This is a genomic window from Bordetella hinzii LMG 13501 (assembly GCF_001548475.1).
Taxonomy (GTDB): Bacteria; Pseudomonadota; Gammaproteobacteria; order Burkholderiales; family Burkholderiaceae_B; genus Bordetella; species Bordetella hinzii.
The window spans coordinates 56,637-114,307 of sequence record NZ_LRUJ01000005.1; the positions used below are offsets into that span (position 1 = coordinate 56,637).

50 protein-coding genes and 1 tRNA gene (2 of these 51 cut by a window edge) are annotated in these 57,671 nt (G+C 64.1%); 13 read left to right on the forward strand and 38 right to left on the reverse strand.

What is annotated here, in order from left to right:
• From AXA74_RS05060 to AXA74_RS05160, 21 genes are all read right to left on the reverse strand, one after another.
• A protein-coding gene (locus AXA74_RS05060) for a Rieske 2Fe-2S domain-containing protein (RefSeq protein WP_051593953.1) crosses the window boundary here: on the reverse strand, positions 1-122 show its 5' end (the start). The gene continues 1,105 nt to the left of window position 1, outside the view; only the first 122 of its 1,227 coding nucleotides appear in the window; the start codon lies at positions 120-122; its stop codon lies off the left edge, out of view.
• 27 nt (positions 123-149) lie between these two features.
• The gene (locus tag AXA74_RS05065; protein ID WP_032979143.1) at positions 150-1,070 is read right to left on the reverse strand and encodes an SDR family NAD(P)-dependent oxidoreductase; all 921 of its coding nucleotides are present in this window, start codon (positions 1,068-1,070) and stop codon (positions 150-152) included.
• Between the two features lie 143 nt (positions 1,071-1,213).
• Entirely contained in the window at positions 1,214-1,915 is a 702-nt protein-coding gene (locus tag AXA74_RS05070) for a TetR/AcrR family transcriptional regulator (protein WP_032979144.1), read from the reverse strand.
• 125 nt (positions 1,916-2,040) lie between these two features.
• Positions 2,041-3,546, reverse strand: a complete 1,506-nt coding sequence (locus AXA74_RS05075) for an MmgE/PrpD family protein (protein ID WP_060833139.1) — start codon at positions 3,544-3,546, stop codon at positions 2,041-2,043.
• A 34-nt stretch (positions 3,547-3,580) separates the two neighbouring features.
• Positions 3,581-3,769, reverse strand: a complete 189-nt coding sequence (locus AXA74_RS05080; RefSeq protein ID WP_032979145.1) for a hypothetical protein — start codon at positions 3,767-3,769, stop codon at positions 3,581-3,583.
• Positions 3,770-3,814: 45 nt separating this feature from the next.
• Positions 3,815-4,279, reverse strand: a complete 465-nt coding sequence (locus AXA74_RS05085; protein ID WP_051593955.1) for a hypothetical protein — start codon at positions 4,277-4,279, stop codon at positions 3,815-3,817.
• A gap of 25 nt (positions 4,280-4,304) precedes the next feature.
• On the reverse strand, positions 4,305-5,834 hold the full coding sequence (locus AXA74_RS05090) for an MmgE/PrpD family protein (RefSeq protein WP_080700950.1): 1,530 nt from the start codon (positions 5,832-5,834) through the stop codon (positions 4,305-4,307).
• 17 nt (positions 5,835-5,851) lie between these two features.
• Positions 5,852-6,358, reverse strand: coding sequence for a hypothetical protein (locus tag AXA74_RS05095; RefSeq protein ID WP_032979146.1), 507 nt, complete (start codon positions 6,356-6,358; stop codon positions 5,852-5,854).
• A 12-nt stretch (positions 6,359-6,370) separates the two neighbouring features.
• Positions 6,371-6,802 carry a hypothetical protein gene (locus AXA74_RS05100; protein ID WP_051593956.1) on the reverse strand — a complete coding sequence of 144 codons (432 nt, stop codon included), beginning with the start codon at positions 6,800-6,802 and terminating at the stop codon, positions 6,371-6,373.
• A gap of 70 nt (positions 6,803-6,872) precedes the next feature.
• Positions 6,873-7,955 (reverse strand): porin, encoded by a 1,083-nt coding sequence (locus AXA74_RS05105; RefSeq protein WP_126623617.1) that lies wholly within the window; start codon positions 7,953-7,955, stop codon positions 6,873-6,875.
• 140 nt (positions 7,956-8,095) lie between these two features.
• Positions 8,096-9,481: an MFS transporter gene (locus tag AXA74_RS05110; protein ID WP_032979147.1), complete on the reverse strand. Its 1,386-nt coding sequence runs from the start codon at positions 9,479-9,481 to the stop codon at positions 8,096-8,098.
• Between the two features lie 13 nt (positions 9,482-9,494).
• Positions 9,495-10,469, reverse strand: coding sequence for a TRAP transporter substrate-binding protein DctP (gene dctP / locus AXA74_RS05115; protein WP_162266978.1), 975 nt, complete (start codon positions 10,467-10,469; stop codon positions 9,495-9,497).
• Between the two features lie 254 nt (positions 10,470-10,723).
• Complete coding sequence (locus tag AXA74_RS05120) at positions 10,724-11,143, reverse strand: bacteriohemerythrin (RefSeq protein ID WP_230588830.1); 420 nt, start codon at positions 11,141-11,143, stop codon at positions 10,724-10,726.
• An 11-nt stretch (positions 11,144-11,154) separates the two neighbouring features.
• A complete protein-coding gene (gene dmpG / locus AXA74_RS05125) occupies positions 11,155-12,186 on the reverse strand; it encodes a 4-hydroxy-2-oxovalerate aldolase (protein ID WP_032979149.1) in 1,032 nt (343 codons plus the stop codon).
• Complete coding sequence (locus tag AXA74_RS05130) at positions 12,183-13,136, reverse strand: acetaldehyde dehydrogenase (acetylating) (protein WP_032979150.1); 954 nt, start codon at positions 13,134-13,136, stop codon at positions 12,183-12,185. Before AXA74_RS05130 ends, dmpG begins: the two co-directional genes overlap by 4 nt.
• Positions 13,137-13,163: 27 nt before the next feature.
• On the reverse strand, positions 13,164-13,955 hold the full coding sequence (mhpD, locus tag AXA74_RS05135) for a 2-keto-4-pentenoate hydratase (protein WP_032979151.1): 792 nt from the start codon (positions 13,953-13,955) through the stop codon (positions 13,164-13,166).
• A gap of 150 nt (positions 13,956-14,105) precedes the next feature.
• Entirely contained in the window at positions 14,106-14,993 is an 888-nt protein-coding gene (locus AXA74_RS05140) for a LysR family transcriptional regulator (protein ID WP_032979152.1), read from the reverse strand.
• A gap of 67 nt (positions 14,994-15,060) precedes the next feature.
• A complete protein-coding gene (locus AXA74_RS05145) occupies positions 15,061-16,239 on the reverse strand; it encodes a flavin reductase family protein (protein WP_032979153.1) in 1,179 nt (392 codons plus the stop codon).
• 31 nt (positions 16,240-16,270) lie between these two features.
• On the reverse strand, positions 16,271-17,443 hold the full coding sequence (locus AXA74_RS05150; RefSeq protein ID WP_032979187.1) for an acyl-CoA dehydrogenase family protein: 1,173 nt from the start codon (positions 17,441-17,443) through the stop codon (positions 16,271-16,273).
• Positions 17,444-17,493: 50 nt separating this feature from the next.
• A complete protein-coding gene (locus AXA74_RS05155; protein ID WP_032979154.1) occupies positions 17,494-18,399 on the reverse strand; it encodes a VOC family protein in 906 nt (301 codons plus the stop codon).
• 15 nt (positions 18,400-18,414) lie between these two features.
• Positions 18,415-19,245 (reverse strand): alpha/beta fold hydrolase, encoded by an 831-nt coding sequence (locus tag AXA74_RS05160; protein ID WP_032979155.1) that lies wholly within the window; start codon positions 19,243-19,245, stop codon positions 18,415-18,417.
• Positions 19,246-19,547: 302 nt separating this feature from the next.
• On the opposite strand from AXA74_RS05160, the gene AXA74_RS05165 reads away from it, so the two are divergent.
• The gene (locus AXA74_RS05165; protein WP_032979156.1) at positions 19,548-21,464 is read left to right on the forward strand and encodes a bifunctional metallophosphatase/5'-nucleotidase; all 1,917 of its coding nucleotides are present in this window, start codon (positions 19,548-19,550) and stop codon (positions 21,462-21,464) included.
• Positions 21,465-21,479: 15 nt separating this feature from the next.
• Here AXA74_RS05165 and AXA74_RS05170 read toward each other — a convergent pair whose 3' ends face one another.
• Positions 21,480-22,391, reverse strand: coding sequence for a LysR family transcriptional regulator (locus AXA74_RS05170; RefSeq protein ID WP_032963873.1), 912 nt, complete (start codon positions 22,389-22,391; stop codon positions 21,480-21,482).
• 91 nt (positions 22,392-22,482) lie between these two features.
• Here AXA74_RS05170 and glaH point away from each other — a divergent pair, with 91 nt between their 5' ends.
• On the forward strand, positions 22,483-23,406 hold the full coding sequence (gene glaH / locus AXA74_RS05175) for a glutarate dioxygenase GlaH (protein WP_032979157.1): 924 nt from the start codon (positions 22,483-22,485) through the stop codon (positions 23,404-23,406).
• Positions 23,407-23,602: 196 nt separating this feature from the next.
• Here glaH and AXA74_RS24115 read toward each other — a convergent pair whose 3' ends face one another.
• From AXA74_RS24115 to AXA74_RS05205, 7 genes are all read right to left on the reverse strand, one after another.
• Positions 23,603-24,391 carry a DUF4136 domain-containing protein gene (locus AXA74_RS24115; protein WP_126623618.1) on the reverse strand — a complete coding sequence of 263 codons (789 nt, stop codon included), beginning with the start codon at positions 24,389-24,391 and terminating at the stop codon, positions 23,603-23,605.
• Between the two features lie 137 nt (positions 24,392-24,528).
• On the reverse strand, positions 24,529-25,461 hold the full coding sequence (locus AXA74_RS05180) for a carbon-nitrogen hydrolase family protein (RefSeq protein WP_032979158.1): 933 nt from the start codon (positions 25,459-25,461) through the stop codon (positions 24,529-24,531).
• A complete protein-coding gene (locus AXA74_RS05185; RefSeq protein WP_197700149.1) occupies positions 25,458-26,129 on the reverse strand; it encodes an ABC transporter ATP-binding protein in 672 nt (223 codons plus the stop codon). The genes AXA74_RS05180 and AXA74_RS05185 overlap by 4 nt, the downstream gene beginning before the upstream one ends.
• Positions 26,126-26,875: an ABC transporter ATP-binding protein gene (locus AXA74_RS05190; RefSeq protein ID WP_029581576.1), complete on the reverse strand. Its 750-nt coding sequence runs from the start codon at positions 26,873-26,875 to the stop codon at positions 26,126-26,128. The genes AXA74_RS05185 and AXA74_RS05190 overlap by 4 nt, the downstream gene beginning before the upstream one ends.
• The gene (locus tag AXA74_RS05195; RefSeq protein ID WP_048940327.1) at positions 26,872-27,822 is read right to left on the reverse strand and encodes a branched-chain amino acid ABC transporter permease; all 951 of its coding nucleotides are present in this window, start codon (positions 27,820-27,822) and stop codon (positions 26,872-26,874) included. The genes AXA74_RS05190 and AXA74_RS05195 overlap by 4 nt, the downstream gene beginning before the upstream one ends.
• Positions 27,823-27,824: 2 nt before the next feature.
• On the reverse strand, positions 27,825-28,724 hold the full coding sequence (locus AXA74_RS05200; RefSeq protein WP_032956982.1) for a branched-chain amino acid ABC transporter permease: 900 nt from the start codon (positions 28,722-28,724) through the stop codon (positions 27,825-27,827).
• Positions 28,725-28,735: 11 nt separating this feature from the next.
• The gene (locus AXA74_RS05205) at positions 28,736-30,019 is read right to left on the reverse strand and encodes an ABC transporter substrate-binding protein (protein ID WP_029578558.1); all 1,284 of its coding nucleotides are present in this window, start codon (positions 30,017-30,019) and stop codon (positions 28,736-28,738) included.
• Between the two features lie 361 nt (positions 30,020-30,380).
• Between AXA74_RS05205 and AXA74_RS05210 the strand changes: the two genes are divergently transcribed.
• Positions 30,381-31,118 (forward strand): TrmB family transcriptional regulator, encoded by a 738-nt coding sequence (locus AXA74_RS05210; protein WP_029578557.1) that lies wholly within the window; start codon positions 30,381-30,383, stop codon positions 31,116-31,118.
• A gap of 91 nt (positions 31,119-31,209) precedes the next feature.
• On the opposite strand, the gene AXA74_RS05215 is transcribed toward AXA74_RS05210, so the two are convergent.
• From AXA74_RS05215 to AXA74_RS05225, 3 genes are all read right to left on the reverse strand, one after another.
• Positions 31,210-31,285, reverse strand: a tRNA-Lys gene (locus AXA74_RS05215).
• A 176-nt stretch (positions 31,286-31,461) separates the two neighbouring features.
• Positions 31,462-33,558, reverse strand: a complete 2,097-nt coding sequence (locus tag AXA74_RS05220) for an AsmA family protein (protein WP_080700952.1) — start codon at positions 33,556-33,558, stop codon at positions 31,462-31,464.
• Between the two features lie 126 nt (positions 33,559-33,684).
• Positions 33,685-34,287, reverse strand: a complete 603-nt coding sequence (locus tag AXA74_RS05225; RefSeq protein ID WP_032956980.1) for a DNA-3-methyladenine glycosylase I — start codon at positions 34,285-34,287, stop codon at positions 33,685-33,687.
• A gap of 128 nt (positions 34,288-34,415) precedes the next feature.
• Here AXA74_RS05225 and AXA74_RS05230 point away from each other — a divergent pair, with 128 nt between their 5' ends.
• On the forward strand, positions 34,416-34,874 hold the full coding sequence (locus AXA74_RS05230) for a YkgJ family cysteine cluster protein (RefSeq protein WP_029578540.1): 459 nt from the start codon (positions 34,416-34,418) through the stop codon (positions 34,872-34,874).
• Positions 34,875-34,880: 6 nt separating this feature from the next.
• Here AXA74_RS05230 and AXA74_RS05235 read toward each other — a convergent pair whose 3' ends face one another.
• Both AXA74_RS05235 and AXA74_RS05240 read right to left on the reverse strand, forming a co-directional pair.
• On the reverse strand, positions 34,881-35,453 hold the full coding sequence (locus AXA74_RS05235) for a FecR domain-containing protein (protein ID WP_029578539.1): 573 nt from the start codon (positions 35,451-35,453) through the stop codon (positions 34,881-34,883).
• A 10-nt stretch (positions 35,454-35,463) separates the two neighbouring features.
• Positions 35,464-36,291, reverse strand: a complete 828-nt coding sequence (locus AXA74_RS05240; RefSeq protein ID WP_126623619.1) for an AraC family transcriptional regulator — start codon at positions 36,289-36,291, stop codon at positions 35,464-35,466.
• 85 nt (positions 36,292-36,376) lie between these two features.
• On the opposite strand from AXA74_RS05240, the gene AXA74_RS05245 reads away from it, so the two are divergent.
• The 9 genes from AXA74_RS05245 (at position 36,377) to AXA74_RS24120 (ending at position 54,525) form a co-directional block, all read left to right on the forward strand.
• On the forward strand, positions 36,377-37,180 hold the full coding sequence (locus AXA74_RS05245) for a sulfite exporter TauE/SafE family protein (RefSeq protein ID WP_029578537.1): 804 nt from the start codon (positions 36,377-36,379) through the stop codon (positions 37,178-37,180).
• A gap of 118 nt (positions 37,181-37,298) precedes the next feature.
• The gene (locus tag AXA74_RS05250) at positions 37,299-37,886 is read left to right on the forward strand and encodes a HutD/Ves family protein (protein WP_032972107.1); all 588 of its coding nucleotides are present in this window, start codon (positions 37,299-37,301) and stop codon (positions 37,884-37,886) included.
• The gene (locus AXA74_RS05255; RefSeq protein WP_029578535.1) at positions 37,883-39,262 is read left to right on the forward strand and encodes a formimidoylglutamate deiminase; all 1,380 of its coding nucleotides are present in this window, start codon (positions 37,883-37,885) and stop codon (positions 39,260-39,262) included. The genes AXA74_RS05250 and AXA74_RS05255 overlap by 4 nt, the downstream gene beginning before the upstream one ends.
• A gap of 760 nt (positions 39,263-40,022) precedes the next feature.
• Positions 40,023-47,606: a type I polyketide synthase gene (locus AXA74_RS05260; RefSeq protein ID WP_032979159.1), complete on the forward strand. Its 7,584-nt coding sequence runs from the start codon at positions 40,023-40,025 to the stop codon at positions 47,604-47,606.
• Between the two features lie 77 nt (positions 47,607-47,683).
• Positions 47,684-49,024, forward strand: a complete 1,341-nt coding sequence (locus AXA74_RS05265; RefSeq protein ID WP_032964603.1) for an aminotransferase class I/II-fold pyridoxal phosphate-dependent enzyme — start codon at positions 47,684-47,686, stop codon at positions 49,022-49,024.
• A 13-nt stretch (positions 49,025-49,037) separates the two neighbouring features.
• On the forward strand, positions 49,038-49,889 hold the full coding sequence (kdsA, locus tag AXA74_RS05270; protein WP_032979160.1) for a 3-deoxy-8-phosphooctulonate synthase: 852 nt from the start codon (positions 49,038-49,040) through the stop codon (positions 49,887-49,889).
• Between the two features lie 18 nt (positions 49,890-49,907).
• Entirely contained in the window at positions 49,908-51,971 is a 2,064-nt protein-coding gene (locus AXA74_RS05275) for a capsular polysaccharide biosynthesis protein (protein WP_051593959.1), read from the forward strand.
• Positions 51,972-52,060: 89 nt separating this feature from the next.
• On the forward strand, positions 52,061-53,236 hold the full coding sequence (locus tag AXA74_RS05280; protein WP_230588831.1) for a capsule biosynthesis protein: 1,176 nt from the start codon (positions 52,061-52,063) through the stop codon (positions 53,234-53,236).
• A gap of 287 nt (positions 53,237-53,523) precedes the next feature.
• Positions 53,524-54,525, forward strand: a complete 1,002-nt coding sequence (locus AXA74_RS24120; RefSeq protein WP_126623620.1) for a class I SAM-dependent methyltransferase — start codon at positions 53,524-53,526, stop codon at positions 54,523-54,525.
• Between the two features lie 11 nt (positions 54,526-54,536).
• On the opposite strand, the gene AXA74_RS23800 is transcribed toward AXA74_RS24120, so the two are convergent.
• The 4 genes in view from AXA74_RS23800 to gmd are tightly spaced (at most 23 nt apart) and all read right to left on the reverse strand, a layout consistent with a single transcriptional unit that may run on beyond the window.
• Positions 54,537-55,982 carry a mannose-1-phosphate guanylyltransferase/mannose-6-phosphate isomerase gene (locus tag AXA74_RS23800; protein ID WP_080700953.1) on the reverse strand — a complete coding sequence of 482 codons (1,446 nt, stop codon included), beginning with the start codon at positions 55,980-55,982 and terminating at the stop codon, positions 54,537-54,539.
• A 23-nt stretch (positions 55,983-56,005) separates the two neighbouring features.
• The gene (locus tag AXA74_RS23805) at positions 56,006-56,467 is read right to left on the reverse strand and encodes a GDP-mannose mannosyl hydrolase (protein WP_080700954.1); all 462 of its coding nucleotides are present in this window, start codon (positions 56,465-56,467) and stop codon (positions 56,006-56,008) included.
• 20 nt (positions 56,468-56,487) lie between these two features.
• The gene (gene fcl, locus AXA74_RS23810; RefSeq protein ID WP_080700955.1) at positions 56,488-57,462 is read right to left on the reverse strand and encodes a GDP-L-fucose synthase; all 975 of its coding nucleotides are present in this window, start codon (positions 57,460-57,462) and stop codon (positions 56,488-56,490) included.
• Between the two features lie 2 nt (positions 57,463-57,464).
• Positions 57,465-57,671, reverse strand: the final stretch of a protein-coding gene (gene gmd / locus AXA74_RS05290; RefSeq protein ID WP_032979163.1) for a GDP-mannose 4,6-dehydratase. Its footprint extends 915 nt past the window's final position; the window shows 207 of its 1,122 coding nt (coding positions 916-1,122); the start codon falls outside the window, past its right edge — the gene reads right to left on this strand; the stop codon is at positions 57,465-57,467.

Here is a 57,671-nt window from a genome sequence, read left to right on the forward strand (position 1 = left end):
GACAACTCGATCGGCTGCCAGAACTTGCGCAGCAGCTTGCCCATGTCGGTATCGCGGTCACACTGTGTCAACCGCTGGAACTGGCGCGCGCGCTCCTGGCGGCGCTCATCGATTGCGCTCATGTCTGTCTCCTCGTCATGCGGAAAAAACTATCGTTGGACGGGTTCGCCCAGCAGCTCGGCCAGCGGCCCTTGCGGCTCGCCGTACTTCGTCAGCTGGATGCCGCGGGCATAGTCCCGGACATCCACGGGATGATGTTTGCCGGGGGACCAGGTGGGATATTTGTGGCGCAGCCCGCCATCGACCGCCAGGTCCGCGCCCGTCATGCATGCCGACTCATCCGAGGCCAGGAAGACCGTGGCCCAGGCCAGGTCAGCCGCGCGCGGAAAGCGGCGCAGCGGCATCTGGTCCAGATATTCCTGGCGCGAATAAAAGCCCGTCCTGGCGGGCGGTTGCCATTGCGGGTCGAACATCTCGTCGCGCATCGTGGTCCAGAGCTGGTGCTCCATGGAACAGGGCGTCACGGTGTTGACCCGTATCCCCAGATGGGCGAGATCCAGGGCGGAGGAGCGGGCGAAATTCAGCAGCGCGGCCTTGGCGGCGCAATAGGCCGCGCCGTCGGCCTCGCCGAAATGCGCCGCCGTCGACAGGATATGGATGATGCTGCCGCCGCCGCTTTCCAGCATGGCGCGCGAGCAATGCTGGGTCGTGACCAGTCCGGCGGTGGCGAAACTGGCGACCGAATCATTCCAGTCATCCAGGTCCATATCGAGCACATGGCTCCAGTGCACGCGCCCCGCCATATTCACGGCGATATCGAGACGGCCATATTTGGCCATGGTCGCGTCGACCGCGGTTTTGACATCCGCCGGATTGCGCGCATTGCCGGCCACGCCGAAGGCCTGCAGGCCGCGATCCTGGAGATATCTGGCCGTTTCCTGGGCGGCCGCCTCGCTGGCGTCCATCACGCAGATCCGCGCACCCTCGCGCGCCAGGAAATGGGCAATCGTTCCGCCGATGTTCGGGCCTGCGCCGAACACAATTCCGACTTTGTCTTTTAGTCTGTCCATTGAATGCGTACCGTTGAGAATTCATCCAGATTCTCTGCGGTCGCTTCATCCGCAACAAGCCGAATTACTCAAATGCTGTTATGCGGATTTCGAATGGATTTGACGGGCCGAACCGGCAGGGACCTGACGCCCCGCCCTGGGCATCAGGCCGACGCGCCGCGCGCGGCGCGCGCCTTGCTTCGCTTGGCCGGCGCGGCCGGCAGGCTTTGCTGCGCCTGGCTCACGAGATGGATGAGGCAGGAGGCCAGGGTCGCCTGGAAATCGTCCAGCGATTCGCCGGAGGCCCCCGCGATGGCATTGCCGTCTTGCATCGCAAGCGTGAACATACTGAGTTTCTTGGGAAGATCCGGCACGTGACCCAGCAGGGCCTCGGGCAAGGTCGATGTCCACCAAGAGGTCAATTCCTCTCTCTGCGTCTCGCGGATTTTCAGGAATCGCGACCTGGCCGTCTGCTCGGGAACGGATTTTTCCACGCTGAGAATAACGCCCAGGCGCCAGAAATCCGCGGCGAAATATTTGGGATTGGCGGCAGAACCGAAAATCCGCGTCACATGATCCTCGAAACTCTCTCCCGGCCGCGGGCGGTTGCGTTCCGCCGTCTCGCTGCGCCAGCGCAGAAAGCTCTCATCGATCATGGCGGCCAGCAGCAGATCCTTGCTTTCAAAATGCCAATACACGCTGCCTATCGGCAGGGCGGCATTGCTGGCGACCTTGGCCATGGTTGTGCCGTTGTAGCCAAATCTGGATATAACGTCGAAAGCCGTCTCGAGAATCCGGGCCCGCACCGCGGCGCTCGATTTATGCTCGCCAGGCCTGCGGGCACGACCATTCAAATTAGAAACCATATATCCGCTTTGATAAAACCGGTTGCTGTGTCAGCACGCCATGCGGCGCCGCTTGGCCAATCGAAAGTTATTATTTCATACATTGCCCGGGCGGCCATCATTATCGCTGGCATGGCAACCGGAAGTTAGATCGCCATTGCCGCATTCAACTCGGATACGTCTTTTTCCGCTTCCAGCGCGAGAATGCGGTCCATGATGCGGGTGGCTTGTCCACGTTTCATGCCGGCGGCATCGGTACATTCGTAGAGTTTCTTGCGCGACTCCTCGGCGGTCATCGGATTCTTGGGATCCCCCTTGGCGTAGGAGACCTGCTTGCCGTGCATCCTGCCGTCGCGCAGGTACACCTCGACGCGCACGAAGCCCGGGCCGCCGTCCGGGCGCACCAGGCTCTTGTCCTCTATCGTCTGCATCCGTTGCGCCAGCGCCTGCAGGTCCGGCCTGCGCAAAGCCTCCAGCGTAAAGTGCCGCAGGCTGACCTCACGGTCTTGGATGGCGGCGGCCACCATCCACGGATTGCTGAACTGCGCCTCGACGATGGTCTGCGGGCGCTGCTTTTTCTCCAAGGGCGCGCCCAGCAGCATCATCTCCGCGGGCGGGCTGTATATCTTCACATGATCCACCGCGGCGGGACGGATATCATGGCTTCGGACCAGATCCAGGGCGGCGTCGATGGCCACATGGCCGCCGCGGCAGCAGGGATAGGGCTTGGGCGCGATCTCGGGCCCGGCATAACGGCTTCCCAGGTCCGCCAGCAGCGCCTCCTCGGAAACCCGGCCGCCATGATACTGGCGGAACAGCCCCTTGACGCCATCGAGCACATGAGACGAGCCGAAGACGCCGCGCTGCGCCAGCCTGGCCGACATCACGCCGCCATAGCTGGCGAAGCCGGCGCCCAGGCGCTTGGCGTGCGTGCCGTCGATGCTGGCCTGCGCATTGCCCGAGAGCTGGTGATAGGCCAGGCCCGCCGCCGCCACGGCCTGCTCGCGCGTCAAGCCCAGCAGGCGGGCGGCCACCAGGGAAGCCGCCAGAAAGCCGTACATCGGCGTGGGGTCCCAGCCCACCACAAAGGGCGACACCCCGGGCGATCCGGCGCGCGACAGGCGGCAAGCCGCATCGGTACCGGCGGCGACGGCCGCGATCAGGGTCTTGCCGTCGATACCGCCAGCCAGGTCGGCGACCGTCAGCGCCACCGGGATGGTGACACAGGAGGCGTGCATCAAAGAAGGTTCGTAGGTGTCATCGAACTCCAGCGCCGCCGCCATCGATGCGTTGAGCCTGGCCGCCTGCTCGGCCGGCAGGCGCACCCCCGTCCCCAGCACCCGGCTCTCCTGCCTGCCGCCCGTCTCCTTGCTCCAGGCATAGAGCTGCCGGATGCCATCGGCATTCAGCGCCGGCAGGGCCACGGCGACAGTGTCGAGAATCTGTCCCTTGGTGACCGCGACAACCTCGGCCGGCAGATCCTCGTATTTTGTGTTCAGACAATAGTCCGCCAGCGTATAGATGGCATCGGCGGTCCGCCGCGCGTCCGGGACGGCGGATTTGGCCGGGCTCAAGGCCCAGGCGGGATTGGCCGCCCATCCAGCGGCCAGCAGCCCGGACAACTGGGCGAATCTTCTGCGCGTCAACTGCATGCTCGTTCTCCTTTGGCCTGGCGCCCGGCGGGCCTCAGTCGTCCTTCTTGTTCCGATCGCGGACCAACAGCCAGGCAAGCCCCAGCCACGACCCCGCGAAAGCCACCAGGTCGTAATTGCGGATGGGCCGGAACTCGGTATAGAAAAGGCCGGTCGAGCCGATATAGGCGGCGGCGGTCAGGCCGACGCAGACCACGACGGCTATCCATTTATTCTTGTCCATGTATTCACCTTGAAAACTGGGTTTGCGGGCAACGGCGGAAAGCCATCAGTCAGTAATGCGGCGTCCGATCTCCGGCTGATAAGCCTTGGCGCCGTTCCAGAGCCACAAGGGCTCCAGCTTCGGCTTGACCACCGCGAACATCCAGCCGCTGTAGGCCAGCAGCAATACCCCGTTCATGAACAGCTCCTGCGGGCCGGTGAAAAGCTGGCGCGGCGTCGCGACGATGAAGGTGTTCAGCCAGAAGATATTGATCGTGGCGGGGAATTCCAGGATCAACCCAAGCAGCGGCAATCGATTGAAGAAAATCATCGCGCCGGTGACGATCTCCAGATACTTGATCATCTGGTAGAGGTAGATATTGGCATTGGCCTGCACCCATTCGCCGCCTATCCCGGGGATTTCCGGCACATAGCCGGTGGCCGCGTAGCGGATGCCGGAAAACAGCAGATGCGCGCCGAAGTAAAGGCGCAACCAATGAATGATGTAATACCAGGGCGATCGCGATGCCATTTCAATGCTCCTTTATTGACGGCGACTATGCCGGAATCATTTGCTTTGTGAGTTCGCGAGCGTCCGCCAGACGCTCCAGGCCCAGGATGGCCGACTGGAGCGCGGCCGCCTGGCTTTCCGCCAGGCCCGCCGAGCGCGCGCAGTCGAAGAACTTCTGCTCGAATTCCGCCGTGCTCAAGGGCTGGCGCGGTTCGCCCTTGGCCGTGTAGACGGTCTGGGTCAAGCGCCGGCCATCCCGCAGTTCCACCGTGAGCCGGGTCGGCCCTACCCCGCCGCCCGCCGCGAGCAGCGAGGCATCCAGGACGGTGTGGGTTCTCGCGGTCAGCGCCAGGACGTCGGGCCGGTCCAAGGCCGCGGGCGAGAAATCCGCCAGCGAAAGGCGGCCGTCGAGCAAGGTCGTCGCGACAATCCAGGGATTGCTGAACTGCGCCTGGACATTGGAGCGCGGCGCGCGCTTGGCCTCGAGCGGCGTGCCGAGCAGCTTGTACTCCCCGGGGCCCATATAGATCGTGATGGCCTTGATGTCCGAGGCCGGGAACGCCTGCTGCCGCCGGATGGCCAGCGCCGCGTCCACGGCCGTATGGCTGCCCCGGCATGAGGGATAGGGTTTGAACGACAGATCCGCCGCCGCGAAATGGACGCCCAGCCCATCCAGTAGGCGGCCACGATCGTAATTGCCCCCGTGGTACTGCCGGTACAGCCCTATCGGCCCCTCGAGCACATGGCGCGCCCCGGTCACCCCGGCCTGCGCCAGCTGGGCGGCCAACACTCCCGCGCAGCCCGCGAAGCCGGGCCCCATGCGCTTGGTGAGCGCGCCATCCACATGGGCCTGGGCGTTGCCCGCGGCCTGGTGATAGGCAATACCGGCGGCATCTATCATCTGCTGGCGGGTCAGCCCGAGCAGCTTGCCGGCCGCGAGCGCCGAGCTGATATAGCCGTACACCGTCGTGTTGTGCCAGCCCACCTTGAAGGGATCCACGCCGGGCTGGGCGGCCATGGCCAGCCTGCAACTCAGGTCGGTTCCCAGGGCCGTGGCGACGATGATGTCGCGCCCCGTCACGCCCGGCGTCTTTTCCGCAATCGCCAGTACCGCCGGGATGGTGATGACGGACGGATGGACATACGACTTTTCGTGTGTGTCGTCGTAGTCCAGCGCATGCGCCATGGTGCCGTTGACGCGCGCCGCCTCGTGGGCCGGCACCGCCGCCGCCGCACCCCAGATGCGGCTCTCCGGCCGGCCGGCCATGGCCACCGTGAACTCGCGCAACTGGCGCACGCCGTCGGCCGCGTAGCCCGCCAGCGCGATGCCTATGGTGTCGAGCACCTGCTGCTTGGAAATAGCGGCGATGTCTGGCGGCAGGCTTTCGTAGGTCGTCGCCAGACAATAGTCGACCAGGCTCTCGATGGCATCGGCCCTGGCGGCCGGCCCGGCAGGCACGGCGCCGTCGCGGGCCGGCCCTGCCGGCGCGGCACGCACGCCGCCGAGAGACCATCCCGCCGCCGCCAGGATGGCGCTTTTGGCGAACTGCCGCCGCGTGCCCGGGAGTCGCTTCATGAGGGTCCTGGCCGCCTTCACCGCAGGACTTCCGGCAGGCGCTTGAGATCCGCCAGGCCGCCGCTGCGCGCATTCATCGAGAGCATGGGCAGGTAGTACTTGATATAGGCCAGCAACAGCACGACGTTCATATACAGGCATGCGGTGCCCATATAGGTCAGCGACAGTATCCCGTCGTAGCGTTGGTTCAGCACGACGGCGTTGTAGAACACCATGCCGCTGATCGGAAACAGGATGACCAGGCCCAGGGGCACGAAGAGATTGAAGATCAGCAGCAGGCCGCCCAGGATCTCGAAGCTCTTGACCAGATCGAAAAGCCCCACCTCCACAAAGGTGATGAGCAGCTTGTTGGAGTCCGGCAAGCTGCCGAAAGGCTGCGGAAACACCGGCTGGTAGCCCAGCTGGTGCAGCCAGTAGCTCGATCCGCTGACCACCATCCACGCGCCCAGATACAGGCGCAAGAGAGCGATGACGGCCTGACCTATCCCTCGCGGGCTCAGCTTGAATTGCGTGAGTCTGTTCATTGCTTGCTCCTGTTAGCGGGAGGCCGCCGGCGAGGCGGCCAGTTGCCCGGCGGCGCCCCGGACGATGCGTTCCCGGGCCGCGATGCGCCCGTTATGGATCTTGAAAATCTCCACATACTCGCCCTCGCCGCCATCGAGCGGCGCGCGGTACTGCACGACCACGTTGAAACCTTCAGCGACGACCTGGACGATCTTGGGCTCGAACGGCTTCTGGCCGGGCAGGGTCTGCCCGGCCGCGACATCGTCCTTGGCTTTGGGCGAGAAAAAGGTTTTCGTGGCCTGGGCGACATCGCCCTGCTTGTATGCCATGTCCATATACATGGCGACCACGTCGCGCGGCAGCTCGCCCTCGCCAGGCGCCCATGTCCAGCGCGGGTTGGTGTGCAGGCCATGGGCGATCCAGGCGACGAAGACCGCGCCGACAAGTACAGACAGGATGCGCATGAAGAATCCTTTAATGTGAGGTGGCGGACGGCAAGCCTGCCGCCCTCCTGGTCAATGGCGCGGCAGGCGCCTAGAAACGGTGCTGCATGCCGATGCCGAAGGCCGTGACCTTGTCGTCGAAGCGGCTGGGAGGATTCAGGCCGCCCGGCGGAAAAATGCTCTGCTTGGCCTTGCCGTCGTTGTCCAGCTGCTTGAAATAGGCATAGAGCGTGGTGCGCGTGGACAGGCTGTAGACATAGCCCACCGCCCAGGACTTCACCCCCCATCCGGCGGTGGCGTCGGTGGGACCGAAGGGCGTGTCATTGGTCGCCCGCCCGTAGGCCAGGTGTATCCTGCCCGCCCTGCCGGCCGGCACCTGAGCGCCGACCTGCCACGCCTGGTCCGAGCCGCTGTAGCCGTCGGTCTTGCGCAGCTGGTAGGTAGCAAAGAGCGTGGCCCAGGGAAAGACGTAGCGCACGCCGAGGGCATGCTCGGTCTGATCGCTGGTGGCCGCGGTCTGGGCGGTCGTCCCGGCGCTATGGCCAAAGCCATAGGTCATGCTCAGCGGCCCTTCGGCATAGGTCAGGGACGCCAGGTCGAAGCGCTTGCTGCGCAGGGCGGAAACGCCGGCATCGTCGCGGAAACCATGCTGGTAGCCCAGCTCGAAACCGCCCCACTTGGGAGACGTATACAACACCGCATTGTCCATGCGGGCGGGGTCGGCCAGCGGGTTGTACATCCAGGGCCGCGCGTTCTCGCCCGTCAGCGAACCCAGGACCGAACCGGGAGCGACCATCATGGGATCGTAGACACCGCCATAGATATAGCCCAGGCCCTGCAGGCGGCCCGCGATGAGGGAACCGAGATCCTGGTCGCGCAGGCCGACGTAGCTCTGCCGCCCGAACAGACGTCCGCTCTGCCCCGATGTCCCGTTGTTGATATTGAAGCCCGCCTCCAGCACGAAGATCGCCTGGCGTCCGTCGCCCAGGTCCTCCGCCCCGCGCATGCCGACCCGAGATCCCCCCAGGCCGCCCGACTCCATGCTGGTGATGCTGCCATCGCTATGGCGGTAGTGGCTGACATGGACATCGGCCACGCCGTAAACGGTAACGGCGGCGGCCGCCGCCGGCCCGCAAAGCCCTCCCATCAGGGCTGCTGCATAGATTCTTTTCACCTTGTCTCCGTGAGTTTTATCGTTATGAGCGCGAACACATCCCTGGCGCCCGGCGCGCCATGTTGTTCCCGGTAGTGCGTCGTGGTCAGGCCCTGCGTTGCCGGTCGATCGATCCGCCGGGCCTGGAGAGAAAGCGGCTCCTAGACAAGCTGCTTCTGGATGCCGCCGGATGCCTGTTCCGGCCTTGCCTGCGGCGATTCATCGGTCACGGTGTGGGCCGGCAGCTCCGCGTCAAAGCGCTCGCCGCCCTTGAGGTAGGCAATGCAGCTGACCAGGCAGACCGCGCCGAAATACAGCGCCACCCACTGCGGCGTGCCGCCTGCCGAGGCCGCCAGCAGGCTGGTGGCGATCAGGGGGGACAGCCCCGCGCCGAGCGTGGAGGCAATCTGGAACGTCAGCGCGATGCCGCTATAGCGCACATCGGCGGCGAACTTCTCGCTCAGCCACGTGTTGTATACCCCGCCCATGAGCGCCTGGATCACCGGCATGGCCAACACCATGGCCAGCAACAAGGCATAAAAGCCCGGCTGATGGACCAGCAGGAAGATAGGCCAGATCAGCACGATGCCCGACAGCGCGCCGGTGATCATCATGGGCCGGCGACCCACACGATCCGATATGGCGCCGAACAGGGGCAGCGTGAAGATATTCAGGAAGTTGGCGATGGTCATGGCGATCAGCGCACTGGTGCGCGTGTGGCCGACCTCAACCGAATAGTTCAAGAGGAAAGCCGCCGCGAAGGTGGCGAACGACAGCGGGGCCAGGCCGCCGAACACGCCGGACAGGATCTGGCGCTTGTTGTAGCGCAGCACCGTCACCAGCGGGATCGCCTTCGGGCCCGGCTTCGCGGCGCGCGCCTGGCGCGCGGCCTCGTACTCGGGCGTTTCCGTGACATTCAGGCGGATGATCAGGCCCAGCACCATCAGCAGCGCGCTGATCAAGAAGGGCACGCGCCATCCCCAGCTCAGGAAAGCTTCGCCAGGCAGCAACGTGAACGGCGTCATGACCAGGGTGCCCAGCACCGCTCCGGTCGGCCCCCCCGCGCTGACCAGGCTGACGGCGAACCCCCGTCCCTTGGGCTTGGCGTGCTCCATCGACATCAGGGTCGCGCCGCCCCACTCTCCGCCAATCGCCACTCCTTGCAGCAGACGCAGGATGACGAGCAGAATGGGCGCCGCGATGCCGATTTGATGGTAAGTCGGCAGCAGGCCGATCAGGACGCTGGCCAGGCCCATCAAGACCAGGGTCACGACCAGGACGTTCTTGCGGCCCAGGCGATCGCCGTAATGGCCGAACACCACCGCGCCCAGGGGCCGGGCAAAGTAGCCCACGGCAAAGGTGGCGAAAGACGACAGGGTGGCCGTCAAGGGATCCAGGGTGACGAAGAAAATCTTCGGAAACACAAGCGCCGCGGCGACACCGTACAGCAGGAAGTCGTAGTACTCCAAAGTGGTGCCGATATAGCTGGCAAGAATCGCCCGCCGCTTTTGTTTCTCGCGCACGTCCGCGCTGATGGAATGGGTCATGGAAAGCTCTTGCCTATTGGGGGTTTTGCATGAAGCGGGAGACTTGGGGATGACCGGCGCGGCCGGGCGCCGTGCCTTCATGCCGGATACTGGCGGTGGCATCCGCCAGGGCCTGCAATGTCCGGGCCGGCACCTCGTGCACCCGCATGCCCAGAGATCTCAGCTTGGCCAGGGCCTGCGCGGCCTCGGCGCGCGACGCCGCCCGCTGCTCGCGCGCCACCGCCTGCGCCGCGTCAAGCAAGACACGGGCGTCGGCGGCATCCAGACCGCGCCAGACCGCCGCGTTCATGACCAGCACCTGGGCGCCAAAGGAGTGCCCGGTCAGCCAGAGATGCTTCTGCACCTCATACAGCCGGCTTTGCAGCGCTTGCGTCGCGAACCCCTCTTGCGCCTCGACAGCCCCCGAACGCAGCGCTTCGTAGACGCCCGAGGCCGGCACGGCCACCGGCCGGGCGCCCCAGGCGGCGAAGGCGCGGGCGGAGGCCGGCGCGGGCAGCGTGCGGACCGCGATATCCTTGAGATCATCCGGGCGCTGTATCCGCGCCCGGGATGAGGTCAGCTGGCGAAAACCGTTCTCCATCCAGCCCAGGCCGACCAGGCCCGCCGCGGGCAGCGCCGCCAGCAGGCGATCGCCCGCGGCGCCGTCGAAGATGGCATCCACGCCCGCGTCGTCGCGCACCTCGTAAGGCAGGTCGAACAGTTCGAAACCGGGGCTCAGGCCGGCCAGGCCGGTGGCCGCCACGACCATGATGTCGGGTGCGCCCTCGGCGGCGTCTCGCACCGCCCGGATCTGGCTTTCCGGCGAACCTGCGACGGTGCCGGGCCATACGCGAATGCGCAGGCGGCCGTCGCTGTCGGCCCGCACCTTGTCGGCAAACGCATGCAAAGCCCTGCGCACCGAATGCGTCTCGGGCAAATAGGCGCGGTAGTCCGCGACGCTAAGCTCTCTCGGCGCATCGGCAGCGTGCGCGGGAACGTCAGCCGCCATGAATATCATGACGCATGCCATCGCCACGGCGCGGACAGCCGGCCTCCGGGCCCCGGCATCCGCGGTCGACCGCAGCAATGGCTTTCCGAAGGGTCGAAACGCCCCGAACCGCATTGGACTTGTCTCCAGTTGATGTTTCCAGATTCACGTTCTGGAATTTATTTTCTAGAATTTTGATCCGAGTCAAGGTAAACCGCAACTCGAAAGTTCACATCACTGCTATGCGCTTTCCGTATGGAGTGGCCCCGCGCCGTTTAGGCGTTTGTAAGCTGTTTAGGCCTGAATACCAGGGGTTTGGCGCCGAAACGCTGCTTGCACATCCAATGCGCGAGCGCCGAATCGAGATGCGTGGCATGTCCGGGAAACCATTCGGCCAATGCGCGAGCCAGCTCGCGGCATGCCTGGAAATCGCCCTGCTCCAGCTGCGACCGCACCTCGCCCACCGAGGCCAGGACAGCGGCGTGCTCCTTGATGTGACACTCCCGCGAAGGGAAGCCCGTCTGCACCATCCACGCATCTTCCTGGCCGAAATGCGCCTTCAGGTGCGCCTCCATCAGGGCCAGCCGCGCCGCCAACTCCTCGTCGCGGGCGTCTTGCAGGGCGGCGCTCAACCCGACGAATTCTTCATGGATGTGGTCCATGGGCGCGTAGCCCAGGGCGATGTCCGTATGCATGAATGTCCCGCTCATTGTCTGTACGCGGCCGGGCGCCGCGACAGATCCAGCGCGACATCCACGATCATGTCTTCCTGCCCGCCCACCATGCGGCGGCGCCCCAGCTCGACCAGGATGTCCACCGTCTTCAGGCCGTACTTCGCGGCGGCGGCCTCCGAGTGCCGCAGGAAGGAGCTGTACACGCCGGCGTATCCCAGCGCGAGCGTTTCGCGGTCCACGCGGACCGGCCGGTCCTGCAAGGGGCGCACGATATCGTCGGCCGCGTCCATGAGCTTGTAGAGATCGGTGCCGTGTTGCCAGCCCAAGCGGTCGGCCGCGGCAATGAATACCTCCAACGGCGCATTGCCCGCGCCCGCTCCCATGCCCGCCAGGCTGGCGTCCACGCGATCGCAGCCCTCTTCCACCGCGACGATGGAGTTGGCCACGCCCAGGCTCAAATTATGGTGGGCGTGCATGCCCGTCTCGGTGTCAGGCTTGAGCACGTCCTTGAATGCGCGGAAACGGTCGCGCACATCCTGCATGCCGAGCGCGCCGCCGGAATCCACCACGTAGCAACATGTCGCCCCATAGCTCTCCATCAGCTTGGCTTGCTGGGCCAGGGCCTGCGGGCTGGTCATATGGCTCATCATCAGGAAGCCCACGGCCTCCATGCCGAGATGCCGGGCGTACTCGATGTGCTGCCGGGAGACGTCCGCCTCCGTGCAGTGCGTCGCCACGCGCACCACCCGCACACCCGCGTCGTAGGCGGCCTTCAGATCGTGCACTGTGCCGATGCCGGGCAGCAGCAAGGTGGCGATCTTCGCGTGTTTGACGACGCCGGCCACCGCCGCGATCCATTCCAGGTCGGTGTGGGCGCCGAAGCCATAATTGAAGCTGGAGCCCTGCAGGCCGTCGCCATGCGCGACCTCGATGGAGTCGACGCGCGCCTCATCGAGCGCCCGCGCGATCTGCTTCGCGTTCTCAAGGCTGTACTGATGCCGGATGGCGTGGCTGCCATCGCGCAGCGTCACATCGGAAATATAGAGCTTCTTGCTTGCCGTCATGCCTGTTCCTCCTGGACCGCGGCCGCCAGCATGCGTTCGGCCATCTGCTCGGCCGTGCGCAGCCCGGCGCTGGTCATGATGTCGAGATTGCCGGCGTAGGCCGGCAGGTAGTGCGCCGCGCCTTCCACCTCCAGGAAGATCGAAGTCTTCAATCCCCGCATGGCCTCGCCCACGCCGGGAATCCGGATCGGACTCTCGATCCGGTCGAACTGCACTTTCTGCTTGAGCCGGTAACCTGGGACATAGGCCTGCACGGCGGCGGCCATGCGCGTCACCGAATCGGCGATCGCGTCTTCGTCGGCGAGCTCACTCAGGGTATAGACGGTGTCGCGCATGATGAGCGGGGGTTCGGCCGGGTTCATGATGATGATGGCCTTGCCCTTTGCCGCGCCCCCGACGGCTTCGATGGCCTTGGACGTGGTTTCGGTGAACTCGTCGATATTGGCGCGCGTGCCCGGGCCCGCGCTCTTGCTCGCGATCGAGGCAATGATCTCGCCGTAATGCACCTTGGCCACGCGGGATACCGCCGCCACCATCGGAATGGTCGCCTGGCCGCCGCAGGTGACCATGTTCAGGTTGAGCGCATCGAGATGCTGCTCGCCATTGACCACCGGGATGCAATAGGGCCCGATGGCCGCCGGCGTCAGGTCTATCATGCGGATGTCCGGTCTGCGCTCGCGCAGCAGCGCATCGTTCTTGACGTGCGCGCCCGCGCTGGTCGCGTCGAATACAAAATCGATATCGCCGAACACCGGCATGCGCATCAGGCCCTCGACGCCCTCGTGCGTGGTCGCCACGCCCAGGCGGGCGGCGCGCGCCAGGCCGTCCGACCCGGCATCGATGCCGACCATGGCCGCCATCTCGATATGCTTTCCATGGCGCAGGATCTTGATCATCAAGTCCGTGCCGATATTGCCGCTGCCGATAATGGCAGCCTTGAGTTTGCGCATCTCGCAGTTCCTCGGAAAATCGCCTGTTCACTCCGACGCGAAGCGGGCCCGCACGGAGCCCACGCCGCTGATCGTCGCCTCAAACACATCGCCCGGCGCGACCGCCACCATGGGCCCCAAGGCCCCGGTCAGCACGAGGTCCCCGGCGCGCAGCGGATGGCCAAGCCCGGCCAGCTTGCGGGCCAGCCACAAGGCGGCATTCAAGGGGTGGCCCAGGCATGCCGCGCCATTGCCGCGCGAAACCTCCTCGCCGTTGCGGGTCATGGACATCTCGACCTGTTTCAGGTCCAGGCCGCTCAGCGGCACCGGCACCGCCCCGATCACCAGCAGGCCGCTGGAAGCGTTGTCCGCCACCGTGTCGGCAAACTTGATATCCCAATTGGCGATGCGGCTGCCGACGATCTCGATGGCCGGCAACACATAGGCCACGGCATTGATGAGCTCGACCAATGTCGCATCGGGCCGGTCGATATCGCTGGCAAGCACCAAGGCGACCTCCGCCTCTACCTTGGGCTGCAAGGTGCGGGCGACAGGCACCGGTTCGTCATCGCCGAAAACCATATCGGCGAACAAGGCGCCAAAGTCGGGCTGATCCACCCCCAGCTGCTGCTGCACGGCCCGGGAGGTCAGACCGATCTTGCGGCCCACGACGCGCCGGCCCTGCGCGACGGCATGCTCGACGTTCTTTTGCTGGATGGCATAGGCCAGCCGCTCGGCGTCACCGCCGATCACATGCCTCAAGGGCTCGATCGGCTGCCGCTGCTCTTCCGCATCGCGCAGGCGCCTGGCCAGATCTTCTATCAGCGAAGCTTCATTCACTCGTTCCACCCTCGGGTTCTTTGAATAAATTCAATGCATTCTCAAATCATTGAGACCGCGTTTCAATATCGGCGCGCGCAACGCAGCTATACGACTACCGTATAGCCCGGTCCGCGGCCCATGCGATGCCCGCCAGTCTTCCGGCCGGCATCAATACCGTTCCAATAATGTTTCCTGCACCAGCGCGGCGGCGGCGACCGACAGTTCCGTCCGGGGCAGCTTGGTGGGGCTGATCATGCTGATCATGGCCTCCAGCGAGGGATTCACAATCTTTTGCCACGAGAGGCCGGGCAGCGAGCGCAGCTGTTGCAGACTGCCCGGCATGATGGAATAGCCGCCGCCTTGCGCCACGATCTCGATGGTCGAGGCGGTCGAGTCGATCTCGAGATCTATCTTCAGGCGCAAGCCGAGACGCGCCGCGGCCATCTCAAGCGCGGGCCGGGTCCATTGGTTGCCGTGCGGCAGGATGAGCGGCAAAGGGACAAGCTCGGCCAGCTCGATGTCCGGCCCTGCCCCACCCGCCGGCCGCGGCCCCACCAGATAAAGATGCTCGGTCGCCAACGGCTCCACGCTCAGGCTGGGCGAGCTTGCCGGCCCGAGCACCACGGCGAAGTCCAGATGCCCCAGCAACACTTTTTCATACAGCGCGCCCGACAGCCCTTCGGCGAGCTTGACCGAGGCCAGCGGAAACCTGGCTTTCAGGCGCGGCGCCAGGCTGGGAATCAGTATCCGCCCAATGCTGGGCGTGAGCCCTATCGTCAAGTCGCCGGCATAGACGGCATCGGAATCCCGCACGGACATGAGCGCCGCGTCCACCGTCTTCAGCATGGAACGCGCGTAATCGATGAAGCGGCTGCCCCTGTCGGTGAGCCGCACCCCCCGGCCGTGGCGATGAAACAGGCTGGCGCGCAGTTCGATCTCCAGCGTCCGGACCTGCCGGCTCAGGGTGGGCTGCGGAACGTTCAGCAGCTCCGATGCCTTGATATAGCTGCCGGCCTCGGCCACCACCACGAAACTGCGCAACTGGGAAATGTCCATGACGATAGATATCGTGATTACACAGTGATATGCGGTCCGGACAAGCCGCCCCGGGCCTCTTGGCCCGCTAGGCGGGGCTCAGCAGGGCCTCGACCCTCGCCGCCGCCGCTTGCAGGCGCGCAAGGATACGGGCGATATCCCGCCCTGGCATCCGCCTGGGGAAATCGCTCAGGCGCAGGACCAGCACCGTAGCGCCATTGGCGCCCCGGACCGGCACGGAAAGGTGCAGCACATCGTAGGGCTGGTCATCGTCGATCCCGCCGGGCTCGTGCATATCGAACATGACCGACAGCGTCGACAGAAAGCGGCGCTCCTGCTCGGGCGTCCTGTGCGGGCAGGAGTACACGTCAATCGCCGCATCCAGCTCCTGCGCCGGCAGATCCCCCAACAGGGAAATCGACCACCCCCGCTCACGCACCCGCGCCAGTTTCTCCCTGGCCCTGGACACCGTGTCGGCGCCGCTTTTGCCCAGGCGTGCGACCCATTCGTCGTCCGATATCCCGCCCGGACTGCCCACGAACAGCGCGCCCAGGGGGGGCATGAGCGGTGCGCGCGCGCCCAGGCGTTGCCGGGGCTCGGCCAGCCCCGCGGGAGCGGCCGTCGCCACATAGATGGAGTCCATGCCCAGCGCGGCGACAACGCTGCACCCGAGCTGGAGCTCTTGCGCGATCGCATCGATCTCCGGCCGGGCGGTCTCGGCCATCCTCACATACTGGAACGCTTCGCGCTCGCCCGACCGCAGCAGCGACCCGGACGCAAAACGGCCATAGCCGCGCTGGAAAAACAACAGGGGCAGCGCATCGCGCTCCAGGCCCATGGACTGCACCGCGCCCAGCACAATATCGTGATCGCCCGCGTCCACCACGTTGGCATAGCGGCAATCTATCCACGCCACCACGCCATCGATGACGGGATTGCCCATGGGGCTGGCCCGCCACCCGATGGCCGCGAACTTATCCTCGCCCGGCGCGGCCAGGGCCCGGCAGACCGGCTCCTGGTCGGCGGCGAGAATATTGACGCAGAAACAATCGGAAGCTTCGCGCAGCGCCTTGAACGTGCGCGAGGTCTTCATGGGCAGGAAAGCCACCAGCGGCGGATCGAGCGACACCGAGGTGAACGTGCCCACCACCATGCCCAACGGCGCCCCGGTGGCGTCCCGTCCGGTCACGACCGCCACGCCCGTCGGATAGCTGCCCAGCAAGGCACGCAAGCTTTCGCCGTTGATCTGGCTTTGGTTGTTTTCCATTGTCCGTTCACCCCAAGCTGCCGCCGGGGCATCAGATGATGACGCCCGCCGGCGCGGGGATGCCGTACAGCGAACCGGCGAAGGCCGCGTAGACGGGATCTTCGACATTGCAGGCGTGGCCCAGCGCCACCGCCAGGTCCCGCCACTGGCGCTGGATCGGGTTGGAAAGACGGTTGGCATTGCCGCCCGCGCTCTTGAACACCCGCGCCGCGGCCTCGGCGGCGCGATGCACGGCGCGCACCTGGTGCACCCGGGCGCGGGCCTGCATCGCGCTGGTGACGCGCTCGCCGCGCGCCGCGACTTCATAGGCCTCGGTGATATCGGTCAGGATCTGCAGGCGGGCGGCGTCGATATCCGCGATCGAGGCGCCCAGGTCGGACATGTGATAGGGATTCTGCGTCGCCTTGATCCCCATGCGCGACACCCGGTCGCGGGAGTATTCGGAGAACCTCCTGACCACACCGTCGGCGATACCGACCGTGGCCGCCGCGATGGCGCCCGGAAACAGCAGGTCGAACGGCACCTGGTACAGCATCGAGTCCGGACGGTTCTTCGAGGCGTAATCGCGGGAGTTCAGGCGTCCCACCTCCAGCGTGCGGTAGTCGGGCACGAAGGCCCCCTTGACCACCACGTCCTTGCTGCCCGTGCCCGCCAGGCCCATGACCTGCCAGGAATCCTGCAAGATCTCGTAGTCCGCCCGGGGCAGCATGAAATGGTAGGGCTCGGTGAATTCATCGGCCGGCCCGCCGAGTTTTTCGGCGCGGCCGCCGAGCACCACCCAATCGCAATGGTCGGTGCCCGAAGAAAACGGCCATTGGCCACTCAGCACGAAACCGCCATCCACCCGCTTTGCCCGGCCGATGAAGGCATAGGGCGAGGCGATCCAGGTGTCCTTATCCTTGCCCCAGACCTCCTCCTGCACGCGGCGGTCCGCCTGGGCAAACTCGAAGGGATGCACGCCCACGACACCTCCCACCCAGCCGATGGAAGGCGCGCGCGCCGCCAGCTCCATGAGCACCTCGAAAAATTCGCGCGGATGGGCTTCGTCGCCGCCGAAGTCCTTGGGCTGCAACATCCGGATCACTCCCGCCTCACGCAGCAGGCGCGCCGCTTCATCGGTCAGCGAACCACGGCGCTCGCTGGCGTCGACTTCATTGGCAACCTTATCACCGAGGCTCTGCAAGCCTTGAACAACCGGATGCATCATAAAACTCCTGAGATTAATAGCGTTCTTCGTGGCGTCCGGCCGGGCGTTCAAGCCGGCGCGGCCACCGGTTCGATCATGAGAAAGGGCGACAGCTCTTTGTGCTGGTGACGATGACCCCAAGTGCTGGTGCGATCGTAGTAGCGCGGCTCCCACAGCTCCCCGACCTCCAGGCCGCCCCATCCGTACTCGATACGGAAATCCGACGGCGACTGCAGATAAAAAGAGATCATCCGGTCATTGGTGTGGCAGCCCAGGGTGCGCGTGACGGGCACCTGCCGCGCTTCGCACAGGTCCAGCGCCGTGCCCACGTCTTCGAGCGTATTGGCCTCCACCATCAGGTGCAGGAAAGCGGCCCGATCGCTCGGCGAGCGCGCGATCGCCAAAGAATGATGCCGCCCGTTGACGTGATAGAAATGGGCATGGATGGGCCCGTCTATCACCGTGTCCGAAAGGCGAAAGCCGAGCACATCGCGATAGAAGCGGTCGCTTGCCTCCAGGTCCGGCACGGCCAGCACGACATGGCCCAGACCCTGCTCGCCCGTGCGGAATCCGCTCATGGCGCGCCCCGGGCGAAACGCCGTCCGCGGCCGCATCTGGCCCCAGGCGAGTTCATGACGGATGCCTTGGGGATCGACGAACCAATAGAAGCCCAGCACCTGGCGCAGCGCCGCCTCCGGCCCGCTGGCGCGCGCGACGGCCAGGCCGTGGGCTTGCAAACGTGCGGCGATGACGCCTGCCTCGGCTTCACCCGCCGTCGCCCAGCCGATATAGGCCACGCCGTTTTTATCGCCGGGATGGATGGCCATGCGATAGGCGGCTTCATCGAACCGCAGCCGCACCGCGCCGTCCGGCCCCGCCTGCACGAGTTCGCTGCCCAGCACCTCGGGGCCGAACGTCTCCCATTCCCGATAGGCAGGGGATGTCACACCGAAATACGCAAGTGAAGTGATCATGGCGCCCTCCCGGATTCAATGTCCCTGGATGAAGGACGCGACAGAGCGGTTGAATTCGTCGGCATGCTCCAACTGCACCCAATGGCCGCAGCGGGTGACGAGCAACATGCGCGCGTCGGGAATCTGCCGGACCAGGTGCAGGGCCGCGGTGTAAGGCACCGTGCGATCGTCACGGCCGTGGACCAGCAGGGCCGGCGCCTTGATCTCGGCCAGGCGCGCCTGGTCGATGCGCACCATGGGCTTGCCATGGCCGGAGATCCAGCCCTCGATGTGATCCGGGCGGGAGGTCAGGATCCTGACCCGCTCTTCGACGAACTCGTCGGTGACGTGACGGGTATCGAAGGCCATGGTCGAAATGAACTTGCGCATGGATTCCGGACCGGGCTGGAAGTAGGCCGCCTCCAGGGCCTTGACGCCTTCGCTCAGGCCGGCCGGGTCGAAGATGCTGGGTACCCCGGCCGACGAACCCAGCGTCACCAGATGCGATACCAGGTCAGGACGCTCGTAGGCCAGGCGGATGCAGGACGAGCCGCCCATGGAGTTGCCCACGATGGCCACCTTGTCCAGGCCCAGGGCTTCGATGAACTCGGCCAGCGCCCCGCTGTTGTCACGCTGCTCGTACTTGACCGATTGCGACTTGCCCCAGCCCGGCAGGTCGACGGCAAAGACACGGAAGCGCTCCGCGAGATAGGGGATATTGGGATGGAAATTGCTCCAGCCGGACGCGCCCGGTCCGCCGCCATGCACCAGCACCAGGGGGCTGCCCTGGCCGGCTTCGTGATAGTGGATATCCCAGCTCTTGGTCTGGACGCGCTTGCTGGTGTTCTCTTCGGTCAAAGTTGCCATGTATGTCTCTCCGGTGGCCTGCGGCCGCGATGGGCTGCGCCTGGCGGGGTCGTGGATCAAAGCGGGTGTCGCCGCGCCCTGCCCTGCGGCGATCGACAGGGCGGATATTACTAGAATGATTATTCTAGAGCTAATGCTCGCTAACCCTTAGACACCCGGGCGTGGGGCCGATATGAGCGCAGGCGGCGCCGCGGGCCGCCGCCGGTGTGTAGACTGCGGCACAGGTCCCGGCGCGCTTCACGGCGGCGTCATCCGGCGCCCGCACCATCGCGCCTTGACCCTGATCAGCAAGGAAGAAGCCCATGAAGCACGGGAAACCCCATGCCTTGGCCGCGGCGCTGGCCAGCTCGCTGGCGCTGCTGGCCGCCTGCAGCAGCAACCATGCGTACCGCGGCAGCGGTACGCCGCCCGCGCCGCCCCCGTCGCGCGCGATGGAGCTGACCATCCTGCATATCAACGACCATCACTCCCACCTGGACAGCAAGAGCAAGACGCTTACGCTGAAGAATGCCGCCGGCGACGCGACCGCCGTCAGCGTCACCGCGGGCGGCTTTGCCCGTGTCAAGGGCGCCATCGACGACCTGGCCGCGCAATCGCCCCATGTGCTCAAGCTGCATGCCGGCGACGCCCTGACCGGCACGCTTTACTTCAATCGCGCGGGCCCGCCCGGCCAGGCCGACGCCGCGCTGATGAACACGGTCTGCTTCGATGCCATGACACTGGGCAACCATGAGTTCGACCGAGGCGACGCCGGCCTGAAGACCTTCATCGGCTACCTGCACGAGGGCCGCTGCCAGACGCCGGTCCTGAGCGCCAACGTGGCGTTCGGCGCCCGCTCGCCCTTGTCCGGCGCCGCCGCGTCCGGCCAGGTGCTGCCCTACACCATCGCGCACCGCGACGGCCAGCCCATCGGCATCATCGGCCTGACCATCGCCCGCAAGACCAAGCAGTCCTCAAGTCCCGATCCCGACACGGATTTCACGGACGAAGCCAGCGCCGCCCAGGCGCAGATCGACGCTTTGCGCGCCCAGGGCGTGAACAAGATCATCGTGCTCTCGCACATCGGCTACCCGTACGACAAGCAGGTCATCGCCAAGCTCTCCGGCGTGGACGCGGTCGTGGGCGGCGACTCCCACAGCCTGCTCGGCCCCGGCGCCCTGGCCGCCTACAACGTCGGCTCGCCCGAGGGCAGCTATCCCACCGAAGCGCGCGACAAGGACGGCAAGCGGGTCTGCCTGGCGCAGGCCTGGGAATACAGCCAGGTCGTGGGCGAACTGAAAGTCAGCTTCGACGCCAACGGCGATGTCACCCGCTGCGCCGGCACGCCTCATGTGCTGATCGACCAGGACTTCAAGGTCAACAGTGGCGCGGCCACGGCGTCCGACCAGGCCGCTTTCCTGGCCGATGCCCGGGCCAGCGGCTTTTTGCGCATACAGGCTCCGGACCCCGCCGCGGAGGCGGCGCTGCGGCCTTTCAAGGCCAAGGTCGATGCCTATCGCCGGAGCGTGGTGGCCACCGCTCCACTGGAACTGTGCCGCCGGCGCGTGCCCGGCCTGCGCGGCGACGTCAGCAGCTCCAGCGCGGCCTGCAATGCCGAAGGCCGCGTCCACCAGCGCGGCGGGGACATCCAGCAGCTCGTGGCCCAGGCCTATCTCGAGGTCGCCAATGCCAACTACGGCGGCGCCGACATCTCGCTGCAAAGCGGCGGCGGCGTGCGCATCGCGCTGCCGGCCGGCGCCATCACGGCCGCCAAGGTCATCGAGGTCGTGCCTTTCGGCAATATGCTGTGGCGCCTGGACGTGACCGGCGCGGAGGTCAAGGCCATGCTCGAAGACGGCATGCAGGCGGTGTTCGGCCCGGGCGGCACGACAGGCCCCTACCCTTATGCGGGTGGCCTGCGCTGGGACGTGGACTCGACGCAAACGCAAGGCAATCGCGTCAGCAACATCGAAGTCTACGACCGCCCCAGCGCGACCTGGCTGCCGCTGGATGCCGCGCGCCGCTACAAACTCTTTGTCCTGAGCTTCAATGCCACGGGCGGCGACGGCTACCGTACGCTGGCCAATGTGCCGGCCGAGCGGCGACAGGACATCGGCGTGCGGGACGCCGACGTGCTGCAAGCCTATATCGACATGCAACCGCGCGACGGCGCCAGCCAGCTGCCCATTCTGCGGCGCCTGCCGCATAGCCTCTACAGCACGAAACGCTTCACCGAGTAGGGCCGGCGCGGCGGGCTATGCCGCCTGCCCGGCGGCGCGCACTTTGTCGATCAGGGCAAGCACCGCCGGCGAATTGCCGCGCGTCCGGAAGGCCAGGGCCAGGTCGACGCGACGGTCGAATCCCGTGATCTGCCTGTAGGTGACTCCGGGCGGCGACAGCCGGATGATGGACTCCGGCGCCAGCACCACGCCATAGCCGCCGGCCGCCAGGGCGATGGCGGACATGAAGTCCTTCACGCGCTGGTGGGGCTGGCCCGCGAATCCGCCCGCGCGCCCCAGGTCGGCCAGGATCTCGGAAAAACCCTCGCTTTCGTCGAACTGCGGGATGATGAAAGACTCCCGCGCCAGATCGGCCGGCGACAGCTCGTCCTTCAGGCAGAGCAGGTGATTGTCCGCCATGGCCACGGCCAGGCGTTCCGACTGGAGCACGATGGCGTCCACGCCCTTGGGATACTCGCGCCTGGCCCGCAAGATGCCGACGTCGATGGCGCCGTTCTTCAGGCCTTCCAGCTGGGCGGGGGTTTCCATGGGCAGGATCTCGACCCGCACGGCCGGGTGCTCGGCGCGGTAGCTTCTCAACACCCCCTGGATCGCGCCCGTCGTGACCGCCGAGCCCACGAAGCCCGCCTTGACCACGCCGGCCAGCCCGCGCGCGGCCTGCATGCCTATCTGTATCGCCTGGTCGATATGCTGCAGGGCGATGAGCGCATGGGCGTGGAAGGTCTTGCCGGCGTCGGTCAGTGATACCGGCTGGCGTTTGTTGCGCAACAGCAGCTTGACGCCGAGCTGCGCCTCCAGCTTTTGGATGGCCACGCTCAACACGGACTGGGAGATGCCCAGGCGGTCCGCGGCCTTGGAAAAATGGAGATTCTCGACGACCGCGACGAAGTATCGCAGCGTGCGGGTCTCTACGTTTTGATCGCTCATACCAAACAAAGTATCGATGGCCGCCCGTTTAACCGCGGGGTGATGTCACGTCTAATGACTTCCAGAACAGCTTTCAATAAAGGAGATCATTATGAATGACATGAGCGACGCCCAGCGTCTTTTCTCGGGCACCGTCAAGGTGACAGATCACCCCACCCACACCCGGGTCCAGCAGGTGACTGTCGATCCGGAGGCTTTGCGGCGCTTCCTGTCCATGGTCAAGGACGTCGATGTCCAGAACCTGGAATACGTGCCCTTCATGCGCTTCAAGCTGGCCGACACCCTGACGAAGGCCTGCGGTGCGGAGCTGCGCGCCACGCTCAATGCCATCGTGGAGACCCGCGAGCACGGCGGCTTCACCATCGGGCTGCAAGGCTTGTCCAGCGACCCCGATGACTTCGTCAAGTTCGGCACCGCCGTGGCCTACCTGCTCGGGCCGGCCAACCATGATTCGATGTCCGGCAAATACTACGCGCGCTTCTTCGTCAAGCACACGGACAACAGCGACTCCTATTTGCGCCAGGCCTATCGCCTTTTCACCATGCATACCGACGGTACCTATGTGTCGGAGGCGACCGACTGGCTGCTGATGATGAAGTTCGATGAGCGCAATGCCGTGGGCGGCGAATCGCGCTTCCTGCACCTGGACGACTGGCAGGACATCGGCGACTTCCTCGACCATCCCCTGGCGACCAAGCCCCTGCTCTACAAGTCCCCGGCCTCCAAGAACGTGGCCGAACAAGTCGAACGGCCGCTTTTCTTCCAGAACCGCTATGGGCTGGCGATCTGCTTCATCGACCAATTCGTGCAGCCGGCCACGCTCGAAGAGGCCCTGTACCTGCACGACCTGTCCGCGTCGATGGAAAGCAGCGCCGGCGTGCAAGAGATCACGCTGCCGCCGGGTGAGCTCGTGGTGCTGAACAACTACTTCTACCTGCACGGCCGCGCGCCGTTCCAGAAGCATGAGCAGCTGCACCGCGAGCTGATGCGCATCCGGGGCCTGTTCGCGCGCTGATATCCCGCTCGGGCCCGAGGCACGCCTCCTAGAACCGCGGCGGCAGCACCGGATGACGGGCGCCCGCGACATCGGAGGCGCCCCCAGTTGAAGGACAACGGGATTCGCGGGCCGTCGACACTAAAGCGGGAGCCCAAAAGGCCACGTCTTTACGGTCGGGGGCTATCCACAACACGCTGGCCCGTTCGTTCGAAATCTACTGCTGCTTTTTCTGCTGCACTGGCTGACCAGTAAGGAACGTCAACCGCGGATCTTTCTCATTCAAAGTCACGCTCACGCGCTTTCCTGTATTAACGGCTATATACGGCTCCATAGCCGCCACCATATACGGAAAGACAAGCCTCAGGTCGTCATTTTCGTCAGTACTACTGGCTTGTATCTGCCAAAATACCTGCTCTTTTTTATTTTTGGCCACCTTGGCCTCCACCGCCTGTAAACTCACCCAGCTAGTGAAAATCGTTCGGATATTTACACCAGTGGAATATCCGGTCACCTCGTACCGTGGCGTATAGGTTGTAGTTTCGGTGTACTTCCCAGCAGCATTCACTTTGCCAGTGGTTTTAGACTCCAACACACCGGTTTGGTTGACAATTGGTATCGAGTAAGTGGATTTCTGGGTTTTAGGTCCACTTATGCCATATTCCATCCGAATAATTATTTCGGCATTTTTCAAATCTGGTTCTTTTACATACCCCTTGCCATCCAATATCTTGTCTACATAGCGCGCATACTCTTTGAATTCGAGATCGTCTGCGGACACACCCTTACCGACAGGTGTCAAAAAATAATGCTTTCTTGAATCCGCCTCGTCGCTGGCAAAAGAATTCACATCAGTCGTGAATGAAACCGGGGGCCTAAAACCAGCACAACCAGAAATAGCAACCACTACCAGAAAGGCAAAAAAAACTTTAACGGCCTTCATTTTTCTTCCCATGGTTGGCGCCACACAAAGATAAGGCCTATAGGCTCCCATAAAGTCCTGCACCAGACAACAATCCCCGAGCCCACGGGAAATATCCGGGTTTCAGGAGGTTACCTCCGCCGGCAACACCTTGTTGATGGGCGGCATGGGCGCGCCGCGCGCCTTGGACGGGCGGCTCCCGGCAGGGAGCCGCCTTCTTGTCACGCCTGGCCGATGGTCACGACCGGCGGCTTGGGGCTCTCGTCGACGACGAGCTTGAACACGTCCGGCCGGGCGTAGTGCCCGACCACATCGAAGTCATACTTGCCGCGCGTGACATCGTCCAGATCGATGTCGGCCGTGAGTATGCACTCGCCCTCATGGTCGGGGCCGGCCAGCAGCTGGCCCGAGGGGCTGATGATGGCGCTGCCGCCGCGCATCAGCACGGTATCGGCCGAATTGCCCTGGATCGCGTCATAATCCTCGGGATAATCGCCCCGGGTGATGTACTGGCAGGCCGAGAACACAAAACAGCGCCCTTCCATCGCGATATGCCGCATGCTGGTGATCCACTCGTCGCGGTCATCGGCGGTCGGCGCGCAATACAGCTGGATGCCCTTGCCGTACATGGCCATGCGCAGCAGCGGCATATAGTTCTCCCAGCAGATGACCGTGCCCATCTTCCCGTAGGGGGTGTTGAACACGGGCAGCGTGGAGCCATCCCCATAACCCCAGATCAGGCGTTCGACGGCGGTGGGCATCAGCTTGCGATGCTTGCCTATCATCTGGCCGCCGGGCGAGAAGTGCAGCGCCGTGCAATAAAGCGTGCCGATCTCCTGTTCCATGACGCCGACCACGACATAGGCCTGGGCATCGCGGGCCGCCGCGGCGATCTCCTCGACCTCGGGGCCCGGCACCGTGATCGCCCCGTTGAAATAGCGCAGGAACTCCTCGCGCCCGCGGGGCAGGCGCCCACCGACCCGCGCGCCGAAATCGCTGCCCTTCGGATAGCCCGAGATGGTCGCTTCCGGAAAGACGATGAGCTTGGCGCCCAACCCAGCCGCCTCGTGGATCTTGGCGACCACTTTTTCGACGGTGGCCTGCTTGTTGAACGGGACCGATGCGGTCTGAACGACCGCCGCCTTGAATGTCATTGCGACGACTCCTGAGAAATGATTTCGCCGCGCTCGATGGTGACGACACGGTCGGCCATCGGCCGCAGCAGCTTGGGGTTGGATTCGGTGATCAGAATGGCCAGATCGGGCTTGCGCGCGCGCAGCGTCTTGAGACTGTCGGCATAGCGCAGGGCCAGGGCCGGCGCCAGGCCCTGGAAAGGCTCGTCCAGCAGCACCAGCTTGTCGCCGGCCATGAGCGCGCGCCCGAGCGCCACCATCTTCTGCTGCCCGCCGGACAACAAGCCACCCAGGCGAGAGGTCAGCTGCGCAAGCTCGGGCGCCACCGAATAGATGAGATCCAGGCGCTCGCGGACCTGGGACGCGCCCAGCTTGCACGCCCAGGCCGGCACCATCATGTTCTCGATCACGCTGAACTTGCCGATCAGGCGGCGCTCTTCGGGGGCAAAGCCGATGCCCAGTCCGGCGCGCGCATGGGCCTCGCGCGCCGACAGATCCTGGCCCTGGAAGCGCAGGCTGCCCTGGTCCAGCGGCAGCGTGCCCATGATGCCGCGCAGCAGCGAGGTCTTGCCCGCGCCATTGCGTCCGATGAGCGCCACGGTCTCGCCGGCGCGGATATCCAGATCGACTTCGCGCAGGACTTTCGCCCCTTCGATGTGCGCCACCAGTTTGCTTGCCTGCAACATCATTGGACGCCTCCGATCACATTACGCAGCACCGCCTCGTCCTGGAGAATCTCGGCGGGCGGGCCGTCGGCGGCCACCTGGCCGGCATTCCAGACAATGACGCGATCCATATAACGCTCGACCAGCTCCATATCGTGCTCGACCAGCAATGCCGCGATATCACGCTGCCGCAAGACCGGCACCAGCATGTCCATGATCTCGAACTTCTCCTGCGAGCTGACCCCGCTGGTCGGCTCGTCCATCAACAGCAGGCTGGGCGACAGCGCCAACGCCACCGCGATATCCACCAGCTTGCGCACCCCTTCCGGCAGCGAGCCGATCTGGCGCGCGGCCTGCGGCAGCAGGCCGAAAATGGCCAACAGCTCCTCGGCCTCTTCGCGCGCCGGCTTGCGATACAGCGAGGACAGCGTCCAGAAACCATCGCGCGCCGCCAGCGCCAGCAACAGGTTCTCCAGCACGGACTGCTCGGAAAACAATTGCGGCAGCTGGAACGTCCGGGCGATGCCCAGGCGCGTGATCGCCCGCGGCGCCAGCCGGGTCAAATCCTGGTCGCCAAAGCGCACGCTGCCCTGCGTGGGCCGCACATAGCCCGTGCACAGATTCAGGAAAGTGGTCTTCCCCGATCCATTCGGGCCGATGATGGATGCGATCTGGCCGCGGTAGATCTGCAGATTCACGCCATTGGCGGCCTTGACGCCGCCAAACTCGACATGCAGATCCTCGGAACGGATGATGGCCTGCCCTTTCATTGCCGGGCCTCCTTGCGGCCGAACACACGCAGGCCCAGGCCGAACAGCCCCGCCGGCGCGAACAACACGATGGCCACCAGCACCACCCCCATGATCAACTGCCAGGAATTGGCCGCATAGGCGCTCGCCACGCTGCGCACGGCCTCGAAAGACACCGCGCCCAGCAGGGCGCCGAGCACATTGCCGATGCCGCCCAGCACCGCGATGAAGACGAATTCGGCCGAACGGCTCCAATAAGCCATCTCCGGCGTGACATGCCCCGTCGCCATGGCGGCGATGGCGCCGCCCAGGCCAGCCAGCGCGGCGGAGAAAACATGACCGACATAGAGCACCTGGCGCGCCGAAATGCCGAGATACTCCAGCCGGGTCTCATTGGTCTTGAGCGCCGGCAACGCCTGCCCGGGAGGCGAGTTCAAATAGCGGGTCACCGCGAGCAGCGCCAGGCCCAGCAACACCAGGGCGGTATAGAACAAGGCCCAGCCAAACACCTCCACATCGAGCGGCACGCCGGCCAGGGACAGGATACGCACCGTCATGCCGTCGCTGCCCCCCGTCAGGGAGTAAAGCTTGAGCACCAGGGTGAAGCCCACCATGGAAAAAGCCAGATTGAGCATGGCGTAGAAGATGTCGCGATACCGGGACAGGATCAGGCCCAGCATGGCGCCCAGCGCGGCGCTGGACAAGACCGCCATGACAATCACCGCCAACACATCCGCGCTCACATGGCGCGCGCCGTACGCCGTGGCATAGGCGCCGCAGGCGAAATAGAGCGCGTGGCCGAACGACACCTGCCCGGCGCGCAGCAGCAGCAACAGGCCCAGGGCGCAGAACGATATCGCCATGGCCATGGTGGCCAGCGGCCGCAGCGAGGGCGCCAGCAGCGGCAAGGCCGCGAGCAGCAGCAGGGGCAGGCAGGCGGCCGCCGTCTTTTTGGAAAAATTTCTCATCTTCAGATCCGACGGACTTGAGGCTTGCCGAAAAGGCCGTAAGGCTTGACCAGCAGAATGGCGGTCATGACCAGATAGGGAACAACCGAGGACAGCGCGGGCAACAGATGCACGCACAAGGCCTGCACCAGCCCGATGATCACGGCGGTCACCGCCGTACCCTGGAAATGCCCCAGCCCGGCCGTGGCCACGATCGCGAACGACAGCACGATGGAATCGGCGCCCACGCCGGGCACTAGCGACGTCGTGGGCGAGGCCAGCGCCCCGCCCAGCGCGGCCAGCGTCGTGCCGAGCATGAAAGTGATGGTGTAGACGCGCCTGGCATTGATGCCCAGCACGCGCGCCACTTCATAATCCTCGATGACCGTCGCGATCAGCTTGCCCTGGCGTGTCTTGTTGAAATAGAACGTCAGCGCCAGCATCACGGCGACCGCCGCCAGCGGCAGCACGAACAACTGATAGGCGGTGTAGTAGATGCCGCCCACCTCGACCATGCCCAGCATGGCCAGCGGGGCATCATTGAACCGGGGTTCCACCCCGAAGGCCATCTTCTGCAGATCCTCCAGGATCATGAAGACCCCGAAGGTCAGCAACAGCTGCAGCGCATGCTCCTTGCCATAGATGCGCCGCAACAGAAAGCGCTCGATGAGCGGCCCCAGCGTCACGCCGATGGCGACCGCCGCCAGCAGCAGGGCCGGATACGTCCAGATCCCGCCCTCGGGGCCGGCCAGCCAGAGGCCCAGGGTCACGGCGCCATAGGCGCCGAGCGCATAAAAGCTGCCGTGGGCGACATTCAGGATGCGCATGATGCCGAAGATCAGGCTCAACCCAACGGCCACCATGAAAAGCACCGAGGCCTGCGCCAACCCATCGAGCGTGGCCAATAAAAGCGTTTGCTGCATGATGGAACCGTTTATTCAGAAGGAGTGCCGACCCGCTGCAGGACATCCGGCGAAAGCGTCTTGAACCAGTCATCGCTCTTGACACCCACCGGAGGAGAAGTCAGCTCGGGCGGAATGACGAGCAACTGCTTGAGCGTCTTGAAATCCTGCCCGCTTTTCTCCGTTGCCACGCCCAGCAACTGCCCCTCCATCGCCTGCTTGTCCTCGCGCAGCTTCAGCTGACCCGTGAAATCATTGAGCTCCAGGCCATTCCAGCCCTTGAGCAGCGCGGCCTGCAGCGTCTTGCGGTCGCCGTCCCAGTTCGCCTCGAGCGCCTGCTGGACCGCCCGAACCGCCTGCGCCATGTGATACGACGGGAAACTCGGGTAGGCGCCCGTGCGCTTCTCGAAGTCAGCCACGAAAGCCTGGTGCTCGGCATTGCCGGCCATGGCCGGATTGAAGGCCCAGCTATCGCCGCGCATGCCGACAATGGCCCCCTCCGGGAAGGCCTTGCCCAACTGCTGCATGGAACTCTCGCCATTGGCGGCCACCAGGCGCGAATGACGGAACAGCGCCCGCGACGAAGCCTGCTTGACGAACGTGTTCATATCGCCGCCCCACAGCGTCGTGAAAACCACGTCCGGGCGCAGCGCCGACAGGCGGGAGATCTCCGTCGAATAATCGGACGTTCCCAGCCTGGGGAACATCTCGGCCACGATCTTCACATCCGGGCGCAGCGCCTGCACCGCCCCGCGGAAAGCCGCCCAGTTGTCGCGTCCGAAGGCGTAATCCTGGTTGATGCCGGCGATTGTCTTGATCTCCGGCATCAGCTTGAGCATGTACAGCGCCGTGGCGACATTATTCGACGGCGTGTAGTCAGAAGTCCGGTAAACATAGTCGTACTTGGCATCGGTATAGATGCGCTCCGTGCCGCAATCCCACAGCATGGTCGGCATCTTCAACTGCTCGGCGACTGGCGCCACGGCGAGGCAGATCGAACTGGACAGGCCGATGATCATCGCGTCCACCTTGCCCGACTCCACCAGGCTGCGGTACTCCACGACCACGTTGTCCACGCCATGGTTCTCGTCGATAAAGGTCAGCTCGACCGGCGCCCCCTTGATGCCGCCGGCGCTGTTGATCTTTTCCACCAGCAAACGGGCCGCCTGCTGCGCCGGCACCCCGAAGACCGCGCCGGCCCCCGACAAATAAGTCGACACCCCGATGCGCACCGGCTCGGCCGCCCAGGCCGGCTGCCCGAAAGCGGCGGCGGCGCCCAGCACGGCGGCCAGCAAACCCTTGTCTATCAACCTCATTGCTTCCCCTCTTTCACATGAAGACGTTTCGGCCGAAGACACGCGCGGCCGGCGCCGGACGCGGCCCGCACCGGACCTGTCCATCGAGCCGGCAGTGTATTTATGACGGATTTATCCGTCAATGAAATTCGCCTATGGGTTAACCCTGAACTTAGCATAACAACCTGTTTTTATTGGATTTTTAAATCATTAAATGCAGAGCTTCATGGGTGGCTTCGCAAGAAACCCATGTTTATGTCGGCGTCTTCCGACATTCAAAACACATGGACACCCGGCTCCCTGTTTGCTACTGTCTAGCCGCTTCAGACATACCGCCGCCGGACCGCGCATCCGCCGGCCCACCAAAGGAGACGCATCGAGAATGGATCTGGAAGAGAAGCTTGGCCGCCTGGGCATCAGCGGCAATCTCTACCGGGTGTACCGGGCCGCCATCGAACTGGGCGAAGTCCCCGTATCCGAACTGGCCGCCAGCGCCGGCCTGCCGCGCACCACCACCTACGACGCCGTCCTGCGGCTCGAAGAAGAAGGCCTGCTGAAGATCGAGGGCGCCGACCGCAAACGCCACGTCGTGGCGCACGACCCCTCCGTGCTGCTCGAATACGTGGCCGCCAGGCGCGTCATGGTCACGGAAATGATGCCCGAACTGCGATCCCTGTATAACCAGGCCAAAGGCAAGCCCAAGACCCGCTTCTACGAAGGCCCCGAAGGCATCCGCACCGTCCTGTGGGACAGCCTGAACGCCACCCAGCCCCTGCGCGCCACCTTCTCGATGTCAGAACTGCGCGAAGTCCCCGGCCTGGAAGAAATCAACCGCTATCGCGACGCCCGCATCGCCAAAGGCATAGGCATGCGCGTCATCCGCTCGCGCAGCCGCGACACCGACGACATCTGGCCCGCCAGCCAGGCCGAACTGCGCGAACTGCGATGGGCCCCCGCCGAGACCAGCGTGGCGATGACCACCCTCATCTACGGCAATTGCGTGGCCATGATTTCATCCAAGCGCGAAAACTACGGCCTCATCATCGAAAGCGAAGAACACGCCCAACACCAGCGCATGCTCTTCGATGCCTTCTGGGCCTCGTGCCTGCCCGCGGGCTGAAAAAAAATGGCCGCCCATGGATGGGCGGCCCGCGCACGTGCATAAGACAAAAAAAATGGCCGCACCCGATGGTGCGGCCATTTTCGAATTCTGGTGGGCTGTGAGTGGCTCGAACACTCGACCTACGGATTAAGAGTCCGCTGCTCTACCAACTGAGCTAACAGCCCGGCGCATGCAGTGTTATCACCGAGGAAATGTGCAAGCAATTCGAGGCCCGGGGGCTTTTGAGACGCTTGCCTTATTTCGCTGCAGAACCGCTGCAATTGCGAGAGGCCGAATTATACATAGATTTTTGGGCTTGTCCAACCGGCGTCCCAAAAAGTCCGCTCCCGGCCCCAGGGCCTCACTTCTTGGCCGGAGCGGCGCGGCCCTTGGCGGGCTGCTTCAGGCGCTGGAAGAGCTCGCCGCACTGGTTCTCTTGGGGGGAACTAGGCGCCACCAGGGCCAGCAGGCTGGCAGCCGGGGTGAGCAGCACGCCCAGGGCCACGGCGCCGGCGCCGCGCGCGGCCAGCGGCAGCACATGCACGCCCGCCTCCGGTTTTTTGAAGGTGCCGCGCACATAGAGGGGCGAGCGCAGCGAGAACACCCGGAAGCCCTTGCTTTCGGGCGAGATGTCCAGATCCATGGTCTCGCTGCGGAAGTTGACGGTGCCGTCGATGGTGATGACGGCGTTGTCGGTGTCGAACACGAACAGCCGCGTGTTCATCACGCCGGTTTTCATCTGCAGATCGGCCGCGCCGCAATGGATCTTGACTTCGTCGTCCCCGAAGAGTTTGCTGACCACATAGTTGCCGACGTTGAGGCCGGCGATTTCCATGAGGGCCCGGCTGATGACGCCGTCGTTGACCAGCAGCTGCGTGTCGCCGCTGGCCGACCCCAGCAGCGCGGCCACCGAGTTGCCGCTGCCGGCGAGGGCCGCATCGCCGTTGAGCTCGCCCAGCGTGCGCTGCATGGACGGGGTCTTGGGAAACAGCTGCTTGAGCTGGAGGCGCCGGGCGCTCATGGTGACGCGCCCGGCCATGGGCGATTTGGCCCCGTCCAGGCTGAGTTTGCCGTCCAGGCGTCCGCCCGCCATGTTGAAGCGCAGCGGATCCAGGGTCAACAGGCCGTCCTGCAGCGCCACGCCGACGTCCAGGTCAGTCAGCGGCAGGGTGTCGCCATGGACGATGCGCCCGGCCGAGAGCTTGACGTCGGCGTCCATGTCGCGCCAGCGGTCGGTGCGGAAGACCTGTACCGGCAGCGCCTTGTCCGGCGGTTGGGCCAGGCTTTTCTCGCCTTCGGCCTTGATGGTCTTGGCCGTGGTGCCGCCTCCCGATTGCACGCCGATCAGCGGCCCCAGGTCGGCCATGCGCAGCAGCCTGGAAGAGAGCTGGCCGCTGAGCTTGGGCCTGGGCGACTGCAGCGCAAAGCTGATGTCGCCGTGCAGGTCGCTGTCGCCCACCTTGCCGTTGAAGCCGCGGTAGTGAAAGACCGGTCCGCCCGCCTCGTGCAACCGGGCCTGCAGGTGGCCGTCGGTGGAATAAGGCGGCGTGTCGGGCAAGGTCACGCCGGTCAGCGGATAGAGGTTGGCCATCGACGCGCCGGAGAGTTTCAGGCGCAAGTCCAACGCGCCCAGCTGCAGCGGATCCGTCAGCGTGCCCACCACCGAGGCCTTGGTCGATCCCGTGCTCACATCGGCCTGAAGGGGAAAAGGCTGCGAGGCGTCGCGCAGGGCCAGCATCCCGCCCACCTTGCCCTCGCCCTGCACCGGCAGGTCTTTGTACTTGCCCTTGATCTTCCAGCCGAAAACGTAATCCGCGGGCGCGGGTTTCGGGTCGGCGGCCGGCTCATCCTGCGCCGCATCCAGTGCGTTGCCGGCCAGTTCGGCGAAGGGCACGGGCTTGCCCAAGGGGTCGACCAGGACTTCGAGCTCGGCCTTCAGCTGCGCGTCGTGGTAGCCCACGCGCCCCTGGTCAAAGCCGATTTCGTTCAAATCGAGTTTCCAGGGCGACGGCTCGCCCGTATCGGGCATGACGAATACCCAGTTGGCCGTGCCGTCGGCCTGGCGCTCGAGATCGGCCGAGGGGTGGGACAGCTGCACCTGGCGTATTACGACATGCCTGGTCAGCAGCGGCAGGGGCGCCAGCGTGAAGGTGGCGCGCTCCAGCGTCGCCAGGGCGGGAGCCCGCCCCCAAGGCGCATTCGCGATCATGATGTCCGAGGCGGTGATCCGCGGCCAGGGCAGCCAGGCGCGCCAGCCGGTCTCCTGGGGCTGGCGGTCCCAGTTGACGCTCAGGTCGCCCCGGATGGCAAAGGGCCGGCCGATGGCGGCCGTGACCTTTTCATTGATCACGGGTTTGAAGCGGTTCCAGTCCAGGTTGCCGACCGCGACCGCGAACACCGCCGGCAAGGCCAGCAGCACCAGGATGATCGCGAGGAGGATCTTGCGCCGGGTTGTCATTGTGTTTGCGCCTAGGCTCGCGCCGCGGGCAGCACCTTGCCACCGGCAGCCTCCGCTTCAGGGTAGCGCAGTCTCCGCCATGGAGAAACCCCGCCGCAGCGCCAGGATACAAAGCGCAAATAGTCGTCACGCCCCCGGGCGCTTGAATTGCTTGCGCGCCTTGGCGCACAAGGCCTGGGCATAGCACTCGGCATGATGATCGTTGACCATGCCGACCGATTGCATGAAGGCGTAGACCGTCGTCGGACCGACGAAAGACCATCCCAGTTTCTTCAGCGCCTTGGACAAGGCAATGGCCTCGGCGGTCGGCGCGCCATCGGTCAGCGGCCGGTCAGCGCCTTCGAAGCGCCAGAAAAAAGCGGCCAGCGATCCTTCGCGCTCGCGCATTTCGCGCGCGCGCCGGGCGTTGTTGATGATGGCCTCGATCTTGCCCCGATGCCTGACGATGCCGGCATCCTGCACCAGCCGCTCGACATCGGCCGCGCCGAATCGCGCGACCTGGTCGATATCGAAACCCGCGAAGGCGCGCCGATAGCCTTCACGCTTGTTCAGGATGGTGCGCCAGCTCAGGCCGGACTGCATGCCTTCCAGGCAGATCTGCTCGAACAGATGGCGGTCGTCCGCGCTGGGCCGCCCCCACTCCTCATCGTGGTAGGCACGATAGCTGTCGGAATCGTCGACCCAGCCGCAGCGGGGCCGGCCATCGGGAAAATCCAGGCGAGCAGGCATGATGGTTTTTGTCGGAATACGGAACCCGGACATTTTGACGGGGTTGACCGGGCAGGGCAATCCGGCGCCCTGCTACTATTGCGCGTCGGCGCGCGAGCCGCGCCAGGCCGACACCCACGGACCTCGCCATGACGCGACTCACGCCAGACCCCACCACCATTGTCTCCCTGGCCGACCTTACCGGACAGCCCGACGCCAACCCCTGCCTGAGCTGCGGCGCCTGTTGCGCGCACTTCCGGGTGTCGTTCTACTTTGGCGAGGTGGACATCCACGGGGGCAGCGTGCCCGAGGCGCTCGTCACCCAGATCAGCCCTTCGCGTGTCTGCATGAAGGGCACGGAACGCGGCGGCGGCCGCTGCGTCTCGCTGCGCGGCGAACTGGGCCAGCCCGGCATCCATTGCGATATCTACGAAAACCGCTCCACGCCCTGCCGCGAATTCGACATGTGGCAGGCCGACGGCAGCCCCAACCCCGATTGCCAGCGCCTGCGCGCGCAACTGGGCCTGGCCCCGCTGGGCCCGCGTCCGGATGCGGAAAACGACCCTCAGGGCCCGTCCACGCCATCGGACCAGCCGCGCGCGGCCTAGGAAGCGCTAGCGCCAATCCCCCACGCTGGCCGGGTCGATCCGGCTGACCTCGTGGCGCATCTTCTTCAGGTCCACCACCACGGCCTGTCCGGCGGACAGTTCGACGAACTCGCGCGGGCCGGCCGACTGCGTGCGCACCTTGACCTCGCCCTGCTGGACGCGCACCGCCAGGCGCGCCTCGTCCAGCTGGACATCAAAGAGGGTGTCGGGCGTGGCCATGGCCGAGGCCAGCACATTGATCTCGTTGACGCCCATGCGCACATTGAGATTGGTGCGGAATTTGTACACCACGCGGAAATACACCCGTCCGTGGGCCAGGTTCACATCGCGGCGGCGCGCATAGACGCCCACACCCAGCTCGGTGCCGCCGCCGGCGATGATTTCGCTGCCATCCTCGAGCTTGATTTCCCGCGATTGCCCCTCGGGCGTATTGACCTGGGCGCTGAATTGCGGGCTGCTCTCCCGCAACACCCAGTTGACCGTGAAGGCCAGCGCCAGCCCGAGCGAGATCAGGACCAGCACGATGGCCAGGAAATGCTTGCGCCAGAAAGGGCGGGGGCTGACTCGGGACTCGGACATGGGACGGGACTCAGGCGAAGGACGCGATGCGCGGATTATAGGAAGCTCGGCGCGTCTTGCCCCGCGACAAAGGGACGCGGGCCAGCGCGGAAGGCGGACATCCCAGCGCCCGGCGCACCATGGTGGAAAATGCGGCCGGGCTCTCATAGCCCAGGTCCAGCGCCACGGTGGTGACTGGCACACCGCGCGCCAGCTCGGCCAAGGCCTGGCCCAGGCAGGCACGCTGGCGCCACTGCGCGAAAGACATGCCCGTGGCGTGGCGGAAGCGCCGCAGCAAGGTACGCTCGCTCAGGTTCAGACGCCGCGCCCACAAGGCCGGACGCTCATCGATGCGTGGGACGCGCATAAAGGCCAGGCAAGCCGCGCTCAGCGCGGGATCGCCCTGCGGCAAGGGTATGTGCAGAGGCAGGCTGGCCGCGCGCGACACCTCGTGCAAGAGCAGGTCCACCAGCGCGCCGTCGCGCCCCTGCTCGTCGTAATGCAAAGGCATGTCCACCGCCTCCAGCAGCAGCTGGCGCAGCAGATCGCTGACCTCCAGCACCTCGCAATCGGCCGAGCGGCGCGGCGCGCGGGCCGGCTCGATATAAACGCTGCGCGTGCTGACGCCCAGCATGCGCACCCGATGCGCCACGCCGGCGGGTATCCAAAGCGCCTGCCCGCTGGGCACGACCCAAGCGCCCTGCCCGGCCGCCACCTGCATGAGTCCGGTGGCGCCATAAAGCAGTTGTGCGCGCCGATGGCGGTGCCAGTCCAGCAATTGGCCCGGCGGATAGTCCGTGCCGATGGCCAGCACCGGCCGGTCCGTATTCTCGATCTCGGTGATGGCGATATTGCGCATGGCGGAAAGTCGAATATGGATGGCAGAAATTCGAATGTACGCCAGGAAAGCCTCGGCTATCGTCTTTGGCAAGACGGGAGAAAGCATGTCCTTCTATTTGATCCTGGCGTTTTTCGGCGTGCTGGCGGGCGTGACCACCCTGCTGTTCGGCTTTGGCGGCGGCTTTGTCGTCGTGCCCTTGCTTTACCAGGGCCTGCTTGCCACGCATGCCCCCGGCAGCGCCGAAGCCGCATCGGCCATGCATATCGCCATCGCGACTTCCACCTGCGTCATGATGGCCTCGGCCGGCCTGGCCACCCGCCGGCGGGCGCACCTGCTGCAATGGTCCTGGATATGGCCGCTGGGGGGCTATATCGCGCTGGGCGCCGTGCTCGGCGCGTCCCTGGCCGTCTTGGCCAGCGGGGCCGTCCTGCGCTGGGCTTTTCTCGCCTATCTTGGCATCACCATCGCCGATTGCCTGCTACGCAAAGGCTTCCTGGACGGCGCGCCGGCCCGCCCCCTGGGCGCCGCGGCCACGGCCGGCGCCGGCCTGGGCATAGGGGCGATCGCGACCTTCCTGGGCGTGGGCGGCAGCGTCATGACCGTCCCGCTGATGCGCCGGCGTGGCCTGGACATGGCCGCGGCCAGCGCCATGGCCAATCCGCTCAGCCTGCCGGTGGCCGTCGTGGGCACGCTCACTTATATCCTGCTGGCCTGGCGCGAAGGCGGGCCGGCGGGGCCCTGGCACGCCGGCTATGTGGACCTGCGGGCCTTTATCGTGCTCACCCTGAGCGCCTATGCCGGGATCCGGCTGTCCGCCCCGCTGGCCGGCCGGATCCCGGACCGCCTGCACGCCCGGATCTATATCGGCCTGCTGGTCCTCGTCTTTGTCGTAATGACGCTACGCTGAGCGCCTGCCCGTTCCCGGAAACTGGGAACGGCCCGCCCAGGCGGCCATGCCATCGCCTGGGCGGGCCCGGGTCTGCCTATCATTGGGTCGTCCCCATCCCTTTTATGACAGTCCCAGCATGACGCTTCAACTCTTTGACACGGCTGCCGTGACGGCCACGCCCTGGCGCAATGGCGGCGGCACCACGCGCGAACTCGCCTGCTTTCCGGCTGGCGCCACGATGGACAGCTTCGCCTGGCGTGTCAGCATCGCCGATATCCGCGCCGACGGCCCCTTCTCCGCCTTCCCGGGCATCGACCGCATCATCACGCTGCTCGAGGGCGACGGCGTGCGTCTTTGCTCGGACGATGGACGCATCGATCACCGGCTCGATACGGTGCTCGCGCCCTTTGCCTTTCCCGGCGAGGCGGACATCCACGCCGCACTGATCGGCGGCGATACACGCGACTTCAATGTGATGACGCGCCGCCAGGACTGGCGCGCGGAAATGGACATCCTGCGCACGGCCTCGAACTTGCCGGCCAGCGACGGGGGGCTGCTCTACGTCAGCCGGGGCAGTTGGACGGTCGACGGCGCCCATGAGCTGGCCACGGGCCAAGGCGGATATTGGACGACGGCCGCCGGACCCATGGCGCTTGCCCCGGCCGGGCCCCAGGCGGTGCTTATCGCGGTGCGCCTGTCGCGCCGCGCGGGAGCCCCGGCATGAACACCCTCTTTGCCGAACACGCGCTGCTGCCCGAAGGCTGGGCCCGCGACGTGTGCCTGCAATGGGACGGCGCGGGCCGCCTGACCTCGGTGCGGCCCAACAGCCCGGCCGGCGATGCGCCGCGCGCCGACGGCCCCCTGCTGCCCGCCATGCCGAATCTGCACTCGCATGCCTTCCAGCGCGCCCTGGCCGGCCTGACCGAATACCGCGGCCAGGCCCGCGACAGCTTCTGGAGCTGGCGCACCCTGATGTACCAGTTCGCCAACCGGCTGGATCCCCAGTCCCTGCAAGACATCGCCACCTGGCTCTACATCGAGATGCTGCAGGCCGGCTACGGCAGCACCTGTGAATTCCACTACGTGCATCACGATGCCAACGGCCAACCCTATGCCGACGACGCCACGCTCAGCCTGGCTCTGCTGGAGGCGGCCCGGCGCACCGGCATGCGGCTGACGCTGCTGCCCGTGCTCTACCAGACGGCGGGCTTCGGCGGCCAGCCGCCCAACGATGGCCAACGCCGCTTCATCCGCGGCACCGACAATATGCTGCGCCTGCTGGAGCGCCTGAAGCCCCTGTGCGATGCCCAGGGCGCCGTGCTGGGACTGGCGCCGCACTCACTGCGCGCCGTGCCGCCCGACAGCCTGAACGCGGCCCTGGCCGGGCTGGACGCCATCGCGCCCGGCGCTCCGGTCCATATCCACATCGCCGAGCAGACCAAGGAAGTGGAAGATTGCCTGGCCTGGAGCGGCCAGCGTCCGGTCCAATGGCTGCTGGATCACACACCCGTCGATGCCCGCTGGTGCCTGGTGCACGCCACCCACTTGGACGAAGCCGAAATCCGCCGCGGCGCGGCCAGCGGCGCCGTGGCCGGCCTGTGCCCCACTACCGAAGCCAATCTCGGCGACGGCATTTTTCCCTTTGCCGCCTGGCGCGACGCCGGGGGCGCCTGGGGCCTGGGGTCGGACAGCCACATCTGCGTGGACGCGGCCGAAGAAATCCTGATGCTGGAATACAGTCAACGCCTGGCCCGCCGCGAACGCAATATCGGCGCCCTGCCCGCCTCCCCTCAGGTGGCCCAGGCCCTGATGCAACAGGCTCTGGACGGCGGCGCGCAGGCGAGCGGCCGCCCCGGCAGCGCCCAATTGCGCGTGGGCGGGCTGGCGGACTTCTTCACGCTGGATGCGGCCCAGCCAGCCCTGGCGGGCCTATCCCCCGAGCAGATGCTGGCTTCCCACGTCTTTGCCGCCAGCCGCGCCAACACGCTGCGATCCGCCTGGATCGGCGGCCGGCAATATGTCGAAAACGGCCGCCATCCCCTGGCCGCCGAGGCCGCCACGGCCTTTATCGCCGCCCGCCGGGCGCTGCTCGCGCCCTGAGCGCCGCGGGCGCGGCGTCTGGCCATTTCGCGGGGGCCAGACGCCCCGGGAAGCATTCAAAAAAATAAAGAATTGTGAAATTTGAGTGCTTTCTGAAACAATTCGTGCCTCTTTTTCACTGCCCGTAGCCCCTGAAACGGGGGCGCCCCGGATACGCTTGCGTCGCTGTAGGGTAAGTGAAAGGCAACCCTCCAATTGGTGCCGATACTTATCCTCGCCAGCCTATCCCAGTTTAGACATGACGAGACAAACCGCGATCCAGGACACTCTCTCCAAGCAACATCTTGCGTAATCCGAATCCAAACGGAATAAACCCTGGCAACGTTTGAAGCACCCTGGCCGGGCCTGCTACGCATAATGCAGTAAACTCCTGCGGATGTGACGAGTCATGCTGAACCTTCGTCTTGGCGCAATACCAGTGATGTTCCGGCCGCAAACCGGATCGGTAGGGCTTCAGCCAACACAATATGAACCAACAAACTGCTTCTGGCGCGGCGGCGACATCCGCCAGCGACAGGTGGCAGGCCTTTTGCGCTCGACGCCGGACCTCCGGCATTGGCCTGCCCGCTCACCGAACTACCAGGCGTGTACATTGAGGCCCATCCGCGAGCCTCAATCCCGCCCGCATCGAATCAACGCCGCCCCCTCCGCGGCAGGTTGGCGCGCATGCGTTTTCACTCAATTCGTAGTCGCCCTGGAGGCCGGCCCGCCGTCGCAACGGCATGCCGGCCAGGCATTCCCCGGGCAGGAAGGACAGTAAATGGCAAAGCGCGTAGCGATTATCGGCTTGGCATTCCGTTTCCCGGGTACCAGCACGGAACAATATTGGTCCGACCTGCTCGATGGCAAAGACTTGATCACCCAAGTGGACGCATCGCGCTGGTCGGCCGACGCCTATCTGCACCCGGACAAGAACCAGCCGGGCACCGCCTATACGCATGCCGCGGGCTCGCTGGGCGACGTCTCGCGGTTTGATGCCGATTTTTTCGGTATTTCTCCGCGTGAAGCCGCGCTCATGGATCCGCAGCAACGCTTGCTGCTGGAGATGAGCTGGGAAGCCATGGAAAACGCCGGCATCAAGCCGTCCAGCTTGCGTGGCGGCGATTGCGGCGTCTACATCGGGATTTCCAGCGCGGACTACGCCTACCGGATCTCGGAAGACCTGGGCGCGGTGGAGGCCTCCACCGCCACCGGCAACACGTCCAGTATCGCGGCCAACCGGTTGTCGTATTTCTTCGACCTGCGCGGCCCCAGCATTGCCATGGACACGGCCTGCTCGTCTTCGCTGGTGGCCTTTCACCAGGCCTGCCGCGCCATCCAGAGCGGAGAATGCAGCCACGCGCTCACCGGCGGCATCAGCCTGCATCTGCATCCCTATGGTTTTATTACTTTCTCCAAGGCCTCGATGCTCTCGCGCCAGGGCCATTGCAATGTCTTCGACGCTTCCGGCGACGGTTATGTGCGCTCCGAAGGCGGCGGCATTTTCCTGCTGAAGGACTATGACCAGGCAATTGCCGACGGCGATCGCATCCTTGCGGTGGTCGCCGGCACGGCCGTCAACACCGACGGCCGCAAGTCAGGCCTGACCGTGCCCAGCGCCGACGCCCAGGCGGAGCTGATGCGCCGCGCCTACGCGCAGGCAGGCATCCCGCCCTCCGAACTCGATTATCTCGAGGCGCATGGCACCGGCACCGCGGTCGGCGACCCCATCGAAACGCGCGCCATAGGCGCGGCCCTGGGCAAACGCCGCTCAATCTCGCAGCCCCTGCCCATCGGCTCGGTCAAAAGCAACCTGGGCCACCTGGAACCGGCTTCCGGCGTGGCGGGTCTGGTCAAGGCCGTCTACGCCCTGATTCACCGTGTTGTGCCCGCCACCATAGGCGTGCGCACACCGAATCCCAATATCGCGTTCAAAGACTGGAATATCGAAGTCATCACGCAGAACCGCGCGCTCAGGCCCGAGGGCAAGCTCACGATAGGCGTGAACTCCTTCGGTTTCGGCGGAGCCAACGCACACGTCATCCTGGAAAGCGCCCCTACGGGGGCCGAAACCCCGGCCACCAAGCTGGTCAAAAACGCTCCCGTGCCCTTGATCGTCAGCGGCAAGACGCAGCAGGCCTTGCGCGATGCGGCCGCCGCCATGGCGCGGCATCTGCGTCAGGACACGGGCAGGCCGCTCTACGACCTGGCCTATCACGCCGCACTGCGGCGCGACTGGCACCAGCACCGCGCCCTCGTCTTTGCGAGCGACAAACGCCGCGCGGCCGACGATTTCCAATCCCTGGCCGACGGCGAGCCGGCCAAGCACCGTGTTTCCACTGAGACGGCCCAGCAAGATGCGCGGGGCCCGGTCTTCGTTTATTCGGGCAATGGATCGCAATGGGCAGGTATGGGCCGGCGCCTCATGGCGGACCCGGTCTTCGCCTCGGCCGTGCATGAAGTCGACGCCTTGTTTTCCGAGTATTCGGATTTCTCGCCGGCCGCCGAACTGAGCAGCGCCAGCGCCAACGATCGCTACGATTTCACGGAAATCGCCCAGCCGACGCTTTTCGCGCTACAGGTCGGCATCACGCGCATGCTTGCGCAACGTGGTGTCGTACCCGTGGCGACCATGGGACACAGCGTGGGCGAGGTCGCCGCCGTCTGGGCTTGCGGTGCGCTGTCATTGCCCGAGGCCGTTCGGGTCATCTATCACCGCAGCCGCCTCCAGGGTCTGACCAAGGGCAAAGGACGCATGACGGCCGTAGGCATCAGCGCAGCCGAAACCGAAGCCCTGATCGCGGAACTCGGCCTGGGACGGGGATTGTCGTTGGCCGGCGCCAACAGCCATCGCGGCGCGACCGTGGCGGGCAGTCCTGCCCTGCTCGACGAGCTGGAAGCCGTGCTATCGGAGCGCAGTATTTTCCATCGCCGGCTGAACTTGGACTACGCCTTCCACAGTGCGGCGATGGACCCCATCGAAAGCGGCATCCGGCAGTCGCTCGCCGACATCAAACCTCATGACGCGGATATCCCCTTCTACTCGTCGGTCAGCGGCCAGGTAGAGGTGGGGCGCAAGCTGAACGCCGCCTATTGGTGGCGCAACGTGCGCCTGCCCGTACTGTTCGAGGCGGCCAGCGCAGCGGCGATCGCCGACGGCTTGAACATCTTCGTGGAAATCGGCCCGCACCCTGTGCTGCGCGGCTATCTCAAGGACGCCTTGAACACCGCCGAGGCGAACGGCCGTGTCCTGATCACCGCCTCGCGGGGCGGGGATGATCCCAACAAGATCCATGACATCGCTGGCCAGCTGATCCTGAGCGGCGCGAATGTGGATTGGGAAGCGCTGTTCCCTTGGAAAGGCGAGCACGCCGATCTGCCCACCTATCCTTGGCAACGCGAGCGTCATTGGCATGCTGTGACCGCCGACTCGCCGGGGCTGCTCACGCGCCAGCGTGTGCATCCCTTGCTGGGCTATCCCAATCCGCAGCAAAAAGGCCTGTGGGAAAACCTGCTGGACACGCAGCAGCATCCCACGCTGGGCGATCACGTGGTGGGCGAAGCCACCGTATTTCCGGGAACCGGCTTTGCCGAACTCGCGCTGGCCGCGGCACTGCAATGGCGGCCGGGGCAATACGCCGATATCGAGGAACTCGAAATCCGCGCCCCTCTACTGCTGAACCCGTCTCCCAGCAAGCGCCTGCGTTTCGAACTGGATGAGGCTGATGGGCGTTTTCGCATCCAGGCGCGCGAGCAAGGCAGCGAAGAACCCTGGACTCCGCAGGCCACGGGCCGCATCCGCCAGGAGGCAAGCGCCATCGTGCTGGGCGAAGATGTCGCCCTGAGCCTGCCTGCCCGCGAACCCGATTTCCTTGAGGCCGACCATAACCGGCTCACCCGCGCGGTCGGCCTGGATTATGGTCCGGCCTTTCGCGCCATTGCCCACGGATGGAATGAATCCGCCGACAGCGTCCTAGCCGTCTTCCAGCCGGATGCCTGCCTGGAGACCGAACTCGCCAGCACCCACCTGCATCCCGCCTTGCTGGACTGCAGTTTCCAGCTCATCATCCAGCTCCTCAAGGACGATCCGGCCATCGGCCAGGGAATCGCCTTCGTGCCGGCCAAGATCGGCCGCCTTAGCCTGCATGCCGGGCAAGGACAGCCCAAGTACGCGCGCGCCCGCTTGCGCCAGCGCGCGCCCCACTCGCTGACCGCGGACTTCGATCTCTTCGACGCGGAAGGCCGCCGGATCGCCAGCGTGCGGGAGGCGCGATTCCGCAGCATCCGCCTGAGCAAGGGCGCGGGCGAGCACCTGGACTTCGTCGATTGCGTGCTGACCCCTTGCCCCCACCCCCAGGCGCCCACGCCGGACAGCCCCTTGCATGCCGACTCGCTGATCCGCGAGCTGCAGCGCGTGGTGGAAACGGCGCACCAAGGCAGCGACCGCTACGCCCAGGAAGTCGACCCCTTGCTGGAGAGCCTGTGCGACCGCCTGGCGCTGGAGGCCTTGCGTGCCCAGACCACGGGCGGCCAAACGCTGTCGGCCGCGCTGGTGGAGCGGCGCCTGCGCAAGAACCCGCAGATAGCGGCACTTTTCGAGCACGTCTTGCAGCGAGCGGTCGCGGCCGGTTTTGCACTGCCGTCGCCCACCGGCTGGACGCTGCTCCCCGACGAGGAAGGACAACCCACGGCCGCCGACATCTGGAACAGTCTGCTGCGCGAGTACCCCGATTACTTCCCCGCTATCTACGCCACGGGCCGCCTCGGGCTGCACCTGCCCGCGCTTCTGCAGGGCAATATCGAAATCGACGACGTCATCCCGCGCGCCGTCACGCCCACCGCCATCAGCCGCCTGCTGCTGGGTGCCGAACGCGGCCAGCAGCTTGCCGCCGTGCTGGCCCAGGCCTTGCGCCGCGCCGCGACCCGACGCCAGGGCGGCCAGCGCCTGGCCATGCTGGAAATCGCCCAAGGCACCCCTGTTTTCGGACCGGCGTGCTGCGCGGCGCTGGATTTCAACGTGGCCGACTACTGCTACGCCTCGCCCGACAACCAGGCCGTCGAGGATGCCCGCCACTCCCAACTGGACAGCTTCCCGGATGCGCGGGCCGTGCTGTTGGCCGATGACGGCAGCTCCATGCCCGACAGGCATTACGATCTGGTCATCGTCCACTGCGAATTCGACACGCTGGAGGCCTGCCGCCACGCATTGGCCTATGCCCGCAGCAGCCTGAAGCCCGATGGCAAGCTGCTGGTGCGCGGCACGCACCCGTCACAATGGATGGATTTCGTTTTCGGCGGACGGGCCAACTGGTGGCAAGGCGCCGACAATCTGTCCGCCATGCCGCCGGCAAGCCACTGGCAGCATTGGCTGCTGGAAAAAGGGCTGGCCTGCGAACCGGTGATCGAACTCACCGCCGGCAACCGGACGGGCGCCTACCTGCTGCTGGCCAGCACGCCGCAGGCCGTCCCCATGGCGCCGGCGGCCGAGCCCCGGGTGCAGCTCATCCTGGCCAGCAAATCCGGCCCGGACAATGCGCTTGCCCATGCCTTGAGTGCTTCGCTGCATGCCGGCGGCCAGCACTGCATGGTGGCTGCCGGCCTGAACCCCACGCAACTGGATGCGATTCTCAAGGAGGCCCGCAGCCGCCACGGCCAGCTGAACGATATCGTGCTGCTCGATGGCTGGGGCGCCGACAGCGAAGAGGACGCGGGGCGCTTGGAAATACAGGTCCGGCGCTGCGCTTTCGCAGCGGCCCTCATCCAGGCCTGCGAACGCACCGACACCGCCGCCACGGTCTGGATAGCCACCCGCAATGCCGGCATCACGATGGGCGGCGGGCAACCCGAGATCCCGGCCATCGGCGACGCGGCCGTATGGGGCTATGGCCGCACCCTGGCCAACGAAGCGTCCAACTATCGTATCCGCCTGGTCGACCTGCCAGGCGACGCGGCCGCCGTCGAGGCGCTGGCGCGCGAAATCCGCTACCCCGACGCCGAGGACGAAATCCTGCTTGGCCCCGAAGGCGAACGCCATGCCCCGCGCCTGCGCATCGTTGATCGCCCCTCGCCCGCCCGCGACGAGCCCGAAACGGATACGGCCTGCCGGCTGGGCTTCTCTTTCCCGGGACAATTGCGCAACCTGCGTTGGGAAAGCTATACCGCCGCCGAACCCGCGGACGACCAGATCGAAGTCCGCATCCAGGCCACCGGCCTGAATTTCCGGGACGTCATGTATTCGCTGGGCTTGCTGTCCGATGAGGCGATCGAAAACGGATTTGCCGGTCCCACACTGGGGTTGGAATTCTCCGGCATCGTGACCCGGGTTGGCCTGGCCGTGGCGGATTACCGTCCCGGCGATACCGTCGTAGGCTTCGGCCCGGCCAGTTTCGGTGATCGCGTGCTCACGCGCGCCAGCGCCATTTCGCACATTCCGGCCAACTTCTCGTTCGAAGCCGCGGCCACGATCCCAAGCACGTTCTTCACAGTCTATTACGCGCTGCACCATCTTGCGCGTCTGGAAGAAGGCGAGAAAATCCTCATCCATGGCGCGGCAGGCGGCGTCGGCATCGCCGCCATCCAATATGCGCAATGGGTCGGCGCCGACATCTACGCCACCGCGGGGTCGGAAGAAAAGCGCGACTTCCTGCGCATGATGGGCGTGACCAACGTCTATGACTCTCGCTCGCTATCCTATGCCGACGAAATCCTCGCCGACACCGGCGGCATCGGCATGGACGTGGTGCTGAACTCCCTGGCGGGCGAGGCGATCAACCGCAACCTGCAGGTCCTGCGGCCCTTCGGCCGCTTCCTGGAGCTGGGCAAGCGCGATTTCTACGAGAACACGCGCATCGGGCTGCGCCCCTTCCGCAACAACATCAGCTATTTCGGCATCGATGCCGACCAGTTGATGTGCGAACGCCCCGACCTCACCCGCCGCCTATTCGGCGAGATGATGCAGCTGTTTGCCGAGGGCGCGCTGCATCCGCTGCCCTATACGGTCTTCGACGCCAACGATGTGGTGGACGCCTTCCGCTACATGCAGCAGGCGCGCCAGATCGGCAAAATCGTGGTGACCTACCGCAATGGCATCCATCGCCTGCATCGGCCGGCCAGCGCCGCGCCCAGGGCCTTGGCCCTGGCGCCTGACGCCAGCTATCTGGTCACCGGCGGCCTTGGCGGCTTCGGCCTGCGCACGGCCCAATGGCTGGTCGAAAAAGGCGCGCGCCACCTCGTCCTTCTCAGCCGCAGCGGTCCCAGTACCGACAGCGCCAAGGAGGCGATCGCCGCCCTCACGGCAGCCGGCGTGCAGGTACATGCGGCGGCCTGCGACGTCACCGACCGCCGTGCGCTGGAAAAGCTCTTCGCCGAACTGCCGGCCGCCATGCCGCCCTTGCGCGGCCTCGTCCACGCGGCCGTGGTCATCGACGATGGCCTGGCGCGCAGCGCCACGCCCGAGCAGATCGAACGCACCATGGCCGCCAAGGTCCTGGGGGCCTACCATCTGCATGCGCTCACCCGTGACATGACGCTAGATTTCTGCGTCTACTACTCTTCGGCGACCACGTTGTTCGGCAATCCTGGACAGAGCAATTACGTTGCGGCCAACAATTGGCTTGAAGCGCTGGCGGCACATCGCCGCGCAATCGGCTTGCCGGCCACATGTGTGCGCTGGGGCGCCATCGACGACGTCGGCTTCCTGGCCCGCAATGAAAAGATCAAGGAGGCCTTGCAAGGCCGCATGGGCGGCTCGGCCATCCATTCCCGCGAAGCCCTGGCCGCGCTGGAGAGCATGCTGCTGACCGACAGCAGCGGGCTGGGCGTGCTGGAGCTGGACTGGCATGCCCTCAACCGTTTCCTGCCCACGGCCGGCGCGCCCAAGTTCTGCGCCCTTGCCCGTCGCGCCGGCGACAGTGACAGCGATGGCGACCAAGGCAATGACATCGCCCATATGCTGGCCACGCTGGACGATGCCGCCCTGCAAACCGCGTTCGGCGAGATCCTGAAGACCGAAATCGGCGAAATCCTGCGTGTATCGGCTGACAAAATCGACGCGGAACGCTCCATCTACGACATGGGCCTGGACTCATTGATGGGCGTCGAACTCATCGTGGCATTGGAAAATCGCTTCGGCATCCGCCTGCCGGTGATGGCGCTCTCGGAAAGTCCGACCGTCAATAAATTGGCAGGCCGCCTTATCCAGCTGTTGCGCGGCGAAACCGCCGGCACGGGCGGCGACCAGGTGGCCTCGACCGTCGAAAAATTGGTGGCAGATCATGCTGCCGATGTTTCGCCAACCGCCATCACCGCCTTTGTCGAAGAACTGAAAAACGGTGATGCCGAAGGGCCTCAGCGTATGATTCAGTAACCCCCAAGACATGCCATGGATCCCCGGGCCACCTGGCTCCGGGGATCCGTCGGTTTGCCCCTGCCTATTTCCTTATCGTGATCAAACCCAAACCTCCCGGCCTGGCTGCTGGACTCAAAGACAAACTGATCCAGCAAGCACTGGAACGCAAGCTGCGCCAGGCGGCCTCCGGCCCCGATACAGGCGCCCCGGTGCTTCCCGCGAACCACCGCAAGGCCATCCCGGAAGAGTTCTATCGCTTTCACCTGCATCCCAGCTACAAGCAACTGCGCATCCTGAACGATGGCGCGGCCAAGCTGGGCCTGCAGAATCCCTTCTTCAAGGTACATGAAGGCACCGCCAACGACCATACGCGCATCGGCGGCAAGACCTACATCAATTACTCCAGCTACAACTACCTGGGCATGTCCGGCGACCTGGCCGTCGCCGAAGCCGCCAAGCGTGCCATCGACCGCTATGGCACCTCGGTCTCGGCCAGCCGCCTGGTGTCCGGCGAGCGCCCCATCCACCGCGAACTGGAAGTCGAGATCGCTCGCCTGTACGGCGTGGATGACGCCATCACCTTCGTGAGCGGCCACGCCACCAATGTGTCGACCATCGGCCACCTCTTCGGCCCGCGCGACCTCGTCCTGCACGACGAACTGATCCACAACAGCATTCTGCAAGGCATACAGCTCTCCGGCGCCCGGCGGCTGCCGTTCCCGCACAACGACTGGAGCACGCTCGACAACCTGCTCGATGAGCAGCGCCATCAATTCGAGCGCGTGCTCATCGTGCTGGAAGGCATCTACAGCATGGATGGCGACTACCCGGACTTGCCCCGCTTCATCGAGATCAAGCGGCGCCACCGCTGCTTCCTCATGGTCGACGAAGCCCACTCCCTGGGGGTAATGGGCAAACGCGGCCACGGCATCCGCGAACACTTCGGGCTGGACGGCGGCGATGTCGACATCTGGATGGGCACATTGAGCAAGACCCTGGCCGCCTGTGGCGGCTATATCGCCGGCGAAAGTGCCCTGGTCGAGCATCTGAAATTCCTCGCTCCCGGCTTCCTCTACAGTGTCGGCATGCCGCCGCCCGTGGCCGCCGCCGCCCTCACCGCGCTCAAACGCATGCAAGACATGCCCGACCGCGTGCAGACCCTGCAGGCGCGCGGACAACAGTTCCTCTCGCAGGCCCGCGCCGCTGGCATCGACACCGGCACCAGCGAGGGCCTGGCCGTCGTGCCCGCCATCGTCGGCAGCTCGCTCAAGGCGACCCGCCTTTCGGCCCAGCTGTTCGATCATGGCATCAACGTCCAGCCCATCCTGTACCCGGCCGTCCCGGAAAAAGCCGCGCGCCTGCGCTTCTTTATTTCGTGCACCCACACCGAGGAACAGATCCGCCAGACCGTCAGCACCCTAAAATCCCTGCTCTGAACCGAGAACCAAGATGACGCACAGTATTCAAATCACGGACTCCATCCGCTGCGCCAACGAACTGCCATTCGTGCTGTTTGGCGGAATCAACGTCCTGGAATCCGAAGACCTTGCGCTCAAGGCCTGCGCCGAGTATGTCCGCGTTACCCGCAAGCTGGGCATCCCCTACGTCTTCAAAGCCAGCTTCGACAAGGCCAACCGCTCCTCCATCCATTCGTATCGCGGCCCTGGCCTGGAGGCCGGCATGCGCATCTTCGAAAAAGTGAAAGCGGAGTTCGGCGTGCCCGTCATCACCGACGTGCATGAACCCTGGCAAGCGCCCATCGTGGCCGAAACGGTCGACGTCCTACAGCTGCCCGCCTTTCTGGCGCGCCAGACCGACCTGGTCACCGCCCTGGCCAAGACCGGCCGCGTCATCAACATCAAGAAACCGCAGTTCCTGAGCCCCTCGCAGATGGTGCACATCACCGAGAAATTCCGCGAAGCCGGCAATGAACGGCTCATTCTCTGCGACCGCGGCACCTGCTTCGGCTACGACAACCTCGTGGTCGACATGCTGGGCTTTGAGGTGATGAAGAAAACCACTGGCGGCTTGCCCGTCATCTTCGACGTGACCCATGCCCTGCAGCAACGCGACCCCGGCGGCGCCGCCTCGGGCGGACGCCGCCAGCAAAGCGCCCAACTCGCGCGCTCGGCCATGGCATTGGGCCTGGCCGGCCTCTTCCTCGAAGCTCACCCCGACCCCGCCCATGCCCTGTGCGACGGTCCCAGCGCCTTGCCGCTGGCACAACTCGAACCCTATCTGGCGCAGCTCCAGGCGGTGGACGCGCTGGTGAAGTCGTTTCCTCCCCTGATCATCGACTAATCCTTCAGGACCATCGATTTGCTAGGAACCTTTTCCCGCAAGCTTTCGCAGCTCCCCGGATTGACGGCGCTTGTCGGCGAGCCGGTGGTGCACTTGCGCCGCGCACGGGATATCGAACGCCAGGAGATACGGGCCATCGTCGGTTGGGGCTTACGCCCGACCACCCATAAGCCTCGCCAGATCGGACAGCGTCGAGGCCTGCCATTCCTCGCCCTGGAAGACGGTTTTTTGCGAGCGTTCGGCACGGGCGCGACCCATCCATCCCTGTCGCTGGTCGTCGATCGGGACGGCATCTACTATGACGGCACGCGCCCCTCCAGTCTCGAATCCCTGCTTGCTTCCTCGACCGATGTCTTGACCGGTATCGGAGCAGATTATCAGCAGGCCCGGGATCTCATCATCCGGCATGGCCTTAGCAAATACAACGCCGCCCCCGACACACTACCGCCTGAACTCGCACGCGCCGGCAAGCGCGTGCTTGTCATCGACCAGACCCGTGGCGATGCCAGCATCGAATACGGCCTGGCATCGCCAGAAAGCTTCCAGGCCATGGTGGCCCTCGCCCGACGGGAGCATCCCGACGCCACGCTGTTCATCAAAACCCACCCCGAAGTCAGCCGAGGGGACAAGATGGGTTATCTGAGCGCCTGGCGCGGCGACGAACGGTGCGTGCTCTTGCGGCAACCCGTCAACCCCATTCGCCTGCTCGAATCCGTGGACCATGTCTACACGGTAACGTCGCACATGGGGTTCGAGGCCTTGCTGTTGGGTAAACCCGTCACCTGCATGGGCCTGCCCTGGTATGCCGGCTGGGGGGTCACGAACGACCAGGTCGCGTGCGCACGCCGGCAGCGGCGGCGCAGCGTGGACGAACTTTTTGCAGCGGCTTATCTGCACTACACACGGTATCTCGATCCCGAGACCCACGAGCGCGGCAACATCTTCGATGTCATCAAGTGGCTGGCGCGGCAACGGGCGTTCCACGCGGCCGAACAGGGCCGCAGCATCGCCGTCGGTTTTCGACGTTGGAAAGCCTACAACGTAGCTCCCTTTCTTGCCCTGGATGCCCGGCGCGCCAAGTTCGTACCGCATGCCAGCGCGGCGGCCCGGCTGCGGCCAGGCGACACGGACCGCCTGATTGTCTGGGGGGCCAATCCTCCTGAGGCAGTCCGCGAGCTGGCCCGGGCCAGCGGCGCCCGGCTGGCGCTGATGGAAGACGGCTTTATCCGTTCAGTGGGGCTGGGCTCCGACTTCGTGCCTGCCCAGGCGCTGGTATTCGATGAGCAAGGCCTCTACTTTGACGCACGGCAGCCGAGCTCGCTCGAGATCTTGTTGAATACGCGCCGGTTCACGCAAGATGATCTCGCACGCGCGCGGGTGACGCGCGCCCTTATCGTCGACCATCAGCTCACCAAATACAATATTGAACCCACGGAACCGCCTGGCTGGAGGCCTCTGGGGAAACGGGTGGTGCTGGTCCCCGGCCAAGTCGAAGACGACGCATCTATTCTTTATGGCTGCGGGGAGATTCGCACCAATCTCGCCCTGCTGCAGGCGGTGCGCGCGGCGCGGCCCAATGCCTTCATTGTCTATAAGCCTCACCCCGACGTTATGGTCCGCAACCGCAAGGGAAGGTTGCATCAGGCCGACGCCTTGCGCTACGCGGATGTCATCGAAACAAAGGTGTCGATCGTCAACTGCGTCAGCGCCTGCGACGAGGTCCACACAATGACCTCTCTCAGCGGCTTCGAAGGCTTGCTGCGAGGCAAACCTGTCGTGACCTATGGCGCGCCTTTCTATGCCGGCTGGGGCTTGACGGAAGATCGCCTCATCATCCCGAGGCGCGACCGCTCCTTGACGCTCGATGAGCTCGTTGCCGGCGCCTTGTTGCACTACCCCACATACTGGGACTGGACGCTGAAAGGGTATACCACCTGTGAAGCCGCATTACGGCACATCATCCGCCAGCGCGACCTACTGACAACCTCGAACAGATTGAACACCGTGCGCAAAACGTATCTGCAACGCCAATGGCACAAAATGAAGCTCTGGACTCGTGCCGGATTCCTGGTCAAACGATGAGCCGGCCACAACGCTTCCTTTTCCTCCAGGGGGTGTGCTCCCCATTCTTCCCTCGCCTGGCGCGGGCCCTGCGGGGATTGGGCCATCGCGTGCGCAAAGTGAATTTCAGCGCGGGCGATCGGGTTTACTGGCGTTGCGGCGAAGCCGTCGCATACCGCGGGCCGATGGCGGACTTGCCCGAGTTCTACGCCAAGCAGTTCGAACAACACGAAATTTCCGACATTATTCTCTTCGGAGACTGCCGTCCCGTCCACCGTCCTGCCATCGAACTGGCCAGGGAGCGCGGCATTCGCGTCCATGTGTTCGAAGAAGGCTATTTCCGCCCCTACTGGATAACGCTAGAGCGTGATGGCGTCAACGGCCACTCCCGCCTTCCGCGCAATCCGGATTGGTATCACGAAGAAGCCCTTAAAGTGGCCCATGGCCAGAAGGGAGAACCCTTCTCGAATCCCTTCTGGAAACGAGCGGCCTACGACGTCGGGTATAACTTCTGGGCCGGGCTCAATCCCTTGCTTCATCCAGGCGTGCAGAGCCACGTCCCTTACAACCCCATCACGGAATATCTGGGATACGCACGGAGAGGCCTGCGCCTGCAGTACACCACCAGGAAGACTCGCCGCATCGAGAACACCCTGATTGCCGAATCGCCCGATTCACCGTTCTTCCTGCTTCCCCTGCAGCTGAACACCGATGCGCAGATCGTGCATCACTCGCCGTTCGCCAGCATGCTGGACGCCATGATCGAGACCATGCGTTCGTTTTCCGCGCATGCTCCAGCGAATACCCGCCTGGCCATCAAGATCCACCCACTTGATCCTGGGCTCGTCCCCTACGAACGTCTTGTCGCTGAACAGGCGGTCCTTCTGGGGATATCCGATCGCGTCTTCTATCTGGAAAGCGGCAACCTGCCTGCGCTCTTGAGCGCCACTCAGGGAGTCGTAACCGTCAACAGCACCGTGGGCGCTTCATCGCTGATTCATAACAGGCCGACAAAGCCGCTGGGTAAAGCACTGTACGATTTGCCCGGCCTCACCTTCCAGGGCAGCCTCGATCAATTCTGGACAAAAGGTAGCAGGCCGAATGGCCGATTGATGAAAGATTTCCGCAGCGTAGTCATCGCGCATACACAGATCAATGGTGGATTCTATTCCAGCCACGGGATCGATATCGCCGTCGCCAGGGCTGTTGAACGCCTGGCCCAGCATGACGACCCCGTACGCGACCATTTCCCCACTCGACTCGCACTCCGGCAAGAAGTGCACTAACTGTTAGACCGCGGACAACGCCTTTCCGCCAAAGGACATAGCCAGTCTTTCCGAGGCTCCGCTCCTGCATGCTACCCAACACACGTCAAGCGTTCCCGTCGATGCTGGCCCTCCTTCTTTTCCGGGCCAAATAGAGACGACCCGAAAAGGTAGGAGTTTCACGGAATGAAAAATACATCTTGACATGCTAGTCTGGGCCGCCGACACGTCGTAAAGTGGCTCGCGCGTGTGTCAGGCAAAAGCCCCCTTGCGGCGGAATTTCAACAAGTAAAAAAAGGCCATCCAGCATGACCGACAACTCGTTGATCAATCATAATGCCCCAGGACCGACGTTGGCGGAAATGTTGGAAATGGTAGGAGATGAGTCGGCAAAGGAAGTCTATTCCCGCCACTACACTGACAAACAGGCGCTTAACCGCATTGTGCTAGGTTCAGTGTACGCCAATAAGCGCCGGCACTTGCTAGATGATTTTTATGATCGTATTTATTTAGAGCATTATGATCATAAGACATTAGCACGGCGGCCCTTCATCAACTTTGGACCAGGCGATTTTCGCCATAAATATTGGTCTACCGCCGATAAAATCTATGCCGGGCAAGGTGGACAGATGTGGTCAGAGACGAGAGGGAAAACGTTTCGCGAGGCCATAGACTACCGCTGGGACATGTATGATCGCCGTCCATTAGAAATCGACGATGGAAGCCTGCTGATCGCCTATGCCAGCCATATTGTAGAACACGCTTACGACGAGGATAATGATTTCTTCTTTAGAGATGTCTATCGGCTACTTGCTAAAGGCGGCATATTCCGAATAACAGCTCCGAACATTGACTTGGGGTTACAAGCGGCAAAGCGCAAGGACTACAGTTACTACGGATATAGCCAGTATCTCAAGGGAGGCTCTCGTCTAACCGAGGTCCTGGGCAAAGCTGATCAACGATTACCTATAGAATATTTCGTTATCGATCAAGTATCTCTATTAATACGCCCGGAAAATAGCGTACACCTTTCACCCGATGAATGCCGCAGTTTTTTGTGGTCGAGCCCAAACGTCTACGAAACCTTAGATCGAGCTTCGATCTTGTCAGACCGCTCACTCAACGAGTCGATCGGCGCTCATGTCAATTGGTTCAATGTCTCAAAAATATGCCGGATGCTCAGCACGGCAGGGTTTAGCACCGTCATCCCCTCTGCTTATGGGCAAAGCATTTCGCCCGTACTGAGAGACACCCGCTATTTTGACAAAACAAGCCCTGCCATGAGCTGGTACGTCGACGCAGTCAAATAATCAGTTGCCGTTCAACTACGGCCGTACCTATCTTCGAGCCGAACAATATCGTCCTCTCCCAGATAAGCACCAGACTGCACCTCGATGAGCTCCAGAGGAATCACTCCGGGATTCTCAAGTGCATGTATCTGGCCAATGGGAATATACGTAGACTCATTTTCCGTCAAGATACAAGTCCTGTCGCCATTGGTGATCTTGGCTGTTCCACTTACCACAATCCAGTGTTCGGCGCGATGATGGTGCATTTGAACCGATAATTTTGCACCTGGCTTCACAGTGATTCGTTTAACCTGATAGCGTCTCCCGGCATCGACACAGTCGTAGACTCCCCAAGGGCGATAGGTTTCCCGATGCTCCTGGTGCTCCCGGCGCCCCGCCGCCTTGATTTTCTCAACAATCGCCTTCACGTGCTGGACTTTCGACCGATCGGCTACCAGCACGGCATCCTTCGTTTCCACCACCACGATATCATTGACGCCTAATAGCGACACAAGACGACTGGACGCCCACACATAAGAATTTTCGCTGTCGACAATCGCGACATCACCGTGGACGACGTTACCCAATTCATCCCGATCCTGGTTTTCCCACAATGAAGACCAGGAACCGAGATCACTCCAACCACAGCTCATCGGAACTACCGCCGCAGCCGTGGTCTTTTCCATGACGGCATAATCAATCGAATCTGAAGGACAGCTGGAAAAAGCCTGTTCATCGATACGAATAAACTCAAGATCACGTCTGCTTCCTGCCATTGCGGCACGACAAGAGCGAACGATTTCTGGAGAAAATTTATCCAGCTCCTCCAGATAATGGCCGGCGCCAAACATGAACATTCCGCTGTTCCATAAAAATCGCCCTGTTTCAAGATAATGTTGGGCCGTCTCCAGGTCCGGTTTCTCTACGAAGCGATCCACCTTGAATCCGCCTGACTGTCCGATCAAACATCCAATTTCTATATATCCATAGCCCGTTTCCGGCGCGGTCGGCACAATCCCATAGGTGACCAGATGGCCGTCTAGAGCAAGGGGAAGCGCGGTCTCGATAGTTCGATGGAAGGAACAGGTGTCCCCGATCAGATGGTCTGCGGCAAGCACCAGCAATATCGGGTCATCGCCATCGCCTGCTTCGACAGCCTTGGCCTGTGCGTATAATGCCGCCAGCGCCACCGCGGGCGCAGTATTTCGACCTACCGGCTCAAGCAAGAGTGACACATTGCCACGCCCATGTAGCCGCAGTTGCTCTGCAGCGAGAAAACGGTGGTCTTCGTTGCAGATTACGAGAGGATCCGCCACTCGCGCCTGCGGGAGCAAGCCGTCCAAACGGTCCAGTGCGGACTGAAGCAATGTCCGTCCCTCGCTTCCCAGCGGCAGGAACTGTTTAGGATATTTGGTTCGCGATAGAGGCCACAAACGAGTCCCCGAACCACCTGCCATAATAATGGGCTGAATCTGCATCTCTTGTATCGTTTATAGGCTTGTCAAAGGCCTTCTAGATATGCCTTGGTATATGGATGAACCGTAGGATCAGCTTTCGCCATGTCCACCGGCCACCACATTAAACTACTGTGCTGACTGTCGGAGGCAATTTGATCAATCCCATTGCTTAGCCTCAAGGAGTATGCCAGGGCTACGTAGTGAGTCCCCGAATCCCTGTCCCCGAAAGTATTATCGTCATAGAAGTGCTCGAACACTCCAAGAAATCGGGCGTCCTTCATGTCACCTACGGCATTGACCTCGTCTCGCACTAAGCGAGTAAAAGTTTCAGCGAGCCTCTCCCCTTTCCGCACTCGTCCACCAGGTACAAACCAAGAACCCAGCGCCGGGCGATTCCGCCGACGACCCAACAGTACATCGCCTATTGAATTTTGAATTAAAAGGTCGATGGAAACGAGTGGTGTCAGAGCCAATACCTGCCGGAAACCTTTATCATCGATCCACATGGCCTTGCCTCAACATAATCTCATGTCGAGCGAGCGTCTGAAACATTGGCCAAGTACCACTCGTATGTGCTGGCCAGACCCTGTTCCAGCTTGATCGAAGCACTCCATCCCAATGCCCGAAGTTTGCTGACATCCAGAAGCTTTCTAGGAGTTCCGTCCGGTTTCGAAGCATCGAAACTAACATCTCCCTTGAAACCAACAACGTCGGCCATGGCCATCGCAAGCTCGCGGATAGTGCAATCCACGCCAGTCCCGACATTAATATGACTCAGCATGGGTTCTATTTTCGAACTTAGTACGGCACGGCTAAGTTGCCGCACATGGACGCACGCGGCAGCCATATCGTCAACATGGAGAAACTCGCGCTGTGGTGTTCCGCTTCCCCAGACTACCACCTCCGGACAATCGTCGAGCTTGGCCTCATGGAAACGGCGCATCAACGCCGGTATCACATGACTATTCTGCGGATGAAAGTTATCGTTGGGCCCATAAAGATTAGTGGGCATCACGCTACGATAGTCTCTTCCATACTGCCGGTTATAGCTTTCACATAGTTTTATACCAGCAATCTTTGCAATGGCGTAAGGCTCGTTGGTGGGTTCAAGAGCACCCGTTAACAGAGACTCCTCCCGAATCGGCTGTTCTGCGTGCCTAGGATATATGCATGAAGATCCCAAAAAAAGCAGCTCATCCACATCCGCCAAATGAGCAGCGTGTATCACATTCGATTGAATTAACAAATTCTCGTAGATGAAATCGGCAGGATAGGTATTATTGGCCAATATTCCACCGACTTTGGCAGCAGCCAAATAGACTTGGTCGGGACGGACCTCCTTGACGTAACGTTGAACTGCATGCTGGTCGCGTAAATCGAGGTCCCCGCGATCGACCGTCAAAATTTCGACACCGTCTTGTTTCTGTAGCTGACGGACAATAGCTGATCCCACCATGCCGCGGTGACCCGCCACCCAAATACGCTTGGTTGCTGTAGCCATTTTTAGCGCTCTACCGAAACTGCGACATCATGACCATGTGCCCTGAGCAAGGCATGCCGCTTTGCCACGCGCAGATCTTCCGCAACCATCTCAGCGCACATTTCTTGCACTGTAATGTGCGGTTCCCAACCCAAAATCGATTTCGCCAAGGACGGATCTCCGAGCAAAGTCTCGACTTCCGTTGGCCGGAAATAGCGAGGGTCAATTAC

What these genes read in the sequence shown, in the direction of transcription:
- AXA74_RS05065 (WP_032979143.1), bottom strand. Translation starts at nt 1,070, where the DNA reads ATGGACAGACTAAAAGACAAAGTCGGAATTGTGTTCGGCGCAGGCCCG.
- AXA74_RS05070 (WP_032979144.1), bottom strand. Translation starts at nt 1,915, where the DNA reads ATGGTTTCTAATTTGAATGGTCGTGCCCGCAGGCCTGGCGAGCATAAA.
- AXA74_RS05075 (WP_060833139.1), bottom strand. Translation starts at nt 3,546, where the DNA reads ATGCAGTTGACGCGCAGAAGATTCGCCCAGTTGTCCGGGCTGCTGGCC.
- AXA74_RS05080 (WP_032979145.1), bottom strand. Translation starts at nt 3,769, where the DNA reads ATGGACAAGAATAAATGGATAGCCGTCGTGGTCTGCGTCGGCCTGACC.
- AXA74_RS05085 (WP_051593955.1), bottom strand. Translation starts at nt 4,279, where the DNA reads ATGGCATCGCGATCGCCCTGGTATTACATCATTCATTGGTTGCGCCTT.
- AXA74_RS05090 (WP_080700950.1), bottom strand. Translation starts at nt 5,834, where the DNA reads ATGAAGCGACTCCCGGGCACGCGGCGGCAGTTCGCCAAAAGCGCCATC.
- AXA74_RS05095 (WP_032979146.1), bottom strand. Translation starts at nt 6,358, where the DNA reads ATGAACAGACTCACGCAATTCAAGCTGAGCCCGCGAGGGATAGGTCAG.
- AXA74_RS05100 (WP_051593956.1), bottom strand. Translation starts at nt 6,802, where the DNA reads ATGCGCATCCTGTCTGTACTTGTCGGCGCGGTCTTCGTCGCCTGGATC.
- AXA74_RS05110 (WP_032979147.1), bottom strand. Translation starts at nt 9,481, where the DNA reads ATGACCCATTCCATCAGCGCGGACGTGCGCGAGAAACAAAAGCGGCGG.
- dctP (WP_162266978.1), bottom strand. Translation starts at nt 10,469, where the DNA reads ATGGCGGCTGACGTTCCCGCGCACGCTGCCGATGCGCCGAGAGAGCTT.
- AXA74_RS05120 (WP_230588830.1), bottom strand. Translation starts at nt 11,143, where the DNA reads ATGCATACGGACATCGCCCTGGGCTACGCGCCCATGGACCACATCCAT.
- dmpG (WP_032979149.1), bottom strand. Translation starts at nt 12,186, where the DNA reads ATGACGGCAAGCAAGAAGCTCTATATTTCCGATGTGACGCTGCGCGAT.
- AXA74_RS05130 (WP_032979150.1), bottom strand. Translation starts at nt 13,136, where the DNA reads ATGCGCAAACTCAAGGCTGCCATTATCGGCAGCGGCAATATCGGCACG.
- AXA74_RS05140 (WP_032979152.1), bottom strand. Translation starts at nt 14,993, where the DNA reads ATGGACATTTCCCAGTTGCGCAGTTTCGTGGTGGTGGCCGAGGCCGGC.
- AXA74_RS05145 (WP_032979153.1), bottom strand. Translation starts at nt 16,239, where the DNA reads ATGGAAAACAACCAAAGCCAGATCAACGGCGAAAGCTTGCGTGCCTTG.
- AXA74_RS05150 (WP_032979187.1), bottom strand. Translation starts at nt 17,443, where the DNA reads ATGCATCCGGTTGTTCAAGGCTTGCAGAGCCTCGGTGATAAGGTTGCC.
- AXA74_RS05155 (WP_032979154.1), bottom strand. Translation starts at nt 18,399, where the DNA reads ATGATCACTTCACTTGCGTATTTCGGTGTGACATCCCCTGCCTATCGG.
- AXA74_RS05160 (WP_032979155.1), bottom strand. Translation starts at nt 19,245, where the DNA reads ATGGCAACTTTGACCGAAGAGAACACCAGCAAGCGCGTCCAGACCAAG.
- AXA74_RS05165 (WP_032979156.1), top strand. Translation starts at nt 19,548, where the DNA reads ATGAAGCACGGGAAACCCCATGCCTTGGCCGCGGCGCTGGCCAGCTCG.
- AXA74_RS05170 (WP_032963873.1), bottom strand. Translation starts at nt 22,391, where the DNA reads ATGAGCGATCAAAACGTAGAGACCCGCACGCTGCGATACTTCGTCGCG.
- glaH (WP_032979157.1), top strand. Translation starts at nt 22,483, where the DNA reads ATGAATGACATGAGCGACGCCCAGCGTCTTTTCTCGGGCACCGTCAAG.
- AXA74_RS05180 (WP_032979158.1), bottom strand. Translation starts at nt 25,461, where the DNA reads ATGACATTCAAGGCGGCGGTCGTTCAGACCGCATCGGTCCCGTTCAAC.
- AXA74_RS05185 (WP_197700149.1), bottom strand. Translation starts at nt 26,129, where the DNA reads ATGATGTTGCAGGCAAGCAAACTGGTGGCGCACATCGAAGGGGCGAAA.
- AXA74_RS05190 (WP_029581576.1), bottom strand. Translation starts at nt 26,875, where the DNA reads ATGAAAGGGCAGGCCATCATCCGTTCCGAGGATCTGCATGTCGAGTTT.
- AXA74_RS05195 (WP_048940327.1), bottom strand. Translation starts at nt 27,822, where the DNA reads ATGAGAAATTTTTCCAAAAAGACGGCGGCCGCCTGCCTGCCCCTGCTG.
- AXA74_RS05200 (WP_032956982.1), bottom strand. Translation starts at nt 28,724, where the DNA reads ATGCAGCAAACGCTTTTATTGGCCACGCTCGATGGGTTGGCGCAGGCC.
- AXA74_RS05205 (WP_029578558.1), bottom strand. Translation starts at nt 30,019, where the DNA reads ATGAGGTTGATAGACAAGGGTTTGCTGGCCGCCGTGCTGGGCGCCGCC.
- AXA74_RS05210 (WP_029578557.1), top strand. Translation starts at nt 30,381, where the DNA reads ATGGATCTGGAAGAGAAGCTTGGCCGCCTGGGCATCAGCGGCAATCTC.
- AXA74_RS05220 (WP_080700952.1), bottom strand. Translation starts at nt 33,558, where the DNA reads ATGACAACCCGGCGCAAGATCCTCCTCGCGATCATCCTGGTGCTGCTG.
- AXA74_RS05225 (WP_032956980.1), bottom strand. Translation starts at nt 34,287, where the DNA reads ATGCCTGCTCGCCTGGATTTTCCCGATGGCCGGCCCCGCTGCGGCTGG.
- AXA74_RS05230 (WP_029578540.1), top strand. Translation starts at nt 34,416, where the DNA reads ATGACGCGACTCACGCCAGACCCCACCACCATTGTCTCCCTGGCCGAC.
- AXA74_RS05235 (WP_029578539.1), bottom strand. Translation starts at nt 35,453, where the DNA reads ATGTCCGAGTCCCGAGTCAGCCCCCGCCCTTTCTGGCGCAAGCATTTC.
- AXA74_RS05240 (WP_126623619.1), bottom strand. Translation starts at nt 36,291, where the DNA reads ATGCGCAATATCGCCATCACCGAGATCGAGAATACGGACCGGCCGGTG.
- AXA74_RS05245 (WP_029578537.1), top strand. Translation starts at nt 36,377, where the DNA reads ATGTCCTTCTATTTGATCCTGGCGTTTTTCGGCGTGCTGGCGGGCGTG.
- AXA74_RS05250 (WP_032972107.1), top strand. Translation starts at nt 37,299, where the DNA reads ATGACGCTTCAACTCTTTGACACGGCTGCCGTGACGGCCACGCCCTGG.
- AXA74_RS05255 (WP_029578535.1), top strand. Translation starts at nt 37,883, where the DNA reads ATGAACACCCTCTTTGCCGAACACGCGCTGCTGCCCGAAGGCTGGGCC.
- AXA74_RS05260 (WP_032979159.1), top strand. Translation starts at nt 40,023, where the DNA reads ATGGCAAAGCGCGTAGCGATTATCGGCTTGGCATTCCGTTTCCCGGGT.
- kdsA (WP_032979160.1), top strand. Translation starts at nt 49,038, where the DNA reads ATGACGCACAGTATTCAAATCACGGACTCCATCCGCTGCGCCAACGAA.
- AXA74_RS24120 (WP_126623620.1), top strand. Translation starts at nt 53,524, where the DNA reads ATGACCGACAACTCGTTGATCAATCATAATGCCCCAGGACCGACGTTG.
- AXA74_RS23800 (WP_080700953.1), bottom strand. Translation starts at nt 55,982, where the DNA reads ATGCAGATTCAGCCCATTATTATGGCAGGTGGTTCGGGGACTCGTTTG.
- AXA74_RS23805 (WP_080700954.1), bottom strand. Translation starts at nt 56,467, where the DNA reads ATGTGGATCGATGATAAAGGTTTCCGGCAGGTATTGGCTCTGACACCA.
- fcl (WP_080700955.1), bottom strand. Translation starts at nt 57,462, where the DNA reads ATGGCTACAGCAACCAAGCGTATTTGGGTGGCGGGTCACCGCGGCATG.